Below are 57,671 nucleotides of genomic sequence, written 5' to 3'. Positions count from 1 at the left end.
AGCACTCCAAGCACTTCGCCGGCGCCCAGATTGAAGCTGACCTGGTGCAAGGTCGCCATACGCCGCCCGGGCGGGCCGGCGCTGACCTGTTCGAAGCTGACCTGGCCCTTGGGCGCCGGCAGCTTCATCTGCTCGACCTCCGGGGGGAACTCGCGCAGCAAGTCATCCAGGCGCTGATAGGCCAGCTTGGCCGAACTCCATTGCTTCCACACCGCGATCAACTGGTCGATGGGGCTGAGCACCCGGCCCATCAGGATGGAGCCGGCGATCATCATCCCGGCGGTCATATCGCCCTTGATCACCAGCAACGCCCCCAGGCCGAGCACCAGCGATTGCAGGCACAGGCGCAGGGATTTGCTCAGGGAGGTGATCACCGAGCCGGTATCACTGGCCTTGTTCTGCAAGCCAAGAAACTGCGAATGCAACGCGAACCAACGGCTGCGCAGTGCGCCGAGCATGCCCATGGCCTGGATGGTCTCGGCATTGTGCAGGTGGCTGGTGGCCAGTTGCGTGGATTGCTGGGAGTAACCACTGGCCTCGCCCAAGGGCTTTTTGGTCAGGTATTCATTCAGGCACGCCAGGCCGATCAGCAGCACGGCGCCGGCCGTGGCCAACACGCCAAGCCACACGTTGAACAGGAAAATCACAAACAGGTAGATGGGAAACCACGGCGCATCAAAAAACGCGAACAGCGCCGGCCCGGTGATGAATTGGCGAATATGGGTCAAATCCCCCAGGGACTGCCCGGCGTGCCCCTGGCCGCGTTGCAGGTTGCGTTCGAATGCAGCCTTGTACACGCGCAAGTTGAAACGCCGCTCCAGTTGGCTGCCGATGCGGATCACGATAAAACTGCGGATCACCTCCAGCAGGCCAATAAACGCAAAGAAGCCCACCACCATCAGCGTCAGCATCACCAGGGTGGTTTCATTCTGGGAGGACAGCACGCGGTCATACACTTGCAGCATATAAATCGACGGCACCAGCATCAGCAGGTTGATCAACGCCGTGAAACAGCCAATGCTGATCAAAATACTCTTGTACTCACCCAGCGCCTTGAATAACGGCGCGGCGGCATGGGACTTTGCCATGGTGTCTGATCTTCCTTGAACCAAATTACGCGCAATAGTTTCCCCAGCCCCGGCGAACGAAGCGGTCAACTAATGAAATCAAGTTATTTACTTATAACGGCAACTAAGGTGCGCGTTGCAGTACAACTTCAAGCCCCGTCGGTGTGCGGCCTTTATATTCACCTTCTTTCTGTCGGTTGAGGTGAGTAATACCACTGCCTTCGGCGTTCATCAGCCAGATACCGTCGGGTGTTGGCGTCCAGGTCAGAGGCTTGTCGCCCAACCAGTTTGCGACACACGCCACATCGCCGCCCAAGGCATTGGCCTGTTCCAGCAGGTCCAGCGCGCAGACCTGATCCTGCTGGTGCAACTGCCAATGCCCGGCCAACTGGGCGGAGGTAGGTAATACGAGACTGCTCGCCATTGCGTGGGCTCCTGCCGACACGAACATCACCTGCAACACGCAGGCGATCACATTAAACATACGCCGCATCTTCATGCTCCATCCGTAAGGCGCGGCGCCGAAGCGCCGCGCCCGTGCATCACGCTACGATGTCGCTGACCGCAGCCTGGCCGACGGTGGTGACGAGGAAGTCCGCCACGCCGTGCCCGGAGAAGTCCACAGCCAGGGTGCCCAGGTTGGTACCTGCGGCGTAGGTGAGGACTGCATCGCCGGCATGCCCGGTAAAGGCATTGACGAAGGTCAGGCCTGCGCCCTTGGTGATGCCGGACAGGTCGATCTTGTCGGAACCGGAGGTAAAGTCAAAGATCTTGTCCGCCGCGCCCGGCCTGGAATCGGAGCTGGCACCGAACACAAAGGTGTCGTTGCCCGCGCCGCCCCACAATTGGTCCGCCCCGCCGCCACCGTAGATGAGGTCGTTGCCGGCCCCGCCCTTGATCACATTGGCCGCGTTATTGCCGATGATCAAATCGTTGCCGGCACCGCCGAAAGCGTTCTCGACGGTCACGCCCTTGGCGATGGACACGTTGCCCACCAGGCCGCCCACGTCGGAGAACGACGCTTCATTGAGGTTGATCTTCTGGTTCTGGGTGAAACCGGAGAAGTCCAGGGTGTCGTTGCCACCGCCATCCCACACCGAGAACACCAGCTTGTCGGCATTGGAGGTGGCGCTGTAGAAGTCCCGCCCGGTGTTGGAGTTGAAGCCGTAGGTGGTGTCGCCGGCACGGGTGTTGTAGTTGGCGCCGTAGAGCTTCTGGATCGCCGCGATGTCGTCGATCAGCGGAGCGGACGCGTAAGCCTCGACCCCACCCTTGCTGAAGTTCTGGTTGGTGTTGCTCTCGCTCCAGTAGCTCATCAAGCTGTAGCCGCGCGTGTCCTGTCCATAGGTCGCGTCGTTGTAGGTCGGGTTGCCGTTCCCGGCGTTGTAGTCGCCAGGGTGGGCCAGGCCCAGGGTATGGCCGATTTCGTGAGTGAGCGTCTGCCGGCCGTAGTTGTTCAGGTCCGGGGTCTTGTTCGGCGTGTAGCTGTTGTTGGTCAGGTACCACGAGGTGCCGTCGTAGCCTGCGCCGGTGCCGGGCAGGTAGGCGAAGGCGGCCGCGCCGTCCTGGCCGCTGCTGTAGTTGCCGAAGGTCATGTGGCCGTCACCGCCGGTGGCTTTCTCGGTGAAGGTGACGTTGGCCACGTCCGCCCAGGATTGCATGGCCAGTACGGCCTGTGCTTTCTGCTGGGCATTGAACTGGCTGAAGCCCGCGATGCCATGTTTGTTCATGGTGCTCGAGGAGGCCGAGGTCAGGAAGGTGTAGGTCAGGTCGATCTTGCCGTTGCCGTCAAAGTCCCGGTACGCGGCGCCGTCGCGCAGCAGCTGGGTGGCCGCCTGGTCAACGGAATAGGAGGGTTTGCCATTGATCGTGAGGTTGCCGCCACGGTCGTACAAATGGCTGAAGCTATCGATTTGCGAGTAAGCGGTGCTGGCTTGCGCCGCCGACACGATAGCCTTGTCTTTTACTTTTGACATAAACGTACTTCCTTGTTTGCAAGTGCATCAGTCTTTGATCGATAGGAACCCCGCGGGCGAGATCGTCCTATCACTCGCCTCTTTTGAAGGCGTAAGAAAACTGACACAACTTGAAATCTTTCGTCTACATCTTTTCCAGCACTAAAAATCGGCAGGCAAACACCCCAGGTAAGTTCCGCTCCATGTTTATTGGGCAGTACCGATGTTGTCCGACAAAAAACACCGCGCCGGTATTTAAATATTAAATAGCACTAATGCCGCTCAAGTTGAGTGGCATTCGCTATTAATGGATCCAATATATTGCCACGGTGCCATTGGCAACATTAAACAGCCACTACTTACAGTCATCAGTAAGTGTGCCCCCTATTTCCGGGACACACTCCAGCCGGTGTTGTGCAATGCCGCCAACAGCGTGTCGGCGTCCAGGCCCGGCACGCGCACGCCTTGATCGGTGAGCATGTCCTCCCCGGCCAGCATCGCATTGACGATTGCCTCCTCCACGGCCTCCGCCGCCGCGCTGAACAGCGGCGAAATATGGTCATTGTTGACCATCTGCAATGCACTGCTGAACGGCAGGCCCTTGCGCCCGTAATCGGCCGGTGGCAAGTCCTGGTTACCCGTGGCAAATGCCAGGAACAGATCGCCGCTGGAGTCCTCGGTGCCGCCGCCGGTGCGGGCGATGCCGATGGATGCACGTTGTGCCAGGCGCTGGCATTGGTGCGGCAGCAACGGCGCGTCTGTGGCGATGATCACCACAATCGAACCCATGCCCGGCGTGCCTTGCTCGGCGAACGGCGACGCAATGTCCGTCAGGCTGCGCCCCACCGGGTAGCCATCCACCCGCAGTTCCTGGCGCTTGCCATGGTTGGCCTGCACCAGCACGCCGACGGTCCAGCCGCCCTGCTCCGCCGGCAGGCACCGCGAGGATGTGCCGATGCCGCCCTTGAACTCGTGGCAGATCATCCCGGTGCCTCCGCCGACCGCGCCCTCCTGTACCGGGCCGGTTTCGGCGTTGTCCACCGCTTCACGCACATGCTCGGGCCCCACGTGCTGACCCCAGATGTCGTTGAGCAGGCCGTCATAGGTTTCCATCACCACCGGCATGCACCAATACACTGCCGGATCGGCCAGGCGCTCGCGCTCCAGGGCAATCAGGCTGTCGCGCACGATGCCGATGCTGTGGGTGTTGGTGATCGCCAGCGGCGTGGTCAACAGCCCCGCTTCGCTGACCCACTCAAGACCGGTGGCGTCACCATTGCCATTGAGCACGTGGTACCCGGCAAAGCACGGTTGCAGGCGTGCTTCTCCCGCGCGCGGCTGGATCACACTGACGCCGGTGCGCACCTGCTTGCCATCGATGCGGGTCTTGAGCGTGCTGTGCCCGACCCGCACCCCCGGCACATCGGTGATGGCGTTCCACTCACCGGGCGTGCCCAGCCCTAACGTGATGCCCAATTGACGTGCGCGCATAACCACTCCTTACAATTTCTGGAAGACCGGACTCAACCGGCCACTGATGCAATACAGGATCACCGACAGGGCCAGCAGGCCGAGGATGATCATGATGTCGCGGACCGAGGCCGCCACGATCAAGGTCATTAACAGATAGCCCGCGCCCAGCACTGCCACCAACGCCGGCAGCGGCCACAGCGGCATGCGGTAGGGATGCTCGCGGTCACGCAGCAGCACGCGGCTCATCAACGCGCTCAACGCCACCACCAGGTACACCAGCATGATCAGCAATACGCTGAACGAGGTCAGGTCGGCCAGGTTGGAGCTGAAACTCAGCAACGCCGAAGGGATCGCCAGGAACAGCGTCGCCAACCACGGCGAATCCCAGCGCGGGTGAATGCGTGTGAACAGTTTGTTGATGCCCGGCGTCCACAGCGCATCGCGCCCACTGCTGAACACCACGCGGCCGATCTGGATCACGATGGCGACGATCGCATTGAACACCGACAGGAAGATCCCGGCACTGACCAGGCGTGACAGGGTTTCATTGCCGTGGCTGGTCAGCAGGTAGCCGATGGGGTCAGGGCTGCTGATCATCGCGCTGAGGGACGGCGCGCCGATCAATAGGGCGGTGATTGGCACCAATTCGATGACCACCACCAGGCCAAGGGACCACAGCACCGCTTTGTGCACGCCTTTGCCGCCGCATTTCATGTCTTCGGCGAGCAACACCGCCGGCCCGTAGCCATTGTAGGAAAACAGGCCGATGCCCACGGCACCGATCACCAGGGCCCAGGGCGCCAGGTGCAGCACGCCGTTTTCGACGATCTGCGGTTGGAACAGCACGCTGGCCGGTTGCACCGGGTTGCCAAAGCCGATCACCACGATCACCAGCAGCGCTGCGACTTCCAGCAACAGGCAGGTGCCGGTGATCCAGGCATTGAGCTTGATATTGAGGATGCCCAGGGCGTAGCTGCACACCACGATCACCAGGGCCACAGTCTGCGAATCAAACTTCGTGCCCAGGGCGTTATTCAGGTAAGTTGCCGCGCCCGTAGCCAGTACCGGAGGAATAAACAGCAACATCACCAGCACGGTCAGGAACGTCGCATAACCCGCCATGCCGCCGAACACACGCTTGGCGTACACATACTCGCCACCGGCGCTGTTGTGGGCACGGCCCAGTTCGGCGTAGCAAAAGGCAAACATCAGCGCGAGCAGACCGGCCATCACAAACGCCAGGAACACCCCGCTGCCGGCCTGCTGGATGGCAAACGGTGCGATCACAAACACGGAACTGGCCGGCGTCACCGCTGATACGGTAATGGCGACCACATCGAACACACTCAAGGTGGGTTTCAGCACGCCTTCGGGCGTGGGGGAAGTGCTCATATCGTTATCCTCTGTCGTTGTTCTTGGTATGAGGCAGAAACGAAAAATCTGATAAGTCACGGGATATGTTTCCCGCTGAATGATGCGGACGTTAATACGTGAGGGGATGTCGGCCAATTCCCCTATTGGCGTACTCCCCTTGACGCCACCCGGCAAAAGCCGAACCCTTGGCCGATCTTTTTGCCGGCGGGAGCCTGTCACATGAGCCTGTTTCGCGAGGTGGGGATGCACGCCGGCCTGGGCCGCACCGTTGCGCACATCGGCACCGAGCGTTTCTGGAAGCAGTTGGTGCTGTTGCTGCACCAATGCCTGCCCTTCGATAACGCCCTGGCGATCTTCTACCCCTTGGAGGGCCCGCCACTGGCCCTGGAAGAATACGACGCCCAGCCCAGCAGCAAACCGGCGTCGATGCTGGCGTACCTCAATGGCTTGTATTTGCTCGACCCGTTCTTCCAGGCCTGTCGCGAGGGGTATGCCAGCGGGGTGTACCGCCTGGAGGAAGTGGCGCCGGATCATTTTCGCCAGAGTGAGTACTTCCTCAATTACTTCCACGACAACGTGCTGGAAGACGAGGTGCAGTTCATCCTGCAACTGCCGGGCGCCGGGACGTTATCGCTGTCGTTGGGCATGCAGCGGCGCTTCAGCTTTGAGGAAACCGGGTTGATGACCACCGTAGCGGCCTGGGTGTTGCCGCTGATGCAACAGCATTGGCAGCAAAGCACCCAGCGCGCCCCGGCGATGGACAGCCAGATCCGGGATGCGCTGAGTCAGTTCGGCTGCGGGGTGCTCTCGGACCGCGAACTGGAAATCGCCCGCCTGGTGCTGCGCGGGTTCTCGTCCAAGGCCATGGCCGAGCGCCTGAACATCTCGCCGGACACGGTGAAGGTGCACCGTCGGCATTTGTACGCCAAGCTGGATATCTCGTCACAGCCGGAGCTGTTTTCGTTGTTTATCCAGTCGTTGGGGCATGATCTGGAAAATCCCTGAGCTGTGCGTGGGCCGCTCACCGCCCCGCCCTTCAGCGACCCGTGCGAATGGTGTTCCACACCCGTGTACGCACCCGGTCGATATTCAGCGGCATCGCTTCCAACGCGAACAACTTGCCCATCATTACCGGGCTTGGATACACCTTGGTATCCGCCTTGATCGCCGGGTCCACCAGGCTGTCGGCGGCCTGGTTGCCATTGGCGTAATGCACGTAGTTGGTGATGCCGGCCATTACTTCCGGGCGTAGCAGGTAGTTCATGAACGCATAACCAGCTTTTTCATCCGGCGCGTCGGCGGGCATCGCGACCATGTCGAACCAGATGGCGGCGCCTTCCTTGGGGATGTTGTAGCCGATGTTCACGCCGTTCTTGGCTTCCTTGGCGCGGCTTTCGGCTTGCAGGATGTCGCCGGAGAAGCCGACGGCCACGCAGATGTCGCCATTGGCCAGGTCGGCGGTGTATTTCGAGGAGTGGAAGTACGCCACATACGGTCGCACTTTCATCAACAGATCTTCAGCCTTCTTGTAGTCCTCGGGTTTCTTGCTGTGGTGCGGCAAGCCCAGGTAGTTCAGCGCAGCCGGTAGCAGTTCCGGGCCGTTGTCGAGGATCGCCACCCCGCACTTCTGCAGCTTGGCCATGTTTTCCGGCTTGAAGATCAAGTCCCAGGAATCCACCGGCGCATTGTCGCCCAGTACGGCCTTGACCTTGTCGATGTTGTAGCCGATGCCGGTGCTGCCCCACAGGTACGGGAAACCATGGGCATTGCCCGGGTCGTTGTTTTCCAGGGCCTTGAGCAGCACCGGGTTGAGGTTTTTCCAGTTGGGCAACTGGCTCTTGTCGAGTTTCTTCAAAGCGCCGCCCTGGATTTGCCGCGCCATGAAATGGTTGGACGGGAACACCACGTCGTAGCCGGATTTACCGGTCATCAACTTGCCGTCGAGGGTTTCATTGCTGTCGTACACGTCATAGGTGAAACCGATACCGGTTTCTTTCTGGAAGTTCTTGGTGGTGTCCGGCGCAATGTAGTCCGACCAGTTGTAGATTTTCACCGTCTCGGCGGCCTGGCTGATAGAGGCCACCAACATCAAGGGCAACAGGGCAATGGCTTTCATGGTTCGATTTCCTGGCGGTTTTAGGGCTGTTTTTATGGCAGGCGATCAAGGATCAAAGCGTTACAGGATCAATACATAGGTCTTGCGCACGGTCTCCTGGATATCCCAGATGCCGGTGCTGTTGGCCGGCAACATCAGTGCATCACCGGCTTGTATATGAACGACTTCACCGTTGTCCGGGGTGAAGGTGCAGCGGCCCTGGATAAAGTGGCAGAACTCCTGGGATGTGATCTGTCGACGCCAGCGCCCGGGGGTGCACTCCCAGATGCCGGTCTCGACACCGTCGTCGCGCTCCACGCTCAGTGTCGACGCAACGGCAATGGGTTCGCCCAGGGGCACGGCGACGGGCGATGAGTCCGGCAGGGAGGCGTTCAGCGTGTCTTTGAATTGAGTGATGCTCATGGGCTTTCCCGTGTGGATGAAGTGACTTAGTGCATGAAACCTTCCATGAACCCAGCCACGCTCGTCGCCAGCTTGCGACGCCAAGGCGTGGTATTGGGGTTGGCCAGTACCTGGTCTTCATGGACAAAACTGCGAATGATCGCGTTGTAACCCAGCCAGCGGCAGGGCTCGGGCTCCCAGGGCTTGAGTGCCTCGAGGCCGCGTTCGCGGATGACCCAGGGTTGATGGGTTAATGGGGTGTCGCGCCCCAGGATCAGGTCGGCCAGGGTGCGGCCGCCCAGGTTGGTCGCGCCAACGCCCTCCCCGCCGTAACCGCCGGACAGCGCGATGCCGGTCTTGTGGTCGCAGAGCATGTGCGGGCGGAAATTGCGCGACATGCCCAGGTTGCCACCCCAGGAATGGCTGATCCTCACGTTCTTGAGCTGTGGGAACAGCTCACCAAACAGGTAGCGACGCAGCTCGACTTCGCTGTCGGTCAAATCGAAGTCATGGCGCAGCTTCCCGGCAAACTGATAACCGCCGCGCGCACCGAACACCAGGCGGTTGTCCGCTGTACGCTGGCCATAGGTGACCTGGCGACTGCTTTCGCTAAAAGCCTGGCCATGGCTCAGGCCGATTTCATCCCAGGTACTGGCCGGCAATGGCTCGGTGGCGACGATCAGGCTTTGCACCGGCAGCTGGTAGCGGCCCAGCGGCGGCAAGGTGGTGGCATAGCCTTCCACCGCCGGCACCACCCAGGCGGCACGCACGCTGGCCTTTGCGGTGCGCAGGCTGCCGGACTGCCAGTGGGTGACCGGGCTGTTTTCGTAGATTGTCACGCCCATGCTCTCGACCACCCGCGCCAGGCCGCGCACCAGCTTGGCAGGGTTGATGGTCGCAACGTGGGGGGCGTAAATGCCGCCGTAGGGTTTGGCGATGCGGATCTGTTCGGCCAACTGCTGCGGGCCGAGCCAGCGGTAGTCGGCTTCGGTCAGGCCCTGGGCGTAGAGTTTTTCCAGGTAGCGGCGCAGGCTGCCTTCCTGCTCGGGGTAACGCGCGGCGCAGTACAGCACGCCGCCCTTTCGGTAGTCGCAGTCGATGCCTTCACGTGCCAGCACTTGGGCCACTTCGTCGGGAATGGCGTGCAACAGGTCAAACGACGCACGGCGTTGCTCGGGATTCAGGCCGGCGAGCAAGCGATCTTCGCCCAGCAGATTGCCCATCAGCCAGCCGCCATTGCGACCGGAGGCGCCGAAACCGGCGGTTTGCGCTTCGATAATGGCGATTTTCAGCTCGGGGGCCTGGCGCTTCAGGTAGTACGCCGTCCACAGCCCGGTGTAACCGGCGCCGATAATGGCCACGTTGACGTCCAGGTCATGCTCCAGCGTCGGCCGCGCTTGCAGCGGGTCGTCCAACTGGTCCATCCATAAGCTGATAGTGCGCCATGCCGGCATGCCCAACTCCCCCACCTTGTTTCGACAGAGGGAATGCTAGGGCGCGGTGTTGGAAATTGTCTTGTGCGCGTGCACGCAGGGAAATCTCAGAGATAGGTATTACCCAACCCACCCTGCATTGGCTATTTGACGTGCCACCCGCGGATGTCGTATTGGGCGCGGATAAGAGCCAATTCGCCATTGATACTACCTTGGATATCTATCACTCCAAAGAGCCTCTCCAGCGTATTGGACCTGTTGAGGGCTACCTCTCCTTGATCTGTGATGAGTACCACTCCGGTCTTCGTATCCCAGTAAGAGATGTCCACAACGTGGGGGCCTCCTACCTTGTAAGTACCAGACGTTATTGTCCTGGGCTGGAGTTGCACTAGCAAAACTGAAAACGCCTCGGGATCATTAGCATCTGTTTGGCGACCGAAAAAACGTAGCGTATCGAGCTGTTCGTGTGCGTACACGTGATCGGCTGTAAACTGACTGACCTGACCGTCGATAGTGACGGTTCCGAACATATGACCTTGGGGACGGACCTCAGGTTTTTGTTCGAGTTCATCTAATATTTTTCTGAGTTCGGACATGATAGTTCTCCGGTAGAAGTGAAGAATGCACAAGCATTACACAACTAATTTCCAGAAAAAAAACCTGTCAAGCTTGACAGTGACAGCTAGTTTTCGCTGGTCGGTCGAACACCTCCCTTCTGATCACCCTCGTCAAGCTTTCTCTCACAAAGCGCGTTCAAGTAGGCCCTGGGTGTCTGGCCCGTATGCTGGCGGAACGCGCTATAGAATGCCGATAGCGAATTGAAACCGGCGGCAAACGCCAGGTCATCAATCTTGATTGGCGGTGCGGCCTGGTCCAGCGCGGCCAGTAAATGCTGAAGCCTTGCCTGGTTGACGTAACGGTAGAAGCTTTGTCCCAACACCTGGTTCAACAGGTAGGAAATCTGATTGCGGCTGTAGCCGCACTCCTTGGCTACTCGCTGCAGGTCCAGCTCGGGGTCCAGGTAGGGTTGTTTGCGTTCGAAATACTGCTGCAGGTCATTGGCCATGTGCCCCAATTGCTGGGGCGACAGGCCCAGGCGGCTGACAGAGGGCCGTGCGGCCTGGGCCGGCTGTTCATGCACCAGCGAAGCATATTCGTTGACCCGCCAGATCAACCCGTCGCGCACCGTTATGGCTTCGCTGGTGCGGAACGACACCAGGCCCTGGCTGCCCCGCAAGGTGATGCGGTACTGGATGAACGCGGTATCGCCGTCGGCGCGGATACGGTCGCTGTGCTCGATCGCTTCGTCAGCCTGACGGGGCATGCTGGCTTGCAGGTAATCGCGCAAGCCGGCGAAACCGACGACACGGTTCTGGAAAAAGTCGTGGTATTGGATATCCGGGTGGTAGTAGGACATCACGCCTTCCAGATCCCGGTGGCGCCAGCAAAGGTGGTGGCGCAACACGAGTTCGCGTGTGGCGCGGGATTGATGGCATTCATCGTCTGCAGCGATGTCGGGCATGGAAGGCTCTGCGGCGGGTAAACCCTGGAGATTGCCGAATTTCTGCGGGTGCTTCAATGGCCAATTGGCACTTCTGACTAATGGCCTATTGCCCAATCACAAGTAGGACATGACCCACATCAACCTTATGGAAAACAACCGCCGAACGGGGCCGAAAAAGTCACCTTGCGGTGACGAACGAATGCTATTTTTAAGCTCTACAACGCCACGACCAGTGAAGGTCGTGGCCCCCTGCCGCGAGCTAAAGGAAGCGCTCAATGAACAAGGTGGGCAACATGAACAAAGTGACGTTCCCCAACGCCTGCCAACTGATGCGCTGGCATTTCCATCCGATGGGCTTCGAGGGCAGCATGGACGCGCCCGGCAGCATGATCGCCCGCCTGTTCGACCGGGCCAGCGGCGAGACGTTGATCGCCATCGCCGGCATCCCCTGCGCCACGGTGATGAATGCCGCCGATGTGGAGCGGATCATCGAGGCGGTGGAGGATGAGTTGGAGTCGTTTGTGCCGCCGCAGTCCCTGCGGGCCTGAACTCAACCCTTCAGACAGCGCCTATCTTCTGTGGGAGGAGGCAAGCCCCCCTCCCACATTTGAATGGCATCGATCTGTTAATTGCGTTGGTCGTCGAAGAAGGCTTTCTTGCCATCTACCCGTTCTGAGGCCTTGGGCGCATTCACTGCCTGGCCTTCGGGCTTTTCCACATACCAGTAGCAATGACTCACCGCCCGGGTGATGCCCACATACGCCAGGCGCAACACCTCGTCTTTCTGGGCGTTGTCATACGGCTCGCTGTCCCCGTCCTTGCCCAGGCCCGCCATGCGGTAGACCTGGTTTTTATACGGGGAATGGGTGACATGCTGGCAATCCCCAAGCAGGAATACCGCATCGGCCTGGAGCCCCTTGGCGCTGTGGTAGGTCAATTGTTTCAGCCTGCGCGCTGGAGGTGGCAAGCTAGAATCCACATTAACTGCAGGCTGGATATGCTCTTGAATCAGTAACTTATCGCTACTTTTTCGATAAAGCATTAACACTGATTCACCGCGTTGGTAATGCTCCAGCAACTGCCGTCCCAATGCAGCGTCGTCGCGCTCCAGCACCTTGACCGGCACCAGATCCTTGGGCGCCCCGCTGGCCTTGGCTTTCTTGCCGGGGATAGCCGGTGCGGCACGCACGATGTGCTCGGCCGCGTCGATGATGTGCTGGTGACTGCGGTAGTTCTCGCCCAGCATCACTCGGGTGGTGGCCGGCGACGGGAACTCCTTGTTGAATTCCATGAAGTACTTGGGCGAACTCCCACGCCAGCCGTAGATCGACTGCCAGTCATCCCCCACACACAACAGTGATGAATGCTGGGCGCCGCGCCCGACGTGCATGGCCGGGCCACGGCTGCGGATCTCACGCAGGCTGGCGCGGATCCACGAGACGATCTGTGGCGAAACATCCTGGAACTCGTCGATCATCAGGTGCGACAGCGGCCGTAACAACGGATCGCTGAGCAGCTTGAGGTTTTCCGGGGTGTTCTCGCCGAACAGCGAAAACATGCGGTTGTAGGTCATGATCGGCGGCGACTGGTCCAGCAGGTGATCTTCCAGGGCCTTCCAGAAAATGCTCAGGGCCTCGAAGAAGAAGCGGTCTGGATCATCCTTGGCGAAACTCATCTGCCCAACCGCGGTAGGCACATCCAGCCCGAGGTTCTCGATAAAGCCGGCCGCCATCACGAAACTGTCCAGCAACGGCGCCGACGCCAGCTCGCCTTTGACTTTGTAATCGAAGCCTGGCCCGGCAGCGGCATCACCGGCCAGGCTACTCAAAAGGCGTTTTGATGATTCGTAGCTATCGAGCCATATCAATGGTTTACGACAGAAAGCTTGAAACAGTGTGCGCTTTACCGCCCACTCGGCGCGCACTGACAGTTTCGCGTTGGGCCGGCTGAGCTGAGCATTTTCCCGAGCATCGAAACCCAGCACCACCCAGGCGTCCAGCTCGGGGATATAGCCATGGCAATGAAATTGCGCGCCATTGATCTCCACGGTCTGGCGACTGGGTTCGATGCCTTTGATCGGCCAGGCACCGGCGCGGAACCACAGGTCCTCGATCACATCACAGAGTTCTTCATCACGCTTGGCTGCCAGTTCGGTCACCGCTACGCGTTTTTGTACGTCAGGGTGATCACGCTCCAACTCCTTGAGCTGCAGCCCATGGCGCGCCAGCGGCGCAATCAGCTCGCGAAAGCGTGCGTGCCGCCCGTGCAGGTGGTGATAACAGGCATTCATCTGCTGGCGTTGGGCGTCGTTGATACGCAAGTCAAAGGGGTTGCTGTCGGCGTCGTCAAAACCCGAGCTGAGGTTTTCGAACGCTTGCAGGCGTTCAAAGCCCGGCAGGCTGCGCACCATCGGCAGAATGCGCGAGTGAAAGGTGCGCACCACGGCCTGCGCTTCTTTCATACCCAGGGGTCGGCCCCACAGGCTGAGAATTTCCATGAGCTTGTTGATGAAGTCTTTGCGCGACTCCCGGGTAAAGGTCACCACCGTCATCGAACTCAGCTCAAAGCCCAGATAATGGGTCAACAACAGGATACGCAGCACCAGCGAGGTGGATTTACCCGCGCCAGCCCCGGCAATCACCGACGTTGAGGGCGTATCGCTGAAAATCATCTTCCACTGCGCCGCGCTGGGCTGGGCATGGGCCGGCAGCAATCGCGCGACATCTGCCTTGATACGCTTCTTCAACTCGGCGGTGAGCGGCAGGCGCCAATCATCGAACAGGCTATCGTCCACGCCCGGCGCACGGTGCTCATCCGGGCGGAAATCACGAATCAACAGGACCTGCCGGCCTTCCTCGATGCCGTCGGCCTTGCCTTCGCGGTAACCGTACTCCACGCCCGCCTCGTGCCCACTGCGAAAACCGTCGGCCTGTCCGTGCAACCAGGAAAACCGGTGCTGGGCGCGCAAGCGGGTCAGGCCGTGGCCAAACAGGCGCGCGGCCAGGCGTTTCAATAGCGGCATTTCGGCCAAGGGGCGCAGTTCGGGAGGAAGATCAGGCTTTTGTTGCGACACGCGGACTCCTGCGATGAGCTGGGTTCTGACAAGTGCGCCATGGTCGCCGGAATCGACGTTCAGTGCCAGCCAATTGCTTTGCGGTCATGCAGTTAGGCGATGAACTGAAAGTCAAAACGCCGCTAACCAATCCATTAAATCGATAGGAATCAGGCATTTTTTACGCTTTTTATCGATCATGGGCTGCAGGATCATAGGGCCATCCACAGGAGACGATCATGCTTGAACTTCGACCTTTCAAATCCCTGGGCGGTGCCCACCATGGCTGGCTTGACGCCCATCACCACTTTTCGTTCGCCGAGTATCACGACCCCAAGCGCATGCACTGGGGCAACCTGCGGGTGTGGAACGACGACATCATTGCGCCCGGCACCGGCTTCCCGCAGCACCCGCACCGCGACATGGAGATCATCACCTATGTGCGTGAAGGTGCGATCAGCCATGCCGATAACCTTGGCAATAAAGGCCGTACCGAGGCCGGCGATGTACAGGTAATGAGCGCGGGCACCGGCATCGCCCACAGCGAGTACAACCTGGAAGATGCGCCGACCAAGATTTTCCAGATCTGGATTATTCCGAATGAAGCCGGTTTGCCGCCTTCGTGGGGCGCCAAGCCATTTCCGAAAGGTGATCGTGAGGGGTTTGTGACACTGGCCAGCGGCAAGGCCGGGGACAACGAGAGCCTGCGCATTCGTGCGGATGCGCGGCTGGTGGCAGCGAACCTGAAAGCTGGGGAAAGTGCTGAATACCGGCTGGACGGCGGACGCCGTGCGTACCTGGTACCGGCGACGGGCGTGATTGAAGTCAATGGCTTGCGCGCACAAGCTCGAGACGGTGTGGCTGTAGAGAATGAACAGGTATTGCGGGTAACCGCGATCGAGGACAGCGAAATCGTCCTGGTAGACCTGGCCTGACCTCGATCAACTGTGGGAGGGGGCTTGCCCCCGATGGCTGTGTTTCAGAAAAAGAGATGCAAACTGACACACCGCTATCGGGGGCAAGCCCCCTCCCACATTGTTATTACGGCGTTATCCGGAGATGGCGCCGTCGACCAGCACTTGCGCCTCTTCCACCAACTGCTTGAGGTGATCCTCACCGATAAAGCTCTCGGCGTAGATCTTGTAGATATCCTCGGTGCCCGATGGCCGCGCGGCAAACCAGCCGTTTTCGGTCATCACCTTCAAGCCGCCGATCGCCTGGTTGTTGCCCGGTGCGTGACTGAGGATCTGCTGAATGCGTTCCCCGGCCAGTTCGGTCGAGGTCACCTGATCCGGCGACAGCTTGCCCAGCAAGGCTTTCTGCGCCGGGGTGGCCTTGGCGTCTACACGAATCGCGAACGGCTCGCCGAGGGCATCGGTCAGGCCGCGGTAGAGCTGGCTCGGGTCCTGGCCTTTGCGCGAGGTCATTTCCGCGGCCAGGAGTGCTGGGATCAGGCCGTCCTTGTCGGTGCTCCAGACCGTGCCGTCCTTGCGCAGGAACGAGGCGCCGGCGCTTTCTTCGCCGCCAAAGCCCAGCGAGCCTTCGAACAGGCCATCGGCAAACCACTTGAAACCGACCGGCACTTCGTACAGGCGACGGCCGATGCGGGCCGCCACGCGGTCGATCAAGCCGCTGCTGACCACGGTCTTGCCCACCGCCGCGTCTACGCGCCAGTCCGGACGGTTCTGGAACAGGTAGTCGATGGACACCGCCAGGTAGTTGTTCGGCGCCAGCAGGCCGCCGGACGGCGTGACGATACCGTGACGGTCATGGTCCGGGTCGCAGGCGAAGGCCACGTCGAACCGTTCCTTGAGGCCGATCAGGCCCTGCATGGCGTAGCTGGAGGATGGGTCCATGCGGATCTGGCCGTCCCAGTCGACGCTCATGAAGCGGAAAGTCGCGTCGACTTCGGTGTTCACTACGTCCAGGTTCAAGCGGTAGTGCTCGGCAATCGCCGACCAGTAGCGCACCCCTGCTCCACCCAGCGGATCCACGCCCAGGCGCAGGTCGGCGCTGCGGATGGCGTCCATGTCGATCACGTTGACCAGGTCGGCCACATAGCTGTTGAGGTAATCGTGGCGATGGGTGGTGTCGGCCTTGAGCGCCTGCGCGTGAGTGATGCGCTTGACCCCGGCCAGTTTGTTCGCCAGCAGTTCATTGGCCTTGGCTTCGATCCACTTGGTCACGTGGGTATCGGCCGGGCCGCCATTGGGTGGGTTGTACTTGTAGCCGCCACTCTGCGGCGGGTTATGCGACGGCGTGATGACGATGCCGTCAGCCAAACCGGTGGTTCGACCACGGTTGTAGCAGATGATCGCGTGGGAAATCGCTGGGGTGGGTGTGTATTCATCGCCTTCGGCGAGCATCACGTGCACGCCGTTGGCGGCCAGCACTTCCAGGGCGCTGGCACCGGCAGGCGTCGACAACGCATGGGTGTCCAGGCCGACAAACAGCGGGCCGTTGATGCCCTGGGCTTCGCGATACAGGCAGATCGCTTGGCTGATGGCGAGCACATGCCACTCGTTGAAGCTCAGTTCGAACGAGCTGCCACGGTGCCCGGACGTACCGAACGCCACGCGCTGGGTGGAGATTGCTGCATCAGGCTGGCCGGTATAGTAGGCCGTGACCAGTCGCGGGATATCCACCAGCAACTGGGCTGGCGCCGGCTTGCCCGCAAAAGGACTGATTGTCATGCATAAACCTCGGAAAGAAGGATTCGGAAAAGATGGCAGTTTACTGAGAGTTGGACTACTGCGCGACGGTATCGATCCCACAGCAGTAAGAGAAACTTCACGCAATCATCCCATTTGAGCCTGACGCAGGGCCTCGCTTATGGCAGCCAAGGCGATCTCCAGGTTGGGCTGCCCATGAAAGGTATGGCTCACGCGCAAGTGCTGATGATGCAGCCCACTGACACTGAACAGCTCACCGGGTGCAATCACGACCTGCTGGGCAAGCAGGCGCTTGAAGACCTGACGCATGTCGACGGCCTGGGTGGAACCCAGCCAGAACGCCGCCCCGGCAGTCGGCATCCGATAACTCACCTGCTGCCCCAGATGCTGGTCAAGGCGCCCGCTCATTTCAGCCGCTTGTGCCTGCAGTAGTTGGCGTAATGCCCGCAAGTGCGGGTCTATTCGCCCGCTCTGATAAAGGCGGGCGATGGCGCGCTGGCGGATCGACGATAAGCGGAATGAGCGCAGCAGAAACTGGCGCTGCAACTCACTGCTCATGCGCCGAGATAACAGATAGCCGTAGGGCGCTTCCGCCCCCAGTATCTTCTCGAACGAGGAAAACACCATCAGGCGCTCCGGGTTCACCCACTCGCGCAGGGCCGCCTGGGGCTCCTTGAAACCCAGCTCGCCAAAGGTGTCGTTTTCCAGCAGCCAGCAACCGTATCGGTCCAGCATCTGTGCCAGGCTGAGACGGTCATGGGCAGGCAGGGCATTGCCTGATGGCAGGCTGACCTTTGACGACAGCAATACCAGATGCACCGGCTCAGCGCGCAACAGTTGGTCAAGGGTCGTCAGGTCCAGGCGCCCTTCCGGGGTCCAGGGCAACTCGATGATGCGCACCGCGCAATCCTGGAACAGGCGCAAAATCAGCCAGTCACAGGGGGATTCAACAATCACCGTGGTCCCCCTGAGGCCCAGCACCTCAATCAGGATATCCAGCACCCCGCGCAGGTCGGCACCGATGTAGATGTCGTCGGCGTGCCAGCAACGCGTGGGCGACGAGGTGTACCGCGCCGCCAGCGCCGCACGCAGTTCCCACACGCCACACGGCTGTGACCAGGGTTGCAGATGACGTGGGTACTGGCGCACCAGCTCCCGTTCGAGGCGCAACAGCGCCCCATCCAGCGAAGCCAGCAGCGCCGGTTCATCGCCGCTGAACACCGCCATGCATGGGTTGCGTGCCGCCGCGTAGAGCCGGTCAAGCAAATCGCCGCCGCCCCCAGCCACGGTGCTTGATGAAAGCGGCCAGGCGTAATAACCCGACTTGGCCACCGAGTAGACTCTGCCCTCCTTCTCAAGCAGCGAGTAGGCGTATTGGATCGTCGAGATCGATACGTTCAGGCGCCTCGCCAATTGCCGCAGCGATGGCAGCTTTACACGGGTATCGGTGCTGACTTCGTTGATCAGGTTGATCATGTAGCGGTAGACCGCCTGATACGCGAAGTCGGCTTGTCGCTCGCCGCGCAGCGTCATCGCCCGGACAATTGGCAAGCGGGCGTGTTGCCATGGGCCATGACGCCTGCATTGCGCGATTTCCCACTCGCGCCGGGCACCGGACGCTTGCGATAGAGGTGCTGCAACAAGGGCATCGGCAGGCCACTGGTGTCGCTGACCCACTGTTGCAACATGTCAGCCGATTGCTTGCCCTGCAGAACCTTGTGCAGCTCAGGCAAGGCCACCAGCATGCCAGGGTGGCATTGACGCAAATAACCTTCCAGCCGCTCCCCATGGTGGATAAACGGCGAGAACAGCAGGCACACCAACTGTGTTTCATCCAGCCCAAAGAACTGCTGCGCGGCGGTACTCGGCAGGGCAGCGTCTTCACCGATGCCAACCTGCGCCAGCCACTCCTCGGGCAGGTGCTGGCGACGCAGGAACTGCGAGGCCTGGCGGATAAAGCCGTGCACCCCCTCTTCGTAGTCAAGGTCTCGCAGGCAACGGGCCTGCAAGCCACGCAGATGAGCCATCATCCGAGGGTTGGAATAGGTAGGATGGCTGAAATGGAAACCCAGTGGGTCCGGGGTAAAAGCCATGAACTCTGTCAATATCGGCGACATTTGCGTATCCACGTCCTCCAGCAGGTCGGCAATGCTGATGTAAGCCAAGTGACGGTGACCCGCCTTGCTGGGGTTGGCACTGGCGACATAATGTTCACCGTACACCTCGCGGTAGTAGCTGGTGCTCCACTCGTCCATGCGCGCAAACAACCCGGTGAGTGACAACGGCCAAGTGCTGGCGATCGGAACGCCGGCGCTCTGGGCTGTTTTCTTCAGCCAGGCCAGAAACTGCCCTTGCTTGCGCGGGGAATCACCACTGACCAGGGCATGCACCCCGCCATTCCAGGTGGTCACGCGCTGGTAGAAATCCCCGAGTGCCAGATACGTGTCGCTGCACAAAGTGGCACGGCAATCACCTGAGCTCAGGTGGCCGATCATCAGCATGTTGCGCTGGCTGGTTTCTCGCCCCATGGCAGAGACCGGCCGTTGATGGTTGAAGGGCAGTACTTCCTGATTCTCCACCATCAGCAGTTCAACCCTCGGATCATCGTGCAGGAACAAGCGCCCGTAACCCTGATTGAGGCTGTCGAGCCTGCTGTCGGTCATGCCCGAATGGCGCAACGTTGCCACCCGCAGCTTGAAGGTTCGTGGCGCTCGCCCGGCGATGGTCAGCTGTGCAGCACGCAGCAATGCCAAGGTACAGCTGCTGACTTCGCCTCCACCATGGGCCATCAACACTTTGTATTCTCCCACCTGCTCCATGCCACCCGCGGCCACGACAATTCGCTGGACCAACAACTGAAGCGCTGTTCGCTCCGCACGATTAAAGTGCCCGATCAAACGCTGCAGAACTTGCTGGTAAACATAATTCATAGCCTGTTCGTGAATAGTGCTCATCGTTCTACTACCTGAATTGAAATGTCAGTTTCGAGCAACTACTGAGCGTGTTTGCCCGATCTATTACACGCATAGAAAGTTCCACGTCACATTGTGAAGCGCTAAATAAACAGTAGCACCGAGCAACAAAACGACACGGAGATTCCCGGGTATCAGCCCAGCCTTGAAATCCTCCACCCCTTGATTTATCTAGGCCAAAACGAGGCCAAGCTGGAAATCCAGGAAAATTCCTACAATTTCCTACGCGCCTTTAGCCAGTCATTCAAAGACGTGTCTGACAAATAAAACCACGAACTTTCCAACTTATTGGATTGAGGTTCGTCCTGGATATATCGACTTCCCTGATTCCACACAAGCGCAGCAGTCTCTGCTTCGAGCACTCGCGATTGCACTGTCGGATATTCAATCATTGCTCAGTCCTTGAGATGAAAGTTAAGGCGCAATTATCAGTGCTGGAATAATGATTAATAGATACAGAACCTGGCCGAAAACCAGTGCAGATAAATCACCGGTGCCTGTATTAATCACACGCACACAAAGACGCCGCGCTGGATTTCAGGGCGGCGTCAGAGAGGAAGGCCGGATTCAGGGGCTAAAGCGCCAGCTGGGCGCCTGGCGGGCGATGCAGGTTCCGTCCTGTCAAATGGCGCATTTGCCTCACGCGGCGGATTGCAGGAACGCTTGTTTACGAATATTCCTACGCCCTAAACAGCTTCAACCTGCAACGCAACGCGTTCGCGGCACGGGCATTCGTCCATGTAGCGGTGCGCTTCCACAAATTGGCTGAAGGGAAACACCGTGGTTTTCAGCGGCACCAACACGCGGTCGGCGGTCAGTTGGTTGATATCCCGCAGGGCGCGCTGCAAAGCCACCTGATCCTGGATGATGCCCAGTTCGGGTTTGCCGGTGAAGTTACCAATGCAGTGCACAAAGAACTGAATGTTCTTCTGGAACGCCGCACACGCCGGGAATGGCGTCTGGTTACCGCCCTGCAAGCCATATAGCACCAGGCTGCCACGCGGTGCCAGCACATCGCCGAGCAACGACATCTGCGGGCCGCCCAAGCCATCGAACACCACGTCGACACCGCGGTTGTCGGTGAACTTGTTGATTTGCATGAGCAGGTCCTGCTCTTCGGTGACGATGACCTTCTCCGCACCGAGGGACAGCAGGTACTCGCGCTCCGCACTGTCCTTGGTCGCGGCAATCACCCGTACACCCAGGGCCTTGCCCAGTTGCACAAAGGAAGGGCCGGCACAGTGACTGGCATCGGTGACCAGGGCAAACTGCCCAGGCTTGACCCGGGCCAGATCCACATAGGCAAAGTAGGCAATCAGCAGCGGCGTGTAGTGCACGCTGGCTTCAATCGGGCTCAAGACATCCGGATAGCGGGTCAGGGCCGAACGGGGCAGGACGATCTGCTCGCCATACACCGGGTAATCATTGGGGCTTTCAGCCGGAAAACTGGCGACTTTGTCCCCCACGGCCAAATCATCCACGCCATCGCCGACGGCGACCACAACCCCTGCCATCTCATGGCCAAGGCCGGACGGCAAGCGTGCATGGGAAGACGCCAGGTTCTGGCGCCACAGAATGTCATACCAGCTGATGCCAATCGCTTCGACACGCACCTGCACTTCGCCCGGTGCGGGCTGCGCAGCTGCATGCTCTTCGCATTTGAGCACCTCGGCCGGACCAAACTTGTGAAAACGGATCGTGCGGGACATCGCAAACCTCGTCAAAGTAACCTCTAATGCCATGAACTCTATCTGGGCTTTGCGGGTAAGACCACCGGTCGCCATTAATAGTCGACATGCCTGTCATTGATTCCGCAACTGAGGAATAGACCTCAGAGCTTGTAAGAAAACTCAATTTTCCTGTGCAGAGTAACAGCCTTTACCCGTAAGATTCATGCCGGTCATTCTTCTTATATGGCTGCTCTCGTCAAGTTTGCTGACTCTTCCAGGACACAAGATGAACCGTAACGACCTGCGTCGTGTCGACCTTAACCTCTTGATTGTATTCGAAACCTTGATGCATGAGCGCAGCGTGACCCGCGCCGCCGAGAAACTGTTCCTCGGCCAGCCGGCCATCAGCGCGGCGTTGTCGCGCTTGCGCGGGCTGTTTGATGATCCGCTGTTCGTGCGCACCGGTCGCAGCATGGAGCCGTCGGCCCGGGCGGTGGAAATCTTCGCCCTGCTCTCCCCGGCCCTGGACTCGATCTCCACCGCCGTCAGCCGTGCTGCCGAGTTCGACCCGGCCACCAGCACGGCGGTGTTCCGCATCGGCCTTTCCGACGACGTCGAATTCGCCCTGCTGCCCCAACTGCTCAAACGCCTGCGCGCCGAAGCCCCCGGCATCGTGCTGGTGGTGCGTCGCGTCAACTACATCCTGATGCCGGGCCTGCTGGCCTCCGGCGAAATCTCCATCGGCGTCAGCTACACCGCCGACCTGCCAGCCAACGCCAAGCGCAAAGTGCTACGCCGCAGCCTGCCAAAACTGTTGCGTGCCGACAGCGTGCCGGGCTCCCTGAGCCTGGACGACTTCTGTGCCCGCCCCCACGCGCTGGTGTCATTCGCTGGCGACCTGAGTGGCTTTATTGACGAAGAGCTGGAGAAGCTCGACCGCAAACGACACGTGGTATTGGCGGTACCGCAATTCAACGGGCTGGGGACGTTGTTGGCGGGTACTGACATCCTGGCGACCGTCCCGGATTATGCGGCTGAGGCATTGACATCGGCGGGTGGGTTGCGGGCGGAGGATCCGCCCTTGCCGGTGCGCTCGTTTGAACTGCATATGGCGTGGCGCGGGTCGCAGGATAACGACCCGGGAGAGCGGTGGTTGCGGTCGCGGATTCAGATGTTTTTCGGCGACCCTGAGAGTCTTTAGGCGTCGTCTGGCAGGCTGTTCAGCTGATCATTTCTGCCTTTCCACAAACCATGGAGCTCCATTCACTTCCAGTGGATTGCTACATTGGGGGCATATTTGAGGGCATGCTTTGGATGGTTTGAAAAGGATGCCCCCAGCCTGAGGCCAAGCAGGCTATTGATGAGGATGGGTGGACTGAGGGAGATATGAACCCTCGGCCCTACCTCGTATCAATGGCCGAGCCGCAGTGAGCGCACCACCAACCACGCTGGACAAATGCGTGCAAATGTAAAAAATTATGATGGCATAATGCCTCGTCAACCGGCAAAATCCACACGTTCCCAACGGATTTGAAGGACCGGTTCCGATGACATGGCCAGTCACGCTGAAACTCGACAGCGCAGCCTACCCGCTTAGCGTGGTGCAACGCGCCGCTTATTCCCTTGCCGACACTGTCACGATCCAGGTCGGTATTGAAACCAATCAGATAAGTCTCACGGCCCACCCCGCCGAAGCAAGGCTAACGCTTTCCCCGGAGCAGGCTCACTCGCTGATCCTCCAGCATCTGAACGACTTCGCCCTACGCGACCATATCAACCGCGAAACAGCAGGGTTGCGCGAAGTCCTGGCCCGAGCCGCACTCGCTGGATGTGGGGTTTCGCAGTGACACTGATTGCGACAGACGCCAAGCACTACCGCTTGCTGCCTTTTCGATTCATGCGCATGAACACGGGACATGACCGTGACATCCTGCTCACCTCCGATACCGGTGAGTACATGCACGTGAACGACGCGCAATTACGAGCTCTCAGTTACTTCGACGTTCAAGCAAGTACGCCTTTTTACAAGGACCTGCTGGCCCGCCACTTCATCTACGAACCAGGCCGCCACGACCCGTTCCCGGAAATGGCCGCACAGTATCGCAGCCGCAAGGACTTCCTCTTCCAGGGCCCTGCACTGCACTTGTTCGTGGTTACATTGCGCTGCAACCACACCTGCCAGTACTGCCAGGTGTCGCGAGCCCCTCTGGGAGGATCCGGCCACGACCTGTCGGAAGCGGATGCACAGGCGGCGGTCGATCGCCTGTTCGAATCGAACGCTCCCGCCCTGACTGTGGAGTTTCAGGGTGGCGAGCCGCTTCTGGCCTTCGAGCGCGTCCGCCAGATTGTCGAATGGGTCGCTGAACGGAACGTGGTCGAACAACGGGATATCCAGTTCGTCATCACCACCACGCTGCACCACCTGACGGAGGAGATACTCGACTTCGCAGAACAAAATCGCATCCAATTTTCGACCTCGCTCGATGGGCCGGCGCCCTTGCACAATGCCAACCGCCCTACCCCGTCACGAGACTCCTACGAACGCACTGTAAAAGGCATCCAGTGGGTCCGTCAGCGCCTTGGCCATGATGCAGTTTCCGCGCTGACCACGCTGACTTCAAGAAGCCTCGAACAACCTGAAGCGATCATCGATGAGTATGTAAGCCAGGGCTTCTCCAGCATCTCGCTTCGGCCTCTGAGCCCTTATGGGTTTGCCACCAAGAGTGCCCATCGACTTGATTATCCGATTGAGCGATACCTGGCCTTCTACAAGAAGGCACTGGACTATTTGCTGCGTATCAACCAGCAGGGCGTGTACCTGTCGGAGAGTTACACGAGCCTGCTGCTGAAGAACATCCTCACGCCCTTCTCCTCCGGCTATGTGGACCTGCGCTCCCCTGCTGGCGCAGGCACTGCGGTGTTGGTTTACAACTATGACGGTTATGTCTATCCCTCGGACGAAGCCCGAATGTTACTGGAGATGGGTGAAGATGGCTTGAGGCTCGGCACCGTACAGCAACACTTGTCTGAACTACTGGCATCGCCCGTCATGGAGGCATTGCTTGCCAGTGGTGTTGCGGAGGCACTGCCGGGCTGCTCGGACTGCGCACTGGTCCCCTACTGCGGCGCAGACCCCATTGAACACTATGCGCGCCAAGGTGACCCAATCGGACACCGGGTGTTCAGCAGCTTCTGCAAGAAGAACATGGGACTGCTGAAGCATTTATTCGGCCTGCTTCGCGATGGCGACGACAACGCGCAGAGGGTGTTGTTGTCCTGGTTGAACAGGCGCTCCTACAGTGATGTTCGGTTCCCGGGTTACAGGGGCTGATGGCGATGCTGCGCAAAGATACCCATTTCGAAATCCATCACCTGGATGAGCCAAAGCTGCTCAAAGTCATCACCCTGGATGAGTTTATCGAACAAGGCCTGGCTGTATGTGCCGGAAACGCTGAGGTCGGTGAGCTGCTGCTTTGGCTGCCAAACCAAGAACGGCTGCGGAGCCCGAACCTGCTTTCATTGCCCGTGGGTGGATTCCTGACCCCAGAGCCATTGATTGGCGACTTCGACAGCGAGCGGCTACACCTGCACACACCCAAAGATGCGGATGTCGTGCAGCCCGGCGATGTCATTGCCATCACACCAGGCAACGCTTTGGTACGAGTGCTGTATCGACGAGGCTCGGACAGCAACCTGCTGTTCATGACCGATCGTTGCAACAGCCTCTGCCTGATGTGCTCGCAGCCGCCCAAAGATATCGATGACCGTTGGCACATCGAGGAAAACCTTCGGCTGATCGACCTGATGGACCCGGGCGAGGAAAACCTGGGCATCAGCGGCGGCGAGCCAACACTCTATCGCGACGGCCTACTCGAAACTCTGGCCAAGTGCAAAGCCGTTTTGCCGCAGAAATCCATTCATGTGCTCAGCAATGGTCGCCTGTTCAAAGATCCGAGCTGGATCCGAGCACTCTCTACTATCGACCACCCTCAGTTGAGCTGGGGTATTCCGCTGTATGCCGACAATGCCGAAGACCATGACCATGTGGTGCAGGCTCCCGGCGCGTTTAGCGAAACCCTGCAAGGTCTTTACAACCTGGCGCGTGCCAACCAGATCATCGAGATACGCGTGGTGCTCAATCGCCTGACCACGCCACGCTTGCCGGAGCTCGCCCACTACGTGTTCAGGAACCTGCCCTTCGTGCGGCATGTTGCGCTGATGGGTATCGAAAGTACCGGCCTGGCTAGGAAGAACTATGAAGAGCTGTGGATTGACCCGCTGGACTATGAGGAGTCGTTGAGCCAGGCAGTGTATTTCCTGTTCAACCGCGGAGTGCCGGTTTCGATCTACAACTTGCCCCTGTGCCTGATCCCGGCCCACCTCTCGCGTTTCGCCCGCCAGAGCATCTCGGACTGGAAGAACCTGTTCATCGATACCTGTCAGCAATGCGCTGCCGTCAGCCACTGCTCCGGCTTTTTCAAATCCCACACCGACCGCTGGCAGAGCCGCGGCGTACAACAACTATCGACCGAGGCCTTTAGCGCCTATGCAAGGAGTGCACAGTGAAATTGCTTGACCGCTGGAAAGTCCTGATCAGTGGGATCAGTTTGCTGCCTATGGCAGGTACCGCCCTGGCACAGACGGGCCATATGCCGCTCGCCGATGCGAACTGGCAGCCTAACGACAAGCTGCAGCCCCCGGTATTTGCCGATACGCTCAATGCGCCAGACGCCGTGAACATCTATGCGGCACATCGCTCACACAGTTCACACCGGTCTCACAGTTCGCACAGTTCTCACTACAGCGGCTCGGGTGGCTATAGCGCACCTCGCTACTACAGTCCACCCGCTACCAGTACCCGAAGCTACAGCGCGCCGAGTGCTTCGAGCAGCAGCCCAAGTAGCAACAGTCTTTATCAGTCGTCTGGCACTACCAGCGGGACAAGTTCGAGCACTTCAAAGAGCCGCGCGACCAATGAGCAGAAAAGCAACCTGGTCACCCGTGTGCAGACCGCGCTGATGGTGCGACAGTATTACCAAGGCTCCATTGATGGGGTGATGGGCAAAGCGACACGTGGTGCGTTGATGGCCTTTCAGATGGACAGTGGGCTGACCGTGAATGGCCGGATGGATACACCATCGCTGAATGCGTTGGGTATCAAGATTCCATAAGTTTTTGGCGCTGATGTGATTTTTGACGCCGGCTACCAAGGCCCGAGCACCTCATACGGCACCGCTTATGCCCAATGTCGCATCATCCATGCGCTGAAGCCAAAGGGCAGTACTTCAAGCTTCAGGCGGTAGAAGACAGAGACGTCACACCATATGTCTCATCTCGGTGGGCTAAGTAGTTCGCATATCGACTCATCGAATAACCAGGGATTTGCCGGATTCTGGTTGGTCATCCAGTATACGGAGGCGCACTGAATACCAGTCACGTCCACCCCACCCCGCTTCAGAAATCGCCATGCGCGATCACTCGCACACCCGGTGCAAATGGGGGCAAAACTGGGGGCACAATTCTATTTTTTCAGGCTCTAACTACTGCTCTAGAGCCAAGTCAAAATGTTCTTCGGCGACCCTGAGAGTCTTTAGGCGTCGTCTGGCAGGCTGTTCAGCTAATCATTTCTGCCTTTTCATAGACCATGGAGCTCCATTCACTTCCAGTGGATTGCTACATTGGGGGCACATCTGAGGGCATGCTTTGGATGGTTTGAAAAGGATGCCCCCAGCCTTAGGCCAAGCAGGCTATTGATGAGGATGAATGGACTGAAGGAGACATGAGCCCTCAGCCCGACCCCGTATTAATGACCGAGTCGTGTCGGCATTGAAACCGATCAGATAAGCCTCATGGCCCACCCCGCCAAAGCAAGGTTAATGCTTTCCCCGGAACAGGCTTACTCGTAGATCCTTCAGCGAAAGCCGCATCGCCGAACCGAGCATTCAGGACATGACGCAACTGATGCGCCAGCTCATGGACGCGATCCGGCCCTACACCGACAAACCCTGGGCATTGCTGGGTTGCAGCCTGGGGTGCAAGATCACCCTCGAGGTGGCGCGGACCTTGGCCAGCGAGGGTCGCCACCCGCAGTTGCTGTTCCTGATGGCGTGCCCGGCGCCGAGTTTGCCGATCCAGCGCAAAGTGTCGGACTACAGCGAGGAGGATTTCGCCCTCGAAGTCCGACACCTGGGCGGCACGCGACAGTGCCTTGTCGGAAGGCTACTGCGTAGCAGCCGATACGACCCTGGCGGTGCCGATGGTGATGATTGCCGCCAGCGATGATCACCTGGTCACGGTGGAAGCCGTGCGCCGCTGGAAACGGCACGCAGCAGCCGGTTTCGACTGGCGCCTGGTGGACGGCGGGCACTTTTTCCTGCGTCAGCAACACACGCAGCTATTGGGCTGGCTGTCTGAAGCCCTACAACACCCACCGCGCTGAATAAGCCTTTAATTACCTGGATCGAGATTAGCCATGCCGTTGGATATTCACCCTTTTACCGTTCACGACATCAGCCGCTTTCCACTCTGCATCGTGCGCAACGACGTGGTCGTACCGGGCTACGGTGCACAGTGTCAAGCCGAAATCGAGGCCGTCATGGCCCATGGCGTACCCTTTGTGTTGATCTACCTGGAACCTGGGGACGACGAAGCCCACGCCAACCGCAAGCTGCGCAGCCTGTGGTTGAAGACGCACAAGGAGGCCTTTGGCCATTTGTGTATCAGCTTGATCAGCGTGCTTGCCGATGAGGCGCGTCGTGCGCATTTCGATGCCATGGACAAGATTGGCGAACAAGCCTCTGGCATTCGTTATGAAACCGCGGCGACGCAGGCCGAGGGCGAGGCGCTGGCACAACGGCGTATCGCCCAATTCGGCGCTGCTTAGCTCAACCCGACCGGGTTCCGGCGACGGAACCCTCAATCGCTAAAGCGTTGAAAAATCCAAGGCAATTGCTCGGGTTGGTAGCCGTTGATCTTTTTTCCCACTGATATAAGCGCATTGTTGACGCTGCGTGGGGTAGTGCCCATTCCAGGTAGTTTTTCCGCCGTAACTCGGCAGGCCTGCGCTTTGCTGAGTCCCTGGTCATGGTGAAGATCCCAGGCGAATAGCCCTCGAATCAACGGCGCAACGCTGGTGAGTGTCTTGAACAATTTATGCGCCTGTACAGGCTCGAATAAGTCGACAAAATCCGTGGTCGGCGACGGTTCGTCGAGCAAGCGTTGCAGTCTGGCGTAATCGCCTTTTGCACGGGCATCCGCTAAACGCCGCGCCCGAATCATTCCTCTGCCGGAATAAGCGGCGTTCACAATTTCCCTTCTGGATGGCGCAGGAGTTTCGGAGTCAAACACCACAATTACACTATCGGTGACCCGTTTGCCGTTGATGATCACTTCATCCACGTCAGTGGTGAAGCTCCTGACACTGCGATTGGAAACAGGGATGGGAGACTGCCCGGGGCGGTTATAGAACGTATGGACCTCAATCATCCGTGGCGGCTCATGGTCCTCGTCCATTCGGCTCTGCTTGCCATGGTATGAGAACTTTCCGGTGGTGATACCCATTTTCTCACGCCCGGCTGAAGAGTTGATGAATACCCACCAACCCCACATCAGCTCAAGTTCGTTTTCTACGGCTAGGTCGGCAAGTCGGAAGCCCCGCGTGAACTGCAACCTTGACCAAACTTCATCAATCTGGCTTTCGAAGCGATTCATCGTGTCCCGCAACAACTGAGCCTGGTGTTCGTCATCAGCCTCATCAGCCGGGTCGTACTGCCACTGAAACGCGTCCAAAAGGACCGCAGCCCCCCTTATGCCTTCGATGGGCTCGTCCATCACTTGGCCGGGTGTATCGATGGCGTGGGCTATTTGATCATGCAATTGAACAAGCATCAGGTGTGCATCCCCGGTTACCAAGCGCTCTTTGCGCTTAGCAAGTTCAATCCAGAACAGTTTGTCCCACTTGTCCTTTGTCTCGACTTCGTCATCCGTGTATTCGTCTGTTCGCATAAATCACACCATGCTGGGTGCTACCCAGGTTGGGATGGCCGATAAGCAGCAGAGTGAATAACCTGCAACCGGCTAGCTCACTCAGACTCCAAATCCGGGGTTTACAAGGGGCTTGCATACAGAAGGACCGGCCCAAGCCACGCCTTCTCCTCCCACCATCAACATGACGCGAGTCGAATACAGAGGTCCCTATGTTTGGTTTTTTCTCAGGCATCCAGAAAGAAATAAATCGCGGCTTTTACGGCCAGCTTGCCCGGCGTGACCAAGACGCTTTCTTGCAACATCTCTATGACAAAGGCTACTCAGTCCCGGAGATCAGCAAAGAAATGGCGGTCACGGCACCCAACATTTACAACCGCATCACCGCGCATCGCGGGCGCGGCCCACAAACCAATTGAGCCTGCCTGGCCGACCAGGTGAAACCACGGGCTTGCGCCTCGAAAGCAAGCCCGTATCCCGCGCGCTTGCGCCTTAACGCCTCAATCAGGCCCGGCAAATGATTGGGCGCAGCCAAGCATCGCGGTTTCTGGTGCGCAACCACAGGTGGACCTGCGCGTGATCGGCGTGTTGTGGCTCGGCATCGACGGCAATTAGGCAGTTCCCGGCATCAATCGATTTACCCATCAAAATATCGCGTTTGATCAGGACCGTGTCACCATCCCCCGGTAGTTCGTAGCAACCGTCGAGGGTCGACACGAACCACTGGCGCTGGAAACGGGTGATGCCCAGAGGCTCACCGGGTACTTGTGCAATGGTGCGGGTCACATCACCCGCAACGCTGACGACCGAACCGCCCGCCGCAATGGCCCACAATTCCCCTCTCGGACCTTCGACACCCGCAATCATATTGATGAACGCGCCGGCCTCAGTCGGCCATGGTCCATCAATTCGATGCCAGGTCCCGCCCACCGGCCGACGCAGGATCAGGCCCGCATACCCCAGCGCGTATATTGCGTCTTGCGTCTGGACAATGTTGTTGACACCACCCAGCGTTCCGACAATGTGATCGTCGTGTTCAAGGCGAGCAACATCGCCCGATGTCCAACGATACAACCGGCGGCTGAACGTACCGATCAACAAGCCATCGCTTGCCCAACACAGGCATTCAGCAAGCTCCACGCTCTGGCCATCCGTGGCCACATAACCCAGTGTGCGGGAGTACCACTCATCGCGCGCGTTGAGCTGCGGATGGGGCGTAACCTGCCGCCATCCAGCCACCTGTCCAAGGTCGGTGTTGGTGATCAGCTCATCTTCGCTAGTGATCGCCCAGACTTGGCCGTCGCTATCACTGACGATGGCCTGGATGGCATCTGGCACCCAAACCTGTGGTTGCAGGCGTAAATGCTCACCGTCCAGTTCCCCCCTGATAATCCAGGACGATGTATGACCGCTTTCGTCCGACACGTGCACGGCAAACCAGGGCACCCCGGCGGCCATTGTCAGGTCGGCAAGCTGGTAGCGCCGGCCGCCATGGGCGGGTGTTGATGGGTTTATGTCGTCGCTCATGTCACAGGCACCGGTTGTTGGGTCACTGTAGAAGGTACGTCGTAGAACAAAGGCAACTCCCTGTCCATGGGCCAGCCGGCCGCCGTGTAGAACTCACGCGCCTCAATCAGGAGCACCATGGCGACAGCGCGGCCGACACTTTTGCGTTCATTCCACGTCATGAACCCTGCCTGCGCCAAGGCAAAACCTTTGACGTTGAAACGTTTGAATTCATCCGAGTTGGCAAGGCCACTGTTCCTGACAGCCACATCCACACCCAGATCCGCGGTGGTATAGACATGGGTCATCCACTCAAGCACATGCTCCAGGTACTCGCCAGTCGTTGGGTTTTTCGCGAGCAGTGTCGGATCGCCGCGCAGCCGTTTGCGTGTGTGTTTCTGGGCGTCCGTCACAAATTTATGCTGCGACCCTCTGTTCTGTGAATCCTGCATAAACGTCGCGTAGCTCTGGTCAAGGCTGAAAGACTGCCCCCTGTGCAGTGACCCTCGCAGTGCCTTGTCGGGGATCAAGTGATCGGCATCGTAGCCACGGTAGATATTCAACACCTGGGCGTTGGCCGCGGACCTGACCTGAGAAATGATTTTGTAGCCGCCCGCCAAGGTGGGCATGCGTAGCAGTTCACGCATCGCTTGCTTGGTGCTGGCATCGAGCGCGTCGGTTCGCCAGTCGAGCCCATTGATTTTATCGGCCCGCGCGACCGTGGCTTCGATTTCCGCACGCAGCACGTCTGCCTGTAGCGGGTAGGCCGCTTCAATGACGCTGGGCCGCAGGTCCGATACGCTGTACGCCGGGTTGGACAGGATTCTGGAAATCACCTCGCGCGCTTCACGCTCACTCAGTGTGTGCCCATCAGTACGCGGGTAGGTAATGCCCGCGACGTCGAATGAATCAACGAACGTGTGCTGTTGCGCTTGGTGCGCAGCGACGAACGCTGCCTGGGCAACTGCGTCCGAGGGGGCGCGCAATGCGGCCTCATAGGCGTTTCGCATCAGGGTCATGGCGGCAAAACTGCTATTCATCGGCAGTGCCCTCCGCGCGCGCGTTCGACGTATTGCCACGTACCAGATCATCGATGTGCTTGCCGAATGTCGAGGGCCTACCGTGTCCACGCGCTTGCATCCACGCCAATAAATGATCGACTGTCGGCTCAAGCAGCGAGCGGGTGCGTATGCCGTGGTCTTGCACTATCACTTGCAAGCGAGGGCTTTGCTCATCGAGCACTGCCTCCATCTCTGCCGACGCCCAATTGCGCGTGTGCTGGTGCAGGCCATCGGGGTCCAGCGTGAACCAGCCTGGGTAGTTGCCCGGCTTGCCTGTTATCACCTCGACACCAATTTCAACCTGCCGGACAGCCGGTTTAGCCGGCCACGTCAGGGTGTAAATCCGGCGTACAGTCTGAAACTGTCCATCTCGCAGGGAAGAGGCCAACATCAGTTTGGACATCAGGTCGTAAAGTTGCCGCTGCCTCAGGGTAAGCGCGGCCATCTTGGGGTTGTCGGCCTCCAGGCTGATGTCCAGAGGCACCAGTGCTCCGTGGGCACCGCTGCGGCCGCCGTCCGAAACCGGGTGGGTTTGCGCACCAGGCGCGGGATCATCGTCGTGCTGCTCGGCCTCAGCGGGTGAAGGCGAACCGGCAGGCGCGCCCCACGTATTCAGCTCGACGGCGGGCTGCAGGGAAAACAGCGCGACCTCAGCGCCTTGCGCATCGACCGTTGGTGCATGGGGGCCCGCAACCGGCTGCGCGCCGCACTGATCATCAAACTGCGCCGCCCAGGTGTGCACGAACGCAAGGTAGTCCGCCTCCCCTGCATCCGGCAATTGGGACAGGTGAGTCAGCGCATCGTCGAAGGCCATCAACAACGCATTGGCGCTGATTGTGTTCAGCCAATGGTTGTTCAGCACCTTATCTGCCTGGCGCCGTCCGGACTCGGTAAGGAACAGGCGCCCCTGCGCATCCAATGCAGCCCAACCATTGTCGTTCGGTGCTGACTCGGGCTCGTCCTGCCCCTCGCGCATCTCATACAGTTTTTGCAACGTGCTCATGGTGCTCGACGGCATCCAGCCAAATCGCCTGAACGCCTCTTGCAGGACCAGGTTAGTGCCCAGGCTTTGAGCAGGTGCCAGCAGCAAGTCCTCATGCTCGAGCAGGCAAGGTGTCGGTGAAACCACCGCGTCGCTCAGTTGGTCGATTAAGGTGTGAACGCTCTCTGTGCGGTCACTGCCCCACGCGCGCCAGGCTTCGCTGCCGCGCCGCACCATCAGGCGAGCCGGCACGAGGGTATCGTTCACTTTCAGGTTTATCGCGACACCCAACCGTTTACCGGGTAACCCCGGGGAGTCACCATGGCCCGCCAGTACCCTGAGCAAGGGCCCCTTGACCCGTCCGCCCCCGACAATACCGTGACGCATGTAGACCGAGCCGATGAGGTTGTCCAGCACCCGCTGGGCAATGGCTCCATATGCCAAGCCCATATTCAAGGCCCGGCAAGCGCTGCCAGCTCGCTCGTCGGCGGTAGCGCCCTCGACCTGTACACACCGACCCTCCTCAAATGATCGGGCCATTTCGAGGGTGGTCAATGCATGAAACCTTACCCGACGCACCCTCTGGATATGCATGAACCACGGTGCTTCCTTGAGTACCTGGATCATGTGCCAGGCGATAGCTTCGCCTTGGGCATCATCGTCCGTCCCCAACACCAGCTCAGTGCATTGCAGTAAACGGCTGCCGGTATTGCGTAGGGACGCCGCCAGGTCACTGCCTTCGCGCTCGCTCAATTGCCAGTGCGGTTTTAACCCATCACGCCAACTGATCGCACCGGGGCCTGGGAGGTCACGAATATGACCGCCACAGCCGAACACCTGAGTACCGCCAGGTACCAGTTCTTGAATGATTTTCGCCTTGTGCAAGGATTCGACAACCATCAGCGTGGCGGGACCGAGCTTGCACGCTGGCACCCGCGGGGCGCAGGTGAGCCGCTCATGCTCTGGCTCACGCACACCGGCCAAGCATCGTCCTACCACAGCCGAAGGCAAATCGTTATTCGGGTCCATCGCCTGCTGGGAAAAAAACAGATCGGAATGGCCAAACATAATGAAGCTTTTCTGTGCACGACTGATCGCTACGTTGAGCAGGCGCCCATCGTCACGATCGATAAACACCCGCTCACGATGATTGGTATCGGTTCGACGGCTGGCGCGGCTTTCCCGATTCACGGCACTGAACAACACCACAGGTTTCTCCGCCCCTTGAAGGGTATGAACCGTGCCGATGGTCAAACGCTCACTCAGGTCAGCGTCATCAGGGTCGAGTTCTTCGCGTACCCGACGCTTTATCGCTTCGACCTGGCCTCGAAATGGCGTGACGACCGCGACAAGTTTTTCCAACCCTATCGGCTGCTCCGGGTGGCCTTCGACCCTGGCGGCCCACTTCGCCAGGCGCGGTCCGTGCTCTTTAAGCCAGTCCACGATGGCCTTGGCTTCTCCAGGGTTGGACCATGAGTCGCCTTTGCAGGGCTCATCGTTCGGGCCACCGGTCTGATAGAACCCGAGCGGCGGTAGCGGGAACGTTGCCTTCATGCGTTTGCGCAACTGCATTTCAGCTTCGCCCTCGAGCAAGGGCAACTGGGCGTCCGCGAACAGCCCTGCCAGCGGGTTGGGCACTTTGGGTTCCAACTCTTTGCCGAGCAACCCGCCCTCGGCATCACGGTCGTGATCGTGGTACAGCAAATCGATACACACATTGATGATCGACTCTGCACAACGGTAGTGCTCCCGCAGGAGCAGCCCGTCCCGTAGCCGTCCGTCCGGCATGGCCTCCGCAAACGATGCCCCGGTTGCGGCAAGCTTCATGATTGAACCCGTGGCGGAGTCCGCGCCACGCACGAGCAAGGCGCCCAAAGACGACGGATCGGCCCAACGGTCCTGCACCTGGCGCGCATCGACCTCGGGTGTTACCGAAGACACGGGGGAGAGCTGCTTCATATCGCCGACCACCACGGCTTTTTTAGCCAGGCTAAGCACCGGCACACCCAGCTCCGGCGCAGCTTGCCCCGCCTCATCGATAATCAGTAAATCCAGGAACGCGAACAGCGGCCTACGGCCCTCTCCCAGTAACCGTGGGGCGCTGTGCAAGGTGGCGACAATGCACGGAAACAGCATGGCTGCGTGCCTGAGTGCGTTCTTTCGGCTGCCAGGCTCGGGGGTTGCGATCACACTGGCCAGCCAACGCGTCTCCCAGTAACGCGCGGCCAACTGGAAAATAATCGGCCGCCACACCACATCCAGCAATTTCTGCTGCTGCGCCTGGCGCGCCTCGGGGGTTGCGGCCACGCGCAAATCCGCGAGGATGTCGATGGCCCAGGAAGATGCCCATGCCTCACTAGGAAAGCGCGCAGCCAGTTCACCGGGCTCGATCAACGCGTCGATGTCAGCCTGGCGCTCGATTGCTGAGGCCAACCCACTGCGCAATACCTGGGTCAGCGTGTTCAAGTGCTCGCAAAGGGTCGACGCCGTAGGCGTTGTCGAAGCACTCTTCTGCATGAGATAGATAAAACGCGTGGCATCACTGACCTGATGTTTCTGCTCAACGCTAAACAACGCATTGAACAACTCTGGCAGCTCGCGGAAGGCATCTTCAAAGTGCCGCGCCAAAGCAAGGGCTGCCGCAACACCGTCTTCGTACGATTGCTTGAGGCTGGAGGACCCGACGCCCAAGATGCGCAACTGCTTTTGCCGGATCTCAAGCGTGGTGAACTTGCTGCGATGGGTTTTCCCCTTGGCCTTGGACGGTGCGCTGGCGGTGAAACCCAATAGTGGCTTGCCCGTAGGGTCCAACCAACGACGTGCCAGGGCATGCTTCCTGCCTACGGCACCATTGAACGTGCCCATTACATTCTCGACACTCTGGTTGGTCGCCCCGCACACAAACGTGACGGGGCAATGTTCGCGGTTATCGTAAGCCGCCAACACCCATTGGTTGGCGATCATCGCACGCAGCATGGCCGTCTTCCCGGTGCCCGGCGGCCCACTGACCGCAACCACCCCGACCTGCTCACCCAACCGGCCGAGGGCGTGCAATGCGCGGCGCTGCGATTCGTTTAAGGGGTCTGCGCCGCGATTGACGTCTGGCTTGTCGAGGTGTGTGGCCTTGTCGACCATGGCCACGTGCCGGATCGTCACCTGCGGCGCTGCCATGCCGCCTGCCTGGACAGCCGAACGGTGTCGTCCGGCGCCTATGAGCTGCTCCAGTGCGCCGATGGACGGCGCATTGGGGATCGCTTCATACACGTTGGCGAGCGCACGTGTTGCATAGCCAGGCTGTCGCGGCACCGCAACCCATTGCCCCGTGATCGGCGCCATTCCCGTCTCAACCCCATCCGCTTGAACGCGGGCGAACAAGGCAAAACAGGCGTCGACATAACCGCTCAAATTGGCGCTTTGGCTCAACGTCGCGAGAAATAGCTTGAGCTCGTCGCGATAGCAATCGAAGTGGCCAATGGCCGGCGGCAGGTCGTTGACCGCCATCAATGGCTGCGGTTCAAGCCATTGGCGGACCACACGCGGCCGGCAATCGTTGGGGTCGCGTGGCAGGCATATTTGGTTTTTGTCGTCCAGGTCGAAAGGAAACCAGAACGCGATATTCAGCCGGTCGGGCTTGAGGCGTTTTTTTTTTGCGCCCGGCGCAGGCTTTTTATCCGGGTCGGGCCACGTGACCTGGACCTCATCGTTTGATGAAGTGGTTTGATGAAACACCAGCGCCATGGGAATGCGCGGATCGTCATCCGGCTCGTCCGCCTCCTGCTCACCCTCTGCGTCGTCCTCTGACGCCTCAAGCGCCTGCGCTTGCTGTTTACGCCGAGCCTCTGCGGCACGCTCGGTGAGAATGCCCAGCGCCAGCGCCGGGCGCGTGCCGAAACCAAGATTGAAGTCGGGCCAGGCCAGTCTCGCGTAATTTTTCAACGGAATGCGAACATCGGTGGCTTGCAGGCCACCCAAGTCATCGGCGATCAGCGCTCTGTGCCAGTAGTCCAACACATTCGCGGGCAAACTCGCGACGAGTCCTGCCTGAGGGTGCACCTCCAGCGGGCGCAGAACCTGTTCCTTGGAAACCGGTACAGCAGCAAAATCCTTGCGCAACCGCTTGCTCAACTCCATGAGACGCCTAAACATTTATTACACCCTATAAAACCGAACGGCATACGAAGAATGGCTCGTAGCGAGCCAACAATGATGGCTCATTGCCTTGGTCGCTGCAATTCAAACCGGGCACGTATAGTTAACGAGTGGCCTGTTCAATGCTATACAACTCGTGTTCAGGTCAAACGCACCGTCAATCACCCGAGACTTTCCCCGCCCATGCACGGACGCCCCCTCCTCATCGCCCTATTCCTCACCGGTACTGCCATGGCCGCAGAACCCTCCCGCTACACCTACGACGAAGCCCCCACCGATGGCTTCATGTACGCCGTGCGCTATCAGCAAGCCAAACTGGCCTGTGGTTCGCTGCCCGAAGATCTCGAGGCGGACTATGCTAAAGCGATGTGGCTGACTGGGGAGGCCAGCCCTGCGTTTAAAGCTAGCTATGCACAGCGCTTGGCAACCCAGCCAAAGTGGGGCAAACCGGCGTCTCCTGAAGAACAGGCGCTTGCGTGCGAACAAAGCCAGCACACCTTGCGCGTAACGGTGCAGCTCGCCCGGCAATGGTTTTCCGGTGGCTGGTAGCCACGTGTTTTAACCCATTGATCGGCCCGTTGATCGGCATAGGTATCTACACAACGATTGGACCTGACCAATCCAGCGGCGCAGAGCCGTAGGCCCAACGTCCATAGATGCACAGACGTCGGGAACTGAGCAGCTATCATCAAGAACCATGCTTGCAGCACGTTGCTTGAACTCGCGGGTGTAGGACTATCGCTCGTGCATGGAACCTCCTGATTGGGCGAATCATATCGTCCTTAAGAGGTGTCCGGGATCATTAGGCCAGTTCAAGCACAAAACCGATACGAATTCCTGTGGTACTACGCGCTCAAGCCACCGTGTTACACCACCTGCTGGACCTGATCCGCTTCAGGCTCTAGCGCATCCACAGTAGCGACATGGTTGGTGATGCCGAAAGGAATGTGCACGGATGGAGCAACTGCGCTAGTCGATTTAAGGTGCCCTGATTGGTCATCGAAAAAGATGTGTGGTTTCAATACACCTAAAATTTTTCCTTTCTCGATGCCGCCTAGGAAGAATGCGTCATTGGCCATGACACCCCAACTCTTGAGTGTATTCATCGCACGCTCATGAGACGGAGCATTGCGGGCTGTGACGATCGAGACGCGTATGCGGTTTTCGTATTCAGGATTGAGCTTTTTGTGCTTCTCCTCGACCGACTGGATTTTGGATATCCGCACCATGAATTCCTTCAGCGGCCCAGGGTTATGGGGCTGCATGACATTCTTCACTTCGTGCGCATGGAATTCAGACAATCCAGAGGCCTGCATGATTGTTTCGGACTCATCGCCAGCGAGCACGCCGTCAAAGTCGAATGCGATGCGTAGGGTTTTATCAGTCTCGTCGTCTTCAAATTTTGAATCGAGAACCTGGCCAGCCGGGTACCCGGCCCTGATAGCCGCTTCCACGTCTTTTTTGTCACCCGACAAAAATAAAGCGATATTCAGTGCTGGTATGTATTCATAAGGAGATTTTCCCTGCATGAAAATCGCCCTTGTCATCCCAAGCCCATAGTGCTCGATAGTCTTCAGTACGCGCAGCCCAGTGTCGGGATCATTGCGCGAAAGAAGTATCACCTCGACGAGCGGATCCGTAGGATCGACGCTCAGGTCATTCACTGACAGTAAACGCTTGATGAAGGGGAACGCTATCCCCTTAGGAAGCGGGACGTGCAGATTGTCTTGCTGAAACTTGCGGTATTCCTCCTCCCCCTGACTCTGAAACACTGCGTCCGATGCCAGCAAATCAAACACAGCGCTGGAAGCGACGCCGATCACTAGGCGATTTTCTAACTCGTAGGGCATTGGAACCTCTCTTGATGCCTCTAAACGCAAATATTGATGGGCATCGAACATGCCGATAGATTTCAGGGCGGATCGAGAAGCACACATCGCGCGCCTCCTCCCACGCACAGTCAGGCATATCAATCTTCAAATCAATCTGCCGGTTGCTTTCATTATGGGAGGATGACTTTGAACCTTGCTGATTGGCGCCAAGTCAGCCGTCACCTGATCGTCGGATGTCGGCCCCAAGCTATTCTCCAGAGCGAAATTGGCATAATATGCCAACATCAAAAGTATCTGTTTGCGTAGAACTGGAGCTAGTTATGGCGACGCGAAACGTTGTGCTCACCCCTCACCAGGACCAGGTTATCCATGACTTGGTGCAGTCCGGCCGTTATCAGAATGCCAGCGAAGTGATGCGAGAAGGTTTACGTCTATTGGAGCAGCGCGTCGCCGAAGACACCGCCAAAATTGAGGCACTGCGTCAGGCGACCTCGATCGGCATCATGGATCTTGAGCACGGGCGCTTTACTCAGGTAAACGAGGGTGATCTGGAGCACTACCTCGAGAGCTTGAGCCTGGAGGCAACCCTCCCTGCGAGAGAGAAACACTGAGCATGCCGCAGTATCGGATCTCCAACCCGGCTCGTGCCGACATTGTCGACATCCTTAGGCTCTCCCAGACGCAGTTCGGCGATCAAGCACGCCAGCGCTACCAGGCGCTGATCCTCGCGGCGCTGCAAGCGCTTGCCCACACGCCTTATCGCATTGGCAGCCACGACCGCGATGAACTTGCAGCGGGCCTTCGCAGCTATCACCTCATCTATTCACGCCAGCAGGCCAAACAAACCCATGGAACGGTCAAAAGCCCACGCCATATCGTGTTCTATCGTGTGACAAACGACGACGTGATCGAGGTCGTCAGACTCCTTCATGACGCCATGGAAGTGCAGTTGCACTTGCCTAACGACTGATCAGCGACCTGGCCCAACGGCTTAACTGGCCAGGAATAGCGAAGTCCGTCGGAGATCGCCATTTCCGATCACTCGCACACTCGGTATGAATGGGGGCAAAAGTGGGGGCAAACAAAAGTGTTATCGACCTGAAAACATTGTCCCAAAGCCCAGTCAAAATGTTTTTTGGGGACCCCGACAGTTTGTAATCGAAGTCCCCATCAAGCTTCAAAAAAACCTTTAATAACATGCATGACCGACTAACCCAGTGCGCCGCAGCTTGTCTGGATCCCCTGAGTTCAAAACCGAATCAGCGGCAAATTTTGGCTCGTTAAGTTGATTGTCACATCCTGAACATTCCGCAAATCAACCTTCTCTGAGTTTACTCATGTTCTGATCTTCGCTTGGTGCAAACCTCTCCTCACCTGCTACGGGTACCCAGCCGTTCAACGGTGTCAGGAAATGCAGTTCAAAACGACGTGACAGGAACGCCCATTTTCCGTTCCGACGTTCAAACCTGTCGTGATACAACCCGCTGACTTGGACCGGGCCTTTTTCAGTGTCGACTCTTCGTGCCAGATTCCGCTCAGGAGCGACACGTCGATGCGATCGAAGGCATTGGCGTAGGCGCTGATCAGCGACTCGATGGCGGCGCGACCTCCAGGGCGTCCAGTCGGGTGTTCAATTCTTCACTGTTCATGTTGAGGTGTCCTGCGGGGGCTTCGCAAAAGCGACAAAAGCAACCCTCTGCAAGGGTTGCACCTGGTTTGATCGGGAGGTCAGATCTGCGACAGCCCGCCGTCGACCATCAGTTCCACCCCGTTGACATATTTCGCATCGGCGGATGCGAGGAACAGCGCTGACGAGGCGATTTCTTCAGGTTTGGCCATGTACCCCAGCGGAGTGATCTGCTCGACATGGTGGCGCAGCGCGGCAATGTCGCTTTCGCTCATCTTCAAGCCGTTGTCCATCAAGGGGGTACGGGTGAAGCCAGGGCTCAGGACATTCGTTCGGATCTTGCGGCCTTTGAGTTCGTTGGCCCATGTCCTGGCGAAGGACCGCACGGCAGCCTTGGATGCGTTGTAGAGGCTCAGTCCTTCCATGCCATTGCTGGAGCAGATAGACGCCGTCAGCACAATCGAAGCGCCGTTTTTCAACAAAGGCATCAACGTCTGCACAGTAAAAAACACGCCCTTCACGTTAATGTCGAAGAGGTTGAAGTACGCCGCCTCGGTGGTCTCGCCCAGCGGGTTCTTTTCGCAAATACCCGCGTTGGCAAACACTGCGTCCAACTGATCGTTGCGCCCCTCAATCGTCGCCTTGAGCTGATCGAGATCAGCCTGGCGCGCGACATCGGAAATAACCGCGATCGCTCTATCGCCAAGCCTGGCCACCGCAGCCTCCAGGGTGGCTGCTGAACGCCCAGTGATGTAAACACGCGTGGCCCCCTCTGCAATCAAACCCTGCGCAATCGCATACCCGATCCCGGTGGATGCGCCGGTGACCACTGCCACCTGACCAGCGAATTTACCTGACATATCTGACTCCTCAGTCTCGTTTGTGTGGACCGACTGGAACCACAGTGCGGCCATTTTGAGAGGAATCAGGCACTCGACGGCACTGCCATTAATGAACACTGGCCGTTCAATTTTGTGAGGCGTCAGCCCAAGTTTGATCGTTTAGATTGGGCCCCATTGATTCGGAGCATGACCCGCCATCGTGAATATTCTGGAACCGAAGGGTTCCAGGCAGGAGACCTTATGCCACAGACAAAAATCGCCCCACCGGAACCGCGGCGCTGGTTGATGTTCGCCATCTTATTGGTCGGTGCGTTTTTACCGCCGCTGGATTTTTTCATCGTGAACGTGGCGCTGCCCTCTATCCAGCAATCGCTCGGCACGGCCTCCTCCGCCGAACAGTTGATCATTTCCTCGTACGCGGCGCTTTATGCCGTGACACTGATTACCGGCGGACGGCTGGGTGATATCTACGGTCGCATGAGAATGTTTTTCCTTGGCCTGGTTGGTTTCGCAGTTGCCTCACTGATCTGCGGCGTCGCCGAGTCACCTTGGGTGTTGATCGCCGGACGTTCGCTACAAGGCGTGACGGCTGCCGTCATGGCGCCCCAGGCACTCGCTTCTGCGCAGGCTATATTTCCCGAGTCCGAAAAGCCCTTGGCGCTGAGTCTCTATGGCGCGGTCTTTGGACTGGCGTCGGTAGCCGGCCAGGCACTTGGCGGGATATTGATATCGCTCGACTTGATGGGCTTGGGGTGGCGGGCGATATTTCTGGTTAATCTACCGATTGCGTTGCTGGTCATTCTGATCGCCATTCCCGTGGTCAGGGAAACCCGCGCGCAACAGACAAGCAAGCTGGATCTGGGTGGAACCGTCCTGTCCATGGCGACACTTGGGGCGCTGATCGTTCCATTGATTGAAGGGCGTGAAGCCGGCTGGCCCTTGTGGGCCTGGCTATCGCTTGCGGCAGTACCGCTGCTGGGCTGGCTGTTCTGGCGCTACGAAGCCCGTTTGCACCAGGCGCAAGGCTCACCGTTGCTTGATCCTGTCGCATTGCGCACGCCTGGGTTGGGCCGGGCACTGCTCGTCGCCCTGACCTTCTACGCGATCGGCGTATTTTTCCTGCTGTTTTCCATGTATTTACAGGGAGCGCTGCATACGAGCCCACTCAATGCAGGCCTGATCTTCCTTCCTTTTGGCGCGGGATTTTTGCTGGGCCCGCTTTCCACCCCTCAATTCAGGCGTTTCCTGGGGGCTTACGTGAACCCCGTCGGGATGGGGCTTGAGGTGCTGGGGTTCGTGCTCCTGGCCTGGCTCGTGGCGCACACACCGATGGCCGTCACGCCCCCTGCGCTGCCCCTCGCCGTCATTCTGTTTCTGATCGGTTTCGGACAAGGACTGGCCCTGCCGACATTGATGCGAATGATCACAGGACGCGTGGCGCCCGCGTATTCCGGCATGATTGCGGGCATTGCCAGTTCTACCCTGCAAATCAGCACATCACTGAGCGTGGCGATAATAGGCGGCATTTTCTACACCCTTCTGGGCACGGATACGGACGCGGCCGCCCTCACTCACGCCTTCACCGTTTCCATACTCTGCATCGCGGCATGCCTGGCCTTGGGCGCGGGACTCAGCCTAAACCTGGCGCGCCAACCGGCTGCGCAATTGCAAACGGCAGCCCTGCGCCCAGTAGAATGAATCATCGGCCCTGCTGCGAGCCGATCATGCTCGAGGCAAGGTCGGCAAGGGCACGAAGACTGTCCATCTGCCGCATGTCCTGGTGGTAACCCATCCAGATGTCGCGACCCGGTGGCGGTTCATGCGGATCAATCAGCCGCAGCGCCGTCAACTGGTCGCCCAGGACGCGGGGCAATACGGCGACACCCTGCCCTTGCGCGCACATGTGCGCCTGGACTGTGCGGCTGCTACTGGTGAACACCTTACGGGCCAGAGGGTAACGCTGCTGCAGCCATTGCACATCGGGATAGTGAGACTGGGCAACACTCATGGTGATCAAACCCACCCCGTCGCCCTGCGGCTCGGGGTCAGCGGATCCGACGGCCGCGTATAATCCGTAGCTCAAGGTAGTCAGTTTGCGGTGGACAATATCGGGTTCGGTGAAAGGAACGATCCGAAAGGCAATGTCGGCGTCGCGACGAGCCAGGTCAAACAATCGATGCCCTGCGATGACCTCGGGCACGATCAGCGGATAACGTCGTCCCAGTTCACTCAGGACCGGGGCCAGCACATAACAGGCGAACCAGTCGGCGCAAGAAATGCGCAACACACCTTCTGGCTGTGCGCTGTCCCCCGCCAGGCGCCTTTCGATTGCCAAGGCACTTTGTTCCATTTCCTGCGCCAGACTGAGCAGCTTTTCTCCGCTGTCGGTCAGGACCAGACCTTGGGTGGTACGCAGGAAAATGGGCTGGCCACTGGACTGCTCAAGCACCTGCAAGCGTCGCCCCACGGTCGGATGGCTGACACCCAACTGCTTGGCGGCAGCGCCCAACGACCCGCTACGGGCAATCGCAAGAAAGACCCGCACATCACTCCAGTCCATGCGTTACCCCGTACAAAAATGAGCAGTGAGAGTGCAGCAATGGCACTGCCGTAGCAATCCCAGGGCCGACATACTGCTCTGCATACACCTTCGTTGAAACACCAACCGGGGACTGCAAATGTCGACTTTGTCGCCGTCGCTCATGCTGGAGTTGCAGGGCGTACATGATGATCACTCAAGCGATACAATCGCTGGGTGAAGCAACCGAACTCGTTCAACGCCTCAGCTACTAAGTACACCGACTAAATGCCAAACGTAAAGCGGCCCCTACCTCAGAAGGACTGCTGTCACTGGGAATATGCACATGGCGCGCGTCATTGATTCCCTTGCTGGTCCAAACCTCCAACTTTTCGTGATGACTGGGGCGAAAGGTTATGTGACCTTCCTTCCTTTCGATACTGCACTTCTTCATGTCCTTGAATAAAGCACGCTTGCTCTTGTAGCCCCAGCGCTCCAGCGTCCGACTGACCCACTGATCATATCGCTGAGTGGACAGGTCACGGTCGTACAGGTCCATATCGAATGTCGCTTCAGGGTGAATCCAGACATCGCTGCGTGGCTCGGGAAGCACGAATCGGCTATGGGCCAACGCATCCAGCACCAGGGTGCCCAACACGTGATCATCGATCTCGGTGTCGGACTGGTGCTCGACACCTTGTGGGTCAGCGCGACTGCTGCGATAGCCAGAATAAGTAGTGACGTAAAAAAGCTCCTTATTGACGCCGGCATCCGCCCAGGCTGTTTTAACGACATCATTCATCTTTTCCTCTCCCTCAACAGAACAGGCGTCAGCTAAAAAATATTGATTATCTGAAATCTTGTACGCGCCGTCGTCCATGGCGAGCACGCGTTGTTCCCGTAGATCAACGACGCCCCCCGCCTTCGACCTGCACAGCGACGACCACTCTTTCACGTTATCTGCCTCTAGCCTATTGCGGCCATTGATTATCCAGCCTTCGACCCTGCCAGCCTTGAGTGCACTCTCCGCGGCTGCTTTGGCCGATCCCTCAGGCATATTCTTTACGGAGTTTATGATCTCTGATTGCCAGGCCTGTAACTTTGAATCGGGCAAGGAATTCGGATAGCTCCCGCTGGCGTTGGCGTATCCGAGGTCCGAGGTCCGAGGCGATGCGCATCACAGGCTCGTTGCCGGTCGTTGTGGCTGACCCAACAGGTGCATTTGGCAATGCGAGGCAGAAACATAAGACAAACTGCGGCTACCCTGAACACGGCTACCCTGAACAATGTCCCATTCGACAACGGCAAGAATCAGGAGTGATGGAAATGCGCAGTTTTACCCTTCAACGTATCGATCATGTTGTTCTGCGGGTCAAGGACATTGAGCGCAGCCTGGCGTTCTACACATCCGTGCTGGGGTGTGATGTCAAAAAACGCCGTGACGACCTCGGCATGATTCACCTGAGTGCTGGCACATCCATGATTGACCTGGTTGATGTGAACGGACCGATCGGGCGTCAGGGTGGGCAGCCGGCGGGCAAGCAAAGACACAATGTCGATCACGTTTGCCTGCGGGTCGAGCCGTTCGATGAACAGGCCATTCTCCAGCACCTGGCGGCAGCCGGGGTATCCGCTGAAGCGGCCGTGATGCGGTATGGCGCGGAGGGAACCGGGTTATCGATGTATCTCAATGATCCTGATGATAATCAGATCGAGTTGAAAGGCCCTGCGGTGCAGGCTTGATGGCTGGAAAGCGTCGAGCCTGAGTCATCATCCGACTGTGCCAGTGAACTTGTGCACGCACCCTTCCCGGTAAATTCAATCTGTTCGACCGCGTTACGGCGCCCCCACCGTCAGGCTTCGGCGTCCTAATCGAAAGCCCCCTCGAGCACCTCATAAATAAGGCCGGAAGCAATAGCCACGAGGATCAGATCGGTGCCCGCCTGCTGCCATTCGTAGCCGTCATAATGCGGCAGCCTGCCCAGCAGGCGCCCATCGAGCTTCTTGGCAATGCCTGGAGGCAGCGGTTTGCCTCGCGCTAACTTCTTCTGTATGCCAGGCGGCAATGATGGGCCTGGGCTCCAATAGTCACGATAGCCACCAAGCACCCCCAGGATGCCGCCACGGTCGATACTGGGGCCGTGCCCCCTATCATCGGCGTCTGCGCCTTTGCCCTTATGGCCCTGGTTGCCATGACCCTGGCCGCCTTGTGCGTTGCCCTTTGCGGAACCCTGGCCCTTGCCGTTGCCAGGGTCGGCCACCGCCGCCACCGGGCCCAGGACCAAAGCGAGGCACGTAACAGCAACCGCCAGCGTGCGGGGTTTGAACATGATCGTCTTCTCCGTAAGGGAACCTCCCTTGGAATGTAGTCGACATTGGCGATAAGCAGCGTGCCTGTTTTTCACATAATAAAAATAGGTAATTTTATTTAAGATATAAATAATATTAACTGATAATTAGCTTATTCCAAAAAAGACTTTCCACAAGGTTTTTTATAGATATATCTTCATTTCACAGACCGACCCCATACCTGGCGGAGGACGCACCCACACCCTCCAGGTTACCTCCATGCCAGACATCGCCTTCCCCACGCCCCTCAAGAAATTACCTCTTTCACTCCTGACCGGCTCCCTGCTCCTGACTGCTGCGCCCTCTTTTGCCGAAGACGCCAAGCTCGACACTGTCACCGTGATTTCCACCGGTCTGCGTGGCCAGCAACGCACGGTGGCCGACAGCCCGGCGCCGATCGATGTGATCAACAGCGACCAGTTGCTCAAGACCGGCCGCGCCGAGTTGTCCGAAGCCATCGCCAAACTGCTGCCGTCGTTCAACTTCGGCACCAACATCGCCGGCTATAACTCGGTGACCCGCCCGCTGAGCAACCGCAGCCTGGGGCCGGCCTACACCCTGGTGCTGGTCAACGGTAAACGCCGGCATAACGGCGCCACCGGCCAGCGCGGTTCCATCGATAACAGCGGTGCGAATGCGGTGGACATCGATCTGATCCCGGTCAGCGCGGTGGACCATATCGAGGTGCTCAAGGACAGCGCTGCCGCGCAGTACGGTTCCGATGCAGTCGCTGGCGTGATCAACATCATCCTCAAGTCCGGGAAAAGCGGCGGCCACCTGGAGACCAGTTACGGTCAGTTGTATTCCGGCCAGGGCGAGACCATCAAGGTCGCGGGTGACCAGGGCTTCGAACTGGGCCAGGGCGGCTTCTTTCACTTCTCCGCCGATGCGCGCAAACGTGGCAGGGCATCGTGGAACGACAAGGCCGACAGCAGCGTGCGGGCGTTCGCTGACCCAGCCAAGGAAGCGGCCTGGGACCGGGTGGCGATCAAGAACGGCGACCCGGACCTCAAGGCCTTCAACCTGGCCTACAACGCCGAACTGCCGCTGGAAGACCTGACACTGTATTCGTTCTCCACCTACGGCGAACGCGATGCCGAGGCCGCCAACTACTTTCGCCTGCCGACTGGCACCGCCGCAGTGCCCGAGGTGTTTCCCGACGGTTACTTCCCGCTCAACAACATCAAGGACCGCGACTACCAGTTGCTGTTCGGCGGCAAGGGCCTGGTGGCCGACTGGAACTGGGACCTGAGCACCACCTACGGGCGCAACAACGTGCACCACTCCAGCGACCTGAATATCAACCCGTCGCTGGGCACCGCGTCGCCGACCAAATTCGACAACCTGGCGACCTTCCGCTTCGAGCAGTGGGTCAACAACCTGGACTTCACCCGCCGCTACGACAGCCTGTTCAACCTGACGCCGCCGGTGCAGGTCTCCGCCGGCCTGGAACACCGCTGGGAGCATTTCAGTACGTTTGCCGGCGAGCGCGAGGCCTATATCACCGGCACCTACCCCGCCGCATCGGGCGCACAGGCGGCGGTGACGATTCGTCCGGAAGATGAAGTCAGCCTGATCCGCAATAACTACGCCGGTTACCTGGACCTGGGTTTCGACCTGACGGACCGCTGGTTCCTCGACGTCGCCGGGCGGGTCGAGCACTACGACGATGACTCGGGCAACACCTTCGGCCTGAAAGTGAACTCACGCTACGAACTCACCGACAGCGTGGCTGTGCGCGGCACAGTGGGCACCGGTTTCCGCGCACCCTCCCTGACCCAGATCGGCTACACCGTGGCCGACAACCGCGTGGCGACCGATGTGAACGGCAACGTGGTGCCGGCCGTGACGCGCCTGACGCCTTCTGGCAGCAACCTGGCCAAGGCGCTGGGCGGCGATGACCTCAAGCCGGAGAAATCGCGCAACCTGGGGCTGGGCCTGACCTGGCAGCCAGCGCCACGCACCAGCGTCACCGCCGACGCCTACCTGATCGACATCGATGACCGCATCGCCCTGACCAGCAATATCTACGACCGTGGCAACGGCGCGATCAACGCCATTCTCGCCGCCCAGGGCGTACCCACCGGTACCTGGGTCAACTACTACACCAACGCCTTCGACACCCGCACCAGAGGCCTGGACGTGGTGGCCGACCACACCACGCCGCTGGAGGCATGGGGCGATGTGCGCTGGAGCCTGGGCTTCAACTGGAACAAGACCACGATTGAAGGCACTCGCGGTACGCCGGCGGCACTGGCCGGCTCCGGCGTGACCCTGGTCGGCCGCGACCGCGAAGGCGACCTGACCGACGCCTCACCCAAGACCAAGTGGATCCTTGGCGCCAACTGGAAGGTCCGGGACCTGGCCGTCAACCTGCAAACCGCGCGCTACGGCGCGGTCAAGACCCTGGCCGTCAACCCCTCCGGCGACCGCAGCTTCGGCGCCAAGTGGATCACCGATCTGGATGTCAGCTACACCTTCGTCGACAGCCTCACCGTGAGCATCGGCGGCACCAATATCTTCGACATGCGCCCCGACAAACACGCGGTGTACAGCAACCTCGGCCTCGCGGCCTACGGCAACCCGCCGTTCTACCCCGGCGGCGGCTACTGGTACACCAAGCTCGCCTACGACTTCTGATCCACACGCCACATGAGGGCACACCATTGAATACCGCCAACTTGATGAGCCGTCTGCTGGCCCCCTGCGCCCTGGCGCTGAGCCTTGCCGCCTGCTCGCCCGGGAATGACACCCAGGCGGGCAAGACCCTGAACATCGCGTTTTTCGGCGATAACACCACCCTGGTCAGCGTCGATCCGTTCCAGGTCTATTGGCTGGAGCACCGCGTGCTGCTGCGCAACGTGGCCGAGTCCCTGACCGACCAGGACCCGCAGACCGGCCAGATCATTCCGTGGCTGGCCAAACGCTGGGAAGTGAGTGACGACGCCCTGACCTATACCTTCCACCTGCGTGAGGACGTAACCTTCAGCAACGGCGAGCGCTTCGACGCCAAGGCGGTGAAAACCGCCTTCGACAGCGACAAGGCACTGGCCACCGAATTGCCGGCCACCTTCGGCGCCACCTACCTGGCAGGCTTCGACCACGCCGAGGTGGTGGACGACTTCACCGTCAAGCTGGTGCTGTCCAAGCCCAATGCGGGTTTCCTGCAAGCTACCTCCACCACCAACCTGGCGATCCTCGCGCCGGCTTCCTACGCGCTGAGCGTGAAGGAGCGCTCCCTGGGCAAGATCATCGGCACCGGGCCGTTCGTACTGGCCAGCTACACGCCGGAAGTCGGTGCGCACCTGACCAAGCGCAAGGGCTACGCCTGGGCCTCGGCCAATATGAAAAACCAGGGTGAAGCGCACCTGGACGCGGTGGACATCAGCTACATCCCCGAAGAAAGCGTGCGCAACGGCCTGTTCCTGCAAGGCAAGGCCGACATCCTGTGGCCACGCAACCCGTTCTCGGAGGTCGACCTGAAGCTGTTCCAGTCCAAGGGCGCGACCATTCAGAGCCGTTCGCTGCCGGGGCCGGCGCTGAACCTGTACCCCAATACCCGTGGCGAGCGGGTCCTGGCCGACCGGCACGTGCGCCAGGCGCTGCAAAAGGCCCTCGACCGCAAGAGCTACGCCAGCACCGTCTACAACGCTGAGTTCCCGGTGGTGGACGGCATCTTCGATGTGACCACGCCGTACTTCAAAAGCCAGGGCGCCAAGCTGGCCTATGACCCGGCAGGCGCCGAGCAACTGCTGGAGCAAGCCGGCTGGACCAAGGGTGCGGATGGTTACCGGCAAAAGAACGGCAAGCGCCTGAGCCTGAGCTACAACATCACCCCGGCCGAGACCGCGGGCGACGTGCTGATCCAGGACCAACTGCGCAAGGTCGGCATCGAGTTGAAACTCAGCGTGGTCACCCGCGCCGAATGGGTCGCCAACAACTCGGCGGGCAACTATGACCTGACCATCAACTACATGACCCGCGCCGACCCGATCATCCTGCAGACCATCCTCGATCCACGCAGCGCCAACAGTTCCACGCTGGCCACCAACACCTATGAACCGGCGGTGCTGGAACAGGCCAAGGGCTTGTTCGACGCCGGCATCACGGCCACTCAAGCCCCACAACGCGCTGCCGCCTATGGCAGCCTGCAGGATTTACTCATCGATGAAAGCTCGGCATTCCCGGTGTATGAGCGCGTGTGGCAGGCGGCGACCTCGCCCAAGGTAAAAAATTTCCGCTGGACCGCCGAGGGCTTTGCGCTGCTCGGTGATATCGAGATCGGCACGCCATGAGCCGCTATCTGATCGGCCGTATCGGCCAGGCGCTGCTGGTGCTGTGGGGGGCCTATAGCATCACCTATTTCATTCTGTATCTGCTGCCGGGCGACACCTTGTCGATCATGCTCAGCGCGTCGGGCATGGAGGCCGACGCGCTGTCGGTGGAGGACCTGGCCAAGGCGCGGGCCTACTACGGCCTGGATAAAGGCCTGTTCGAGCAGTATGTCGACCTGCTGCTGGGGGCGTTGCGGGGGGATTTCGGACAGTCGCTTTCACTGAATCGCCCGGTGGCCGAGTTGCTTGCCGAACGCCTGCCGCAGACCCTGTCCCTGGCGGGCCTGGCCATTGTGCTGTCGCTGCTCGGTGGAATCGGCCTGGCTTACCTGACCGCCTATATCCGTTGGCAACCGCTGAAAACAGCCTTGGCGCGCCTGCCGTCGCTGGGGTTTTCGGTGCCGGTGTTCTGGATGGGGCTGTTGCTGATCCAGGTGTTTGCCTTCGGCCTCGGCTGGTTCCCGGCCACCGGCAGCCGGGGCCTGGAAAGCCTGGTGTTGCCCGCCGTCACCTTGGCGATTCCGAGTGCAGCGGTGTATGCCCAGGTGCTGCAACGCAGTTTCCAGGGGGTCTGGAAAGAGTCCTACATCACCACTGCGTACGCCAAGGGCCTGAGCCGTGGCCAGGTGCAGGCACGCCATGGCTTCAAGAATGCCGCGCTGCCGATCCTCACCCTGATCGGGTTGCAGGTGGGCAATACGGTGTCGGGCGCGGTGTTGGTGGAGACCATCTTCGCGCGCTCCGGCATTGGCCGCCTCGCACAGGAAGCGGTGCTGCGCCAGGACATTCCGGTAGTGCTCGCGATCGTTTCGGTGTCGGCGGCGGCTTTTGTCCTTGTAAACCTGCTGGTCGACCTGTTGTACCCGTGGTTCGACCCGCGCATCTCCCACATCCCAAAGGTGTCCTAGACCATGACTGTCCTTGAGCAGAACCTGGGCCGCAATACCCTCCCGGCCAGCCCTGCACCGTGGCGCCGCCGCAGCCGCCTGCAACGCGTGGCGGCGACGGTGTTGCCCCTGTTGCGCCGACCGGGGTTCAGCCTGGCGCTGCTGGTGGTGGTGTTTGCATGGGTGGCGGCTGTGGCGCCGCACGTGTTGAGCAGCTTCGATCCTTACGCCACCTCGCCCATCGACAAGCTGCGCGCGCCCAACCTGATCCACTGGTTTGGCACCGATGAGCTGGGACGCGACCTCTATACGCGGGTGGTGCATGGCGCCGGCCTATCGGTCCTGGCGGCGTTCCTTGCGGTGGGCATCGCCCTCTTGGGCGGGCTGGGCCTGGGCATCCTGTCGGGTTTTGCCGGGGGGCGCATCGACGCGGTGATCATGCGCTTTGTCGATGTACTGCTGGCCCTGCCCGGCCTGCTGCTGGCCCTGGCGATTGTCACGGCCATCGGCTTCGGCACGGTGCCGGTGGCGATTGCCGTGGGCATCGGCATTATTCCGGGATTTGCCCGCACCACCCGCGCCGAGGTGCTGCGGGTCAAGACCCTGCCCTACGTCGAGGCCGCGCGCCTGGGCGGTGCCAGCTGGGGGCGCACCTTGCTGCGGCACATCCTGCCTAACGCATGGGGCCCGGTGGCCGTGCTGGCGACCCTGGACTTCGGCGCGGCGATCCTGGCCACCGCAGGCCTGAGCTTTCTCGGTTTCGGCGCCGCGCCACCGGCTGCGGAATGGGGCACCTTGATCGCCAACGGTCGACACTTCCTGATCACCGCTCCCTGGGTTTCCCTGCTGCCCGGACTGTTCCTGGTGGCCCTGGTGTTCAGCCTCAACCATATTGCCCGCACCTTCGAGGAGATCCAGCGATGAGCGCTCTAGTAGATGTTCGTCAACTCAGCGTCAGCTATCGGCACGGCCACACGGCGGTCAATCGCCTGTCACTGAACATCGCCCAGGGCGAAACCGTGGCGATTGTCGGCGAGTCCGGCTCCGGTAAATCGACCCTGGCCAACGCTATCCTCGGTCTGTTACCGGACAGTGCGCAGATCACCGCCGGCCAGCTGTGGGTAGACAGCCACGACCTGACCCACGCCAGTGAACGCCAAAAGCGCGCATTGCGCGGCCGCACCATCGGCCTGGTGCCCCAGGACCCGACGGTCAGCCTCAACCCGACCCTGCGCGTGGGCCAGCAGATCGCCGAGGCGCTGATCCTGGCCAGGGGCAAACGCTACCCTGGCGTCGATGCGGACATTGTCGAACTGCTGCAACAGGTGGGCATCGACACGCCCGTACTGCGTGCGCGCCAGTACCCTCATGAACTCTCCGGCGGCATGCGCCAACGCGTGCTGATCGCCATTGCCCTGGCGGGCAACCCGCGCTTGATCATCGCCGACGAACCCACCAGTGCCCTCGACGTGACGGTGCAGCGCAAGATCCTCGACCACTTGCAACGCCTGGTGAGTGAACGGGGGATTTCGCTGTTGGTCATCACCCATGACCTCGGTGTGGCCGCCGACCGCGCCGACCGGATCCTGGTGATGCAACACGGTGAAGTGGTCGAACAGGGCACGCCAGGCCGGATCCTTGGCGCGCCACAACACGATTACACCCGGGCACTGATAGCCGCCGCTCCGGCGTTTGCCAAACGGCGCGAGCCCTTGCTGCGCATTGACTCGACCCAGGCCCCGATCCTGAGCCTGAAAAACGTCGGCAAGACATTTGCGCTGCCCAAGGTCAAGGGCGAAGAATCAACGTTCGTGGCCCTTGAGGACCTCAACCTGCAGGTGTATCCCGGCCAGACCCTGGCCATCGTCGGTGAGTCCGGCTCGGGCAAGAGCACCGCGCTGCGCATCGCACTCGGCCTGGAAAAACCGACGCAGGGCCAGGTCTGGTTCGAGCAACAGGACGTCACCCACCTGAACTGGCGCGACTTCCGCCCACTGCGCCAACGCCTGCAACTGGTGCAACAGAACCCATTTGCCGCCCTGGACCCACGCTTCACCGTGTTCGACAGCATCGTCGAACCCCTGGTGTCCTTCGGGCGACTCAAGGGCGCCGCGCTGGAACAGGCGGCCCGGGAGTTGATCAGCCGCGTGCATTTACCGGTCAGCTACCTGGATCGGCTGCCGCGAGAGCTGTCTGGCGGCCAATGCCAACGCGTCGCCATCGCCAGGGCCCTGGCGTTAAAGCCTGACCTGTTGTTGCTCGACGAGCCGGTGAGCGCGCTGGATGTGTCGGTGCAGGCGCGCATCCTTGAGCTGCTGGAGGAGCTGCAACGGGAGATGGGCATTGCCTATGTGCTGGTGTCCCACGACCTGTCGGTGGTGGCCAACTTTGCCCATGAGGTGCTGGTGTTGCGCAATGGACGGGTGATTGAACACGGCTCGGTGGAGCGGATATTCAGTCACCCGGGGTGTGAGTACACGCGGGAATTGATTGCTGCCATCCCCGGCCGGCACGTTACGACTCAGGCAGCGTGAAGAGGACCTGTCCCAGACTGCATCGGGCTACTCAATCCAAGTGTGGTCGCTATTAATACTGATATGCTCTGCCAACGGAGCAAAATGGGCATTTGCCTCGGCCATCCATTTCACGACAGGTTCGACTGACAACACAACTCCTTTTTCAGCTATATCATTGATCGAAGAAAAAGCTGATATATATCTTTGATATTTTGGATGCTCTTTGCGCACCACATCATTTAAAAGACCTGGACCAAAAACTCTTGATTCCTCCGTCATGTACTGGGTCATGTCGTCGATCTGCGCTTCTGTTATAGCTCCGTGTGGGCGATCTTTAAAGAAACCGGGATTCTCCTGATAACGGGCCCAGCCTTCTTCCTGGATCTTTTTCAACAAGGGGTTACCTTTCAACGTGCCGAAATTGCTTGAGTTAAAGTCAAGTTTCATCCCCAGCATGGGTTCATTGACAACGTCATTCAATAGCAAGTCACCCGGTGCAACCTTATAGACTGACGTACCGAAACCAGTTAGGAGTTCGTCATCTGTATCGAGATAAATGCCTCCAAAATGCTCCATCATCGGATAACGCAGTATATCGCTGGCGGCCGATAGGTTACGATCACTGCCCTCGCGGGCAAGCAGTGCAAAGGGCTCATGAAACTTTGTTTTCTGAAATTCAATGAAAAATGGCTCTTGACGCATATCAATGATGGTCGCTGATGGCATCGCCTCTTTTAACACGGCTAACTGTTCGTTGGCATGCATGCCATCCAATAACACGTGTACAGTGGTTGAAAAGCCAGCCTGCTCTTTTGCGAGCGCTGCATTTTTTTCAATCACCTTAGCTCTTTCCATCAGCTTCTCGGCATCGCCCATCCATATTTGATGAATTTGTTTAGGGATCTCGACTTGACCTGCAGCCGCCTCAATACGAGGCAGGGTGGGTAACTCCTCAATGCCAAATTGCTTTAGAGAAGCAAGACGTTGTTCATCCGTCACCCCGGCGAACGCTTCGGGTTGCGCATACTTGAACCCTTTGCCCTCCTCCCATTTCAGTAGTCGATGGGTGCTCGCGAGTCTCCAGGTATTATGTTGCAAATCAAACTCAACGGATTTCCAATAACCGTCAACTTCGGCCATATAGCTGATGGCGCGCGTGGCAGTGTGTTCATGGATTCCCCTGAATACCGTTGACGTCTCGAGCTTTCCGGCTGCTTCACCTCGTCCGCCCCCCTCTACCCCAGTTCTTCGCCAGGCACCGGCCTCGTCAGGATTAGCGACAATAGCGCCACTGACCAATTTTGCGGGATCCTTGGGGTCTGGGATTCTCAGATGATAGCTGAGCCCATCAGCCATATCAGGTTGTTCTGCAGCAAAGTACTTTCTGCCCCGAAACATTATCTCTCGCATCCCAGGGTATTGTGCGGGGGGCTCGAGTTTTTCCGCGTTCATGACCACTGACGTACTTACAAACTGAAGATCTTTTGTTTGCGCGTCATAGTCCCAGCGGTAATGTTTGCCAACGGAGTAACGTTCCAGGCCTTCTTGCAGCGCAACATTCGCATCCGTCATGCCTTGAGCCACCTCGTGTATCAACTGCAAGCCTGATATAACGGCCACAGCATTGCCCTGAACGCGATCGCTGGCAGTTTTCCCATAAATTCCGTCATGAATACCAAAAACGATATTCCCCGTATTGCCGACCAACGGTACATAACCGAACGTGTTACCCCAGAAATCTTTGGCCTCTTTCCACGACTGTTGAGATGAACCAAAAACCTCAGTCTGGTCAGCCCATCGGGCATTGTTTGCGTTAACAGCCTGGAATCTGGAGGCAACCCCCTTACCGTTATTACCCTTCAGCCGTCCAAACTTAAGCCGGTAATCACTGCGTCGTGCACGCGTATAGTTAAAGAGCTCTCTCACCGGAATCGCTTGGTCAGCAACCAGACTCTTATAACCTTCATAGGTCGCCCCACCACCCGCAATCAATGTATCCAGCACATCACTTGCACGCGGCCAATGAACATCTATGCCCCCTTGCTTATCACGTGCATTGAAGCTGCGATTGAGGTCATCTCGATTTTGTTTAGCCCATTGTGCAAAATCGTCATCGCCCTGGATTTCATGTGCTTTTCCATGTTCCAGATCAATCATCAACCCCTTGTTGGGTCGATGTTCAAAATTGCCCTCATAGGGCGTGTAAGCAATAAAAGCATACCCGGACAATGGGTAGCCGTAGATATTGGGAACAATGACCTGTCCATTCTCCTGCACTGTTCGACGCACCGCTTCTTTGGCCTCAGCGCTCAAATTCCCGCCCTGCGCCTTATCGCTCATCAGGCTGTTTAAGATACTCTGCAAGGCATAAGCATCCGCCTTCCCGGCACGCTGGGCTCTAGTACCTGATTCGTCGCGCATAGGCTTGGCGACATCGGCCTCCCAACTGGCTTGCAGCACTTTCCCGAGTGACTCAAGGGCCTCTACATGTTCTTCATCTGCCGGCTCGATGTGCAAAAAACTGAAGTTCACGGGACCACCGCGCTCAACTCTATCGTGCTCAAGGGCACCGGCGGCCAACTCCCAAGCAAAATAGGTTCTCTTTTCGGCGCTGCTCAGATGCTCCGGTTTTCCCATGCCCGTGTACGTTTTCAGGGTGACCGTTACTTTTTGATGGGGGTCGCAACCTGCCGCCAACAAAGCACCGCTGAAATAACCTGCCGGTGTCAAGAAAGGTTTGAGGTGTTGATACCTGACATTTCTTTCACCTTCAGAACCAGTCTCGATATTGTTTATCTGCGTCTTGATTCGATGGGTATAGTTCTGGACAAGCCGCCTTCTTTGATCGAGGGAAAGGTCTGCTCGCGGCGCACCTGTAGCGTCAGTTCCAGCGATAATCTCGGCAGGGTCAAGCAAAGAAGCCACGCCGATAGTCGGAGAGTCGGACCGTGAATCAGTGCTTCGAGTGCCCGATATTCCCTGATTGGCAATCTGTTTGTCGTTCGACGCTTGAGTGAGGGGTTTGAATGGCGGCTGCGATGTAACCAATGCGGCGTTCAAAAATGAATGCATAGTCTCTCCTGAGCTTCTTCCTTAAAGGTCCTGGTATTCAACCGATCTGATCGGTTGCCTGCACAGCCCTCGATGTTTCCTGGCAGTGCGACTCCTTTCGTGGAGTTCGATATTTGATGGTTCCAAACGCAAATGTAGGAATACATATCAAAGGCGAAAAACAGCAGGGACCGGCTCGACCTTTGCGTGGAATCACATTTTCCGCACCTTTGTACGAGCTGAGGCAGGCATCAAGGGCACTGAGCGCACCTGAAGGTCGCCTGTCCTTACAGACCACGCAAAAGACCTTTGTCATCACGCCTATTGATAGCCCCCTAACGAAACCCCCATGCTAGAGGGCTAAT

General features: G+C 59.1%; 47 protein-coding genes and 1 pseudogene (1 of these 48 running past the window's edge). 22 read left to right on the top strand and 26 right to left on the bottom strand.

Going from position 1 to position 57,671, the window contains the following annotated elements; translation table 11 throughout:
* The 5 genes from LUU92_RS13950 to LUU92_RS13930 form a co-directional block, all read right to left on the bottom strand.
* Positions 1 to 1,088: the 5' portion of a type I secretion system permease/ATPase gene (locus LUU92_RS13950; RefSeq protein WP_071488359.1), read on the bottom strand. 664 nt of this gene lie to the left of the window's left edge; 1,088 of the gene's 1,752 nt are visible here — the first part of the coding sequence; the start codon lies at positions 1,086 to 1,088; its stop codon lies beyond the left edge, outside the window.
* Between the two features lie 103 nt (positions 1,089 to 1,191).
* Positions 1,192 to 1,566, bottom strand: coding sequence for a protease inhibitor Inh/omp19 family protein (locus LUU92_RS13945; RefSeq protein ID WP_092243428.1), 375 nt, complete (start codon positions 1,564 to 1,566; stop codon positions 1,192 to 1,194).
* A gap of 43 nt (positions 1,567 to 1,609) precedes the next feature.
* Complete coding sequence (locus LUU92_RS13940) at positions 1,610 to 3,043, bottom strand: serralysin family metalloprotease (RefSeq protein ID WP_071488361.1); 1,434 nt, start codon at positions 3,041 to 3,043, stop codon at positions 1,610 to 1,612.
* Between the two features lie 363 nt (positions 3,044 to 3,406).
* On the bottom strand, positions 3,407 to 4,513 hold the full coding sequence (locus LUU92_RS13935; RefSeq protein ID WP_222539795.1) for a DmpA family aminopeptidase: 1,107 nt from the start codon (positions 4,511 to 4,513) through the stop codon (positions 3,407 to 3,409).
* Between the two features lie 9 nt (positions 4,514 to 4,522).
* On the bottom strand, positions 4,523 to 5,887 hold the full coding sequence (locus LUU92_RS13930) for an APC family permease (RefSeq protein ID WP_071488363.1): 1,365 nt from the start codon (positions 5,885 to 5,887) through the stop codon (positions 4,523 to 4,525).
* Between the two features lie 201 nt (positions 5,888 to 6,088).
* On the opposite strand from LUU92_RS13930, the gene LUU92_RS13925 reads away from it, so the two are divergent.
* Positions 6,089 to 6,874 (top strand): helix-turn-helix transcriptional regulator, encoded by a 786-nt coding sequence (locus tag LUU92_RS13925; RefSeq protein ID WP_092243423.1) that lies wholly within the window; start codon positions 6,089 to 6,091, stop codon positions 6,872 to 6,874.
* 31 nt (positions 6,875 to 6,905) lie between these two features.
* Here the strand turns inward: LUU92_RS13925 and LUU92_RS13920 are convergent, their stop codons facing one another.
* The 5 genes from LUU92_RS13920 to LUU92_RS13900 all read right to left on the bottom strand — a co-directional run bounded on the left by LUU92_RS13920 (position 6,906) and on the right by LUU92_RS13900 (position 11,321).
* Positions 6,906 to 7,985 carry a polyamine ABC transporter substrate-binding protein gene (locus tag LUU92_RS13920; protein WP_222539798.1) on the bottom strand — a complete coding sequence of 360 codons (1,080 nt, stop codon included), beginning with the start codon at positions 7,983 to 7,985 and terminating at the stop codon, positions 6,906 to 6,908.
* A 60-nt stretch (positions 7,986 to 8,045) separates the two neighbouring features.
* Positions 8,046 to 8,387: a cupin domain-containing protein gene (locus LUU92_RS13915; RefSeq protein ID WP_222539799.1), complete on the bottom strand. Its 342-nt coding sequence runs from the start codon at positions 8,385 to 8,387 to the stop codon at positions 8,046 to 8,048.
* A gap of 26 nt (positions 8,388 to 8,413) precedes the next feature.
* A complete protein-coding gene (locus tag LUU92_RS13910; protein ID WP_222539800.1) occupies positions 8,414 to 9,820 on the bottom strand; it encodes an NAD(P)/FAD-dependent oxidoreductase in 1,407 nt (468 codons plus the stop codon).
* 122 nt (positions 9,821 to 9,942) lie between these two features.
* Positions 9,943 to 10,395, bottom strand: a complete 453-nt coding sequence (locus tag LUU92_RS13905) for a hypothetical protein (RefSeq protein WP_071488368.1) — start codon at positions 10,393 to 10,395, stop codon at positions 9,943 to 9,945.
* A gap of 86 nt (positions 10,396 to 10,481) precedes the next feature.
* Positions 10,482 to 11,321, bottom strand: coding sequence for a helix-turn-helix transcriptional regulator (locus LUU92_RS13900; RefSeq protein WP_257103816.1), 840 nt, complete (start codon positions 11,319 to 11,321; stop codon positions 10,482 to 10,484).
* 257 nt (positions 11,322 to 11,578) lie between these two features.
* Here LUU92_RS13900 and LUU92_RS13895 point away from each other — a divergent pair, with 257 nt between their 5' ends.
* Complete coding sequence (locus LUU92_RS13895) at positions 11,579 to 11,851, top strand: DUF1652 domain-containing protein (RefSeq protein ID WP_058425948.1); 273 nt, start codon at positions 11,579 to 11,581, stop codon at positions 11,849 to 11,851.
* Between the two features lie 77 nt (positions 11,852 to 11,928).
* On the opposite strand, the gene LUU92_RS13890 is transcribed toward LUU92_RS13895, so the two are convergent.
* Positions 11,929 to 14,376 (bottom strand): UvrD-helicase domain-containing protein, encoded by a 2,448-nt coding sequence (locus LUU92_RS13890; protein WP_257103815.1) that lies wholly within the window; start codon positions 14,374 to 14,376, stop codon positions 11,929 to 11,931.
* A gap of 218 nt (positions 14,377 to 14,594) precedes the next feature.
* On the opposite strand from LUU92_RS13890, the gene LUU92_RS13885 reads away from it, so the two are divergent.
* Entirely contained in the window at positions 14,595 to 15,290 is a 696-nt protein-coding gene (locus tag LUU92_RS13885) for a pirin family protein (protein ID WP_257103814.1), read from the top strand.
* 114 nt (positions 15,291 to 15,404) lie between these two features.
* Here LUU92_RS13885 and pgm read toward each other — a convergent pair whose 3' ends face one another.
* The 4 genes from pgm to LUU92_RS13865 form a co-directional block, all read right to left on the bottom strand.
* Positions 15,405 to 17,048, bottom strand: a complete 1,644-nt coding sequence (pgm, locus tag LUU92_RS13880) for a phosphoglucomutase (alpha-D-glucose-1,6-bisphosphate-dependent) (RefSeq protein WP_257103813.1) — start codon at positions 17,046 to 17,048, stop codon at positions 15,405 to 15,407.
* A 105-nt stretch (positions 17,049 to 17,153) separates the two neighbouring features.
* On the bottom strand, positions 17,154 to 18,560 hold the full coding sequence (locus LUU92_RS13875) for an aminotransferase-like domain-containing protein (protein ID WP_071488372.1): 1,407 nt from the start codon (positions 18,558 to 18,560) through the stop codon (positions 17,154 to 17,156).
* Positions 18,557 to 19,981, bottom strand: a complete 1,425-nt coding sequence (locus tag LUU92_RS13870) for a hypothetical protein (protein WP_071488373.1) — start codon at positions 19,979 to 19,981, stop codon at positions 18,557 to 18,559. Before LUU92_RS13870 ends, LUU92_RS13875 begins: the two co-directional genes overlap by 4 nt.
* Before the next feature lie 704 nt (positions 19,982 to 20,685).
* Entirely contained in the window at positions 20,686 to 21,708 is a 1,023-nt protein-coding gene (locus LUU92_RS13865; RefSeq protein WP_071495692.1) for a zinc-dependent alcohol dehydrogenase family protein, read from the bottom strand.
* 247 nt (positions 21,709 to 21,955) lie between these two features.
* Between LUU92_RS13865 and LUU92_RS13860 the strand changes: the two genes are divergently transcribed.
* The 8 genes from LUU92_RS13860 (at position 21,956) to LUU92_RS13825 (ending at position 28,552) form a co-directional block, all read left to right on the top strand.
* Positions 21,956 to 22,870 carry a LysR family transcriptional regulator gene (locus LUU92_RS13860; RefSeq protein WP_010210548.1) on the top strand — a complete coding sequence of 305 codons (915 nt, stop codon included), beginning with the start codon at positions 21,956 to 21,958 and terminating at the stop codon, positions 22,868 to 22,870.
* A gap of 346 nt (positions 22,871 to 23,216) precedes the next feature.
* On the top strand, positions 23,217 to 23,516 hold the full coding sequence (gene hxsD / locus LUU92_RS13855; protein WP_019098276.1) for a His-Xaa-Ser system protein HxsD: 300 nt from the start codon (positions 23,217 to 23,219) through the stop codon (positions 23,514 to 23,516).
* Complete coding sequence (gene hxsB / locus LUU92_RS13850) at positions 23,513 to 25,000, top strand: His-Xaa-Ser system radical SAM maturase HxsB (protein WP_257103812.1); 1,488 nt, start codon at positions 23,513 to 23,515, stop codon at positions 24,998 to 25,000. Before hxsD ends, hxsB begins: the two co-directional genes overlap by 4 nt.
* Positions 25,000 to 26,235, top strand: coding sequence for a His-Xaa-Ser system radical SAM maturase HxsC (gene hxsC, locus LUU92_RS13845; protein ID WP_019098274.1), 1,236 nt, complete (start codon positions 25,000 to 25,002; stop codon positions 26,233 to 26,235). The genes hxsB and hxsC overlap by 1 nt, the downstream gene beginning before the upstream one ends.
* Positions 26,232 to 26,840, top strand: coding sequence for a His-Xaa-Ser repeat protein HxsA (gene hxsA / locus LUU92_RS13840; RefSeq protein ID WP_019098273.1), 609 nt, complete (start codon positions 26,232 to 26,234; stop codon positions 26,838 to 26,840). The genes hxsC and hxsA overlap by 4 nt, the downstream gene beginning before the upstream one ends.
* A 754-nt stretch (positions 26,841 to 27,594) precedes the next feature.
* Positions 27,595 to 27,951, top strand: coding sequence for a thioesterase II family protein (locus LUU92_RS13835; protein ID WP_306459267.1), 357 nt, complete (start codon positions 27,595 to 27,597; stop codon positions 27,949 to 27,951).
* A complete protein-coding gene (locus tag LUU92_RS13830; RefSeq protein ID WP_257103811.1) occupies positions 27,932 to 28,108 on the top strand; it encodes a hypothetical protein in 177 nt (58 codons plus the stop codon). The genes LUU92_RS13835 and LUU92_RS13830 overlap by 20 nt, the downstream gene beginning before the upstream one ends.
* A gap of 33 nt (positions 28,109 to 28,141) precedes the next feature.
* A complete protein-coding gene (locus tag LUU92_RS13825) occupies positions 28,142 to 28,552 on the top strand; it encodes a GntR family transcriptional regulator (RefSeq protein ID WP_257103810.1) in 411 nt (136 codons plus the stop codon).
* Positions 28,553 to 28,584: 32 nt separating this feature from the next.
* Here LUU92_RS13825 and LUU92_RS13820 read toward each other — a convergent pair whose 3' ends face one another.
* Positions 28,585 to 29,673, bottom strand: a complete 1,089-nt coding sequence (locus LUU92_RS13820; RefSeq protein WP_257103809.1) for a hypothetical protein — start codon at positions 29,671 to 29,673, stop codon at positions 28,585 to 28,587.
* A gap of 191 nt (positions 29,674 to 29,864) precedes the next feature.
* On the opposite strand from LUU92_RS13820, the gene LUU92_RS13815 reads away from it, so the two are divergent.
* Entirely contained in the window at positions 29,865 to 30,071 is a 207-nt protein-coding gene (locus tag LUU92_RS13815; RefSeq protein ID WP_057010985.1) for an RNA polymerase sigma factor sigma-70 region 4 domain-containing protein, read from the top strand.
* An 85-nt stretch (positions 30,072 to 30,156) separates the two neighbouring features.
* On the opposite strand, the gene LUU92_RS13810 is transcribed toward LUU92_RS13815, so the two are convergent.
* From LUU92_RS13810 to LUU92_RS13800, 3 genes are read right to left on the bottom strand one after another with little or no spacing between them, the layout of a single operon-like run.
* On the bottom strand, positions 30,157 to 31,179 hold the full coding sequence (locus tag LUU92_RS13810) for a hypothetical protein (protein ID WP_257103808.1): 1,023 nt from the start codon (positions 31,177 to 31,179) through the stop codon (positions 30,157 to 30,159).
* Positions 31,176 to 32,198 (bottom strand): hypothetical protein, encoded by a 1,023-nt coding sequence (locus LUU92_RS13805; RefSeq protein WP_071488377.1) that lies wholly within the window; start codon positions 32,196 to 32,198, stop codon positions 31,176 to 31,178. The genes LUU92_RS13810 and LUU92_RS13805 overlap by 4 nt, the downstream gene beginning before the upstream one ends.
* A complete protein-coding gene (locus LUU92_RS13800; protein ID WP_257103807.1) occupies positions 32,191 to 37,332 on the bottom strand; it encodes an AAA domain-containing protein in 5,142 nt (1,713 codons plus the stop codon). Before LUU92_RS13800 ends, LUU92_RS13805 begins: the two co-directional genes overlap by 8 nt.
* 249 nt (positions 37,333 to 37,581) lie before the next feature.
* Here LUU92_RS13800 and LUU92_RS13795 point away from each other — a divergent pair, with 249 nt between their 5' ends.
* The gene (locus LUU92_RS13795; protein WP_257103806.1) at positions 37,582 to 37,899 is read left to right on the top strand and encodes a hypothetical protein; all 318 of its coding nucleotides are present in this window, start codon (positions 37,582 to 37,584) and stop codon (positions 37,897 to 37,899) included.
* 9 nt (positions 37,900 to 37,908) lie between these two features.
* Here the strand turns inward: LUU92_RS13795 and LUU92_RS13790 are convergent.
* Positions 37,909 to 38,070 (bottom strand): annotated as a pseudogene (locus LUU92_RS13790) (transposase); the annotation flags it as partial.
* Positions 38,071 to 38,216: 146 nt separating this feature from the next.
* Complete coding sequence (locus LUU92_RS13785) at positions 38,217 to 39,200, bottom strand: 5'-nucleotidase (RefSeq protein WP_173903821.1); 984 nt, start codon at positions 39,198 to 39,200, stop codon at positions 38,217 to 38,219.
* 302 nt (positions 39,201 to 39,502) lie between these two features.
* Here LUU92_RS13785 and LUU92_RS13780 point away from each other — a divergent pair, with 302 nt between their 5' ends.
* Positions 39,503 to 39,793, top strand: coding sequence for a type II toxin-antitoxin system ParD family antitoxin (locus tag LUU92_RS13780; RefSeq protein WP_057010991.1), 291 nt, complete (start codon positions 39,503 to 39,505; stop codon positions 39,791 to 39,793).
* A 2-nt stretch (positions 39,794 to 39,795) separates the two neighbouring features.
* Complete coding sequence (locus LUU92_RS13775) at positions 39,796 to 40,152, top strand: type II toxin-antitoxin system RelE/ParE family toxin (protein ID WP_257103805.1); 357 nt, start codon at positions 39,796 to 39,798, stop codon at positions 40,150 to 40,152.
* Positions 40,153 to 40,910: 758 nt separating this feature from the next.
* On the opposite strand, the gene LUU92_RS13770 is transcribed toward LUU92_RS13775, so the two are convergent.
* On the bottom strand, positions 40,911 to 41,669 hold the full coding sequence (locus LUU92_RS13770; protein WP_257103804.1) for an SDR family oxidoreductase: 759 nt from the start codon (positions 41,667 to 41,669) through the stop codon (positions 40,911 to 40,913).
* Positions 41,670 to 41,891: 222 nt separating this feature from the next.
* Here LUU92_RS13770 and LUU92_RS13765 point away from each other — a divergent pair, with 222 nt between their 5' ends.
* A complete protein-coding gene (locus LUU92_RS13765; RefSeq protein ID WP_257103803.1) occupies positions 41,892 to 43,349 on the top strand; it encodes an MFS transporter in 1,458 nt (485 codons plus the stop codon).
* A gap of 1 nt (position 43,350) precedes the next feature.
* Here LUU92_RS13765 and LUU92_RS13760 read toward each other — a convergent pair whose 3' ends face one another.
* Positions 43,351 to 44,211 carry a LysR family transcriptional regulator gene (locus LUU92_RS13760; protein WP_257103802.1) on the bottom strand — a complete coding sequence of 287 codons (861 nt, stop codon included), beginning with the start codon at positions 44,209 to 44,211 and terminating at the stop codon, positions 43,351 to 43,353.
* 229 nt (positions 44,212 to 44,440) lie between these two features.
* Positions 44,441 to 45,049, bottom strand: coding sequence for a contact-dependent growth inhibition system immunity protein (locus tag LUU92_RS13755; protein WP_257103853.1), 609 nt, complete (start codon positions 45,047 to 45,049; stop codon positions 44,441 to 44,443).
* Between the two features lie 446 nt (positions 45,050 to 45,495).
* Here LUU92_RS13755 and LUU92_RS13750 point away from each other — a divergent pair, with 446 nt between their 5' ends.
* Entirely contained in the window at positions 45,496 to 45,912 is a 417-nt protein-coding gene (locus tag LUU92_RS13750; protein WP_093513212.1) for a VOC family protein, read from the top strand.
* Positions 45,913 to 46,037: 125 nt separating this feature from the next.
* Here the strand turns inward: LUU92_RS13750 and LUU92_RS13745 are convergent, their stop codons facing one another.
* Positions 46,038 to 46,499: an anti-virulence regulator CigR family protein gene (locus LUU92_RS13745; RefSeq protein WP_092250118.1), complete on the bottom strand. Its 462-nt coding sequence runs from the start codon at positions 46,497 to 46,499 to the stop codon at positions 46,038 to 46,040.
* A 238-nt stretch (positions 46,500 to 46,737) separates the two neighbouring features.
* On the opposite strand from LUU92_RS13745, the gene LUU92_RS13740 reads away from it, so the two are divergent.
* From LUU92_RS13740 to LUU92_RS13720, 5 genes are read left to right on the top strand one after another with little or no spacing between them, the layout of a single operon-like run.
* Positions 46,738 to 49,158 (top strand): TonB-dependent receptor plug domain-containing protein, encoded by a 2,421-nt coding sequence (locus LUU92_RS13740; protein WP_257103801.1) that lies wholly within the window; start codon positions 46,738 to 46,740, stop codon positions 49,156 to 49,158.
* Between the two features lie 44 nt (positions 49,159 to 49,202).
* Positions 49,203 to 50,813, top strand: coding sequence for an ABC transporter substrate-binding protein (locus LUU92_RS13735; RefSeq protein ID WP_071488456.1), 1,611 nt, complete (start codon positions 49,203 to 49,205; stop codon positions 50,811 to 50,813).
* On the top strand, positions 50,810 to 51,760 hold the full coding sequence (locus LUU92_RS13730; RefSeq protein ID WP_071488412.1) for an ABC transporter permease: 951 nt from the start codon (positions 50,810 to 50,812) through the stop codon (positions 51,758 to 51,760). The genes LUU92_RS13735 and LUU92_RS13730 overlap by 4 nt, the downstream gene beginning before the upstream one ends.
* A gap of 3 nt (positions 51,761 to 51,763) precedes the next feature.
* Positions 51,764 to 52,663 (top strand): ABC transporter permease, encoded by a 900-nt coding sequence (locus LUU92_RS13725; protein WP_257103800.1) that lies wholly within the window; start codon positions 51,764 to 51,766, stop codon positions 52,661 to 52,663.
* On the top strand, positions 52,660 to 54,273 hold the full coding sequence (locus tag LUU92_RS13720) for a dipeptide ABC transporter ATP-binding protein (protein WP_257103799.1): 1,614 nt from the start codon (positions 52,660 to 52,662) through the stop codon (positions 54,271 to 54,273). Before LUU92_RS13725 ends, LUU92_RS13720 begins: the two co-directional genes overlap by 4 nt.
* A gap of 27 nt (positions 54,274 to 54,300) precedes the next feature.
* Here LUU92_RS13720 and LUU92_RS13715 read toward each other — a convergent pair whose 3' ends face one another.
* The gene (locus LUU92_RS13715) at positions 54,301 to 57,327 is read right to left on the bottom strand and encodes a glycosyltransferase (protein ID WP_257103798.1); all 3,027 of its coding nucleotides are present in this window, start codon (positions 57,325 to 57,327) and stop codon (positions 54,301 to 54,303) included.
* Positions 57,328 to 57,671: the final 344 nt, after the last annotated feature.

This window comes from Pseudomonas extremorientalis, from assembly GCF_024584605.1.
Lineage (GTDB): Bacteria > Pseudomonadota > Gammaproteobacteria > Pseudomonadales > Pseudomonadaceae > Aquipseudomonas > Aquipseudomonas extremorientalis.
Note: the sequence above shows the minus strand (reverse complement) of the source record. Positions and strands in the feature narration are given on the sequence as shown.

Bases quoted from the DNA above. Each gene is read 5' to 3' on its own strand.
- LUU92_RS13810 (WP_257103808.1), bottom strand. From the start codon at position 31,179: ATGAGCGACGACATAAACCCATCAACACCCGCCCATGGCGGCCGGCGC.
- LUU92_RS13920 (WP_222539798.1), bottom strand. From the start codon at position 7,985: ATGAAAGCCATTGCCCTGTTGCCCTTGATGTTGGTGGCCTCTATCAGC.
- LUU92_RS13925 (WP_092243423.1), top strand. From the start codon at position 6,089: ATGAGCCTGTTTCGCGAGGTGGGGATGCACGCCGGCCTGGGCCGCACC.
- LUU92_RS13935 (WP_222539795.1), bottom strand. From the start codon at position 4,513: ATGCGCGCACGTCAATTGGGCATCACGTTAGGGCTGGGCACGCCCGGT.
- LUU92_RS13805 (WP_071488377.1), bottom strand. From the start codon at position 32,198: ATGAATAGCAGTTTTGCCGCCATGACCCTGATGCGAAACGCCTATGAG.
- LUU92_RS13875 (WP_071488372.1), bottom strand. From the start codon at position 18,560: ATGACGCTGCGCGGCGAGCGACAAGCCGACTTCGCGTATCAGGCGGTC.
- LUU92_RS13785 (WP_173903821.1), bottom strand. From the start codon at position 39,200: ATGCCCTACGAGTTAGAAAATCGCCTAGTGATCGGCGTCGCTTCCAGC.
- LUU92_RS13720 (WP_257103799.1), top strand. From the start codon at position 52,660: ATGAGCGCTCTAGTAGATGTTCGTCAACTCAGCGTCAGCTATCGGCAC.
- LUU92_RS13830 (WP_257103811.1), top strand. From the start codon at position 27,932: ATGATTGCCGCCAGCGATGATCACCTGGTCACGGTGGAAGCCGTGCGC.
- pgm (WP_257103813.1), bottom strand. From the start codon at position 17,048: ATGACAATCAGTCCTTTTGCGGGCAAGCCGGCGCCAGCCCAGTTGCTG.
- LUU92_RS13905 (WP_071488368.1), bottom strand. From the start codon at position 10,395: ATGTCCGAACTCAGAAAAATATTAGATGAACTCGAACAAAAACCTGAG.
- LUU92_RS13800 (WP_257103807.1), bottom strand. From the start codon at position 37,332: ATGGAGTTGAGCAAGCGGTTGCGCAAGGATTTTGCTGCTGTACCGGTT.
- LUU92_RS13885 (WP_257103814.1), top strand. From the start codon at position 14,595: ATGCTTGAACTTCGACCTTTCAAATCCCTGGGCGGTGCCCACCATGGC.
- LUU92_RS13780 (WP_057010991.1), top strand. From the start codon at position 39,503: ATGGCGACGCGAAACGTTGTGCTCACCCCTCACCAGGACCAGGTTATC.
- LUU92_RS13735 (WP_071488456.1), top strand. From the start codon at position 49,203: ATGAGCCGTCTGCTGGCCCCCTGCGCCCTGGCGCTGAGCCTTGCCGCC.
- LUU92_RS13860 (WP_010210548.1), top strand. From the start codon at position 21,956: ATGAACCGTAACGACCTGCGTCGTGTCGACCTTAACCTCTTGATTGTA.
- LUU92_RS13715 (WP_257103798.1), bottom strand. From the start codon at position 57,327: ATGCATTCATTTTTGAACGCCGCATTGGTTACATCGCAGCCGCCATTC.
- hxsD (WP_019098276.1), top strand. From the start codon at position 23,217: ATGACATGGCCAGTCACGCTGAAACTCGACAGCGCAGCCTACCCGCTT.
- LUU92_RS13750 (WP_093513212.1), top strand. From the start codon at position 45,496: ATGCGCAGTTTTACCCTTCAACGTATCGATCATGTTGTTCTGCGGGTC.
- LUU92_RS13770 (WP_257103804.1), bottom strand. From the start codon at position 41,669: ATGTCAGGTAAATTCGCTGGTCAGGTGGCAGTGGTCACCGGCGCATCC.
- LUU92_RS13945 (WP_092243428.1), bottom strand. From the start codon at position 1,566: ATGAAGATGCGGCGTATGTTTAATGTGATCGCCTGCGTGTTGCAGGTG.
- LUU92_RS13740 (WP_257103801.1), top strand. From the start codon at position 46,738: ATGCCAGACATCGCCTTCCCCACGCCCCTCAAGAAATTACCTCTTTCA.
- LUU92_RS13755 (WP_257103853.1), bottom strand. From the start codon at position 45,049: ATGGACGACGGCGCGTACAAGATTTCAGATAATCAATATTTTTTAGCT.
- LUU92_RS13765 (WP_257103803.1), top strand. From the start codon at position 41,892: ATGCCACAGACAAAAATCGCCCCACCGGAACCGCGGCGCTGGTTGATG.
- LUU92_RS13940 (WP_071488361.1), bottom strand. From the start codon at position 3,043: ATGTCAAAAGTAAAAGACAAGGCTATCGTGTCGGCGGCGCAAGCCAGC.
- LUU92_RS13815 (WP_057010985.1), top strand. From the start codon at position 29,865: ATGTTTGGTTTTTTCTCAGGCATCCAGAAAGAAATAAATCGCGGCTTT.
- LUU92_RS13745 (WP_092250118.1), bottom strand. From the start codon at position 46,499: ATGTTCAAACCCCGCACGCTGGCGGTTGCTGTTACGTGCCTCGCTTTG.
- LUU92_RS13725 (WP_257103800.1), top strand. From the start codon at position 51,764: ATGACTGTCCTTGAGCAGAACCTGGGCCGCAATACCCTCCCGGCCAGC.
- LUU92_RS13900 (WP_257103816.1), bottom strand. From the start codon at position 11,321: ATGCCCGACATCGCTGCAGACGATGAATGCCATCAATCCCGCGCCACA.
- LUU92_RS13795 (WP_257103806.1), top strand. From the start codon at position 37,582: ATGGCCGCAGAACCCTCCCGCTACACCTACGACGAAGCCCCCACCGAT.
- LUU92_RS13930 (WP_071488363.1), bottom strand. From the start codon at position 5,887: ATGAGCACTTCCCCCACGCCCGAAGGCGTGCTGAAACCCACCTTGAGT.
- hxsC (WP_019098274.1), top strand. From the start codon at position 25,000: ATGGCGATGCTGCGCAAAGATACCCATTTCGAAATCCATCACCTGGAT.
- LUU92_RS13775 (WP_257103805.1), top strand. From the start codon at position 39,796: ATGCCGCAGTATCGGATCTCCAACCCGGCTCGTGCCGACATTGTCGAC.
- LUU92_RS13820 (WP_257103809.1), bottom strand. From the start codon at position 29,673: ATGCGAACAGACGAATACACGGATGACGAAGTCGAGACAAAGGACAAG.
- LUU92_RS13910 (WP_222539800.1), bottom strand. From the start codon at position 9,820: ATGCCGGCATGGCGCACTATCAGCTTATGGATGGACCAGTTGGACGAC.
- LUU92_RS13865 (WP_071495692.1), bottom strand. From the start codon at position 21,708: ATGTCCCGCACGATCCGTTTTCACAAGTTTGGTCCGGCCGAGGTGCTC.
- LUU92_RS13915 (WP_222539799.1), bottom strand. From the start codon at position 8,387: ATGAGCATCACTCAATTCAAAGACACGCTGAACGCCTCCCTGCCGGAC.
- LUU92_RS13760 (WP_257103802.1), bottom strand. From the start codon at position 44,211: ATGGACTGGAGTGATGTGCGGGTCTTTCTTGCGATTGCCCGTAGCGGG.
- LUU92_RS13825 (WP_257103810.1), top strand. From the start codon at position 28,142: ATGCCGTTGGATATTCACCCTTTTACCGTTCACGACATCAGCCGCTTT.
- LUU92_RS13870 (WP_071488373.1), bottom strand. From the start codon at position 19,981: ATGAGCACTATTCACGAACAGGCTATGAATTATGTTTACCAGCAAGTT.
- LUU92_RS13895 (WP_058425948.1), top strand. From the start codon at position 11,579: ATGAACAAGGTGGGCAACATGAACAAAGTGACGTTCCCCAACGCCTGC.
- LUU92_RS13730 (WP_071488412.1), top strand. From the start codon at position 50,810: ATGAGCCGCTATCTGATCGGCCGTATCGGCCAGGCGCTGCTGGTGCTG.